The sequence below is a fragment of the Paenibacillus sp. DMB5 genome, from assembly GCF_001517085.1.
Taxonomy (GTDB): Bacteria; Bacillota; Bacilli; order Paenibacillales; family Paenibacillaceae; genus Paenibacillus_AQ.
This window is the reverse complement of sequence record NZ_LRAC01000022.1, coordinates 1-48124: the sequence shown is the minus strand read 5'-3', so window position 1 is coordinate 48124 and position 48124 is coordinate 1. Positions and strand designations below refer to the sequence as shown.

General features: G+C 52.0%; 48 protein-coding genes, 1 pseudogene and 1 riboswitch. Of the genes and pseudogenes, 6 read left to right on the top strand and 43 right to left on the bottom strand.

Features of this window, described 5'->3' with window-relative positions:
* From AWJ19_RS37175 to AWJ19_RS05160, 29 genes are all read right to left on the bottom strand, one after another.
* Positions 1-267 (bottom strand): glycosyltransferase (locus AWJ19_RS37175; protein ID WP_277815778.1); only part of this gene is annotated, 267 nt, incomplete at its 3' end.
* Positions 267-1154, bottom strand: coding sequence for a glycosyltransferase (locus AWJ19_RS37170; protein ID WP_068722018.1), 888 nt, complete (start codon positions 1152-1154; stop codon positions 267-269). The genes AWJ19_RS37170 and AWJ19_RS37175, both read right to left, overlap by 1 nt.
* Before the next feature lie 210 nt (positions 1155-1364).
* Positions 1365-2498 carry a glycosyltransferase gene (locus AWJ19_RS05290; RefSeq protein WP_068722017.1) on the bottom strand — a complete coding sequence of 378 codons (1134 nt, stop codon included), beginning with the start codon at positions 2496-2498 and terminating at the stop codon, positions 1365-1367.
* Between the two features lie 29 nt (positions 2499-2527).
* Positions 2528-3616 (bottom strand): glycosyltransferase, encoded by a 1089-nt coding sequence (locus tag AWJ19_RS05285; RefSeq protein WP_068722016.1) that lies wholly within the window; start codon positions 3614-3616, stop codon positions 2528-2530.
* A gap of 732 nt (positions 3617-4348) precedes the next feature.
* Positions 4349-4522, bottom strand: a complete 174-nt coding sequence (locus AWJ19_RS33835; RefSeq protein ID WP_082707708.1) for an aspartyl-phosphate phosphatase Spo0E family protein — start codon at positions 4520-4522, stop codon at positions 4349-4351.
* A gap of 89 nt (positions 4523-4611) precedes the next feature.
* Positions 4612-6048, bottom strand: a complete 1437-nt coding sequence (locus tag AWJ19_RS05280) for a hypothetical protein (protein ID WP_068722015.1) — start codon at positions 6046-6048, stop codon at positions 4612-4614.
* Positions 6049-6056: 8 nt separating this feature from the next.
* Entirely contained in the window at positions 6057-7964 is a 1908-nt protein-coding gene (locus tag AWJ19_RS05275) for an LTA synthase family protein (protein WP_068722014.1), read from the bottom strand.
* Between the two features lie 232 nt (positions 7965-8196).
* A complete protein-coding gene (locus tag AWJ19_RS05270) occupies positions 8197-9396 on the bottom strand; it encodes a hypothetical protein (RefSeq protein ID WP_128083503.1) in 1200 nt (399 codons plus the stop codon).
* A complete protein-coding gene (locus AWJ19_RS05265) occupies positions 9393-10076 on the bottom strand; it encodes a sigma-70 family RNA polymerase sigma factor (RefSeq protein WP_241781610.1) in 684 nt (227 codons plus the stop codon). Before AWJ19_RS05265 ends, AWJ19_RS05270 begins: the two co-directional genes overlap by 4 nt.
* 429 nt (positions 10077-10505) lie before the next feature.
* Positions 10506-11144 (bottom strand): ABC-2 transporter permease, encoded by a 639-nt coding sequence (locus AWJ19_RS05260; RefSeq protein ID WP_068722012.1) that lies wholly within the window; start codon positions 11142-11144, stop codon positions 10506-10508.
* Positions 11137-12006 carry an ABC transporter ATP-binding protein gene (locus AWJ19_RS05255; protein WP_068722011.1) on the bottom strand — a complete coding sequence of 290 codons (870 nt, stop codon included), beginning with the start codon at positions 12004-12006 and terminating at the stop codon, positions 11137-11139. The genes AWJ19_RS05260 and AWJ19_RS05255 overlap by 8 nt, the downstream gene beginning before the upstream one ends.
* Positions 12003-12383, bottom strand: a complete 381-nt coding sequence (locus AWJ19_RS05250; protein WP_068722010.1) for a GntR family transcriptional regulator — start codon at positions 12381-12383, stop codon at positions 12003-12005. The genes AWJ19_RS05255 and AWJ19_RS05250 overlap by 4 nt, the downstream gene beginning before the upstream one ends.
* 533 nt (positions 12384-12916) lie before the next feature.
* A complete protein-coding gene (locus tag AWJ19_RS05245; RefSeq protein ID WP_128083502.1) occupies positions 12917-13540 on the bottom strand; it encodes a hypothetical protein in 624 nt (207 codons plus the stop codon).
* Positions 13541-13555: 15 nt separating this feature from the next.
* A complete protein-coding gene (locus AWJ19_RS05240; RefSeq protein ID WP_128083501.1) occupies positions 13556-14236 on the bottom strand; it encodes a hypothetical protein in 681 nt (226 codons plus the stop codon).
* Between the two features lie 125 nt (positions 14237-14361).
* Positions 14362-14820 (bottom strand): transposase, encoded by a 459-nt coding sequence (locus AWJ19_RS05235; RefSeq protein ID WP_068722007.1) that lies wholly within the window; start codon positions 14818-14820, stop codon positions 14362-14364.
* A 74-nt stretch (positions 14821-14894) separates the two neighbouring features.
* Positions 14895-15650: a hypothetical protein gene (locus AWJ19_RS05230; protein WP_068722006.1), complete on the bottom strand. Its 756-nt coding sequence runs from the start codon at positions 15648-15650 to the stop codon at positions 14895-14897.
* Between the two features lie 6 nt (positions 15651-15656).
* Positions 15657-16196 carry a WG repeat-containing protein gene (locus tag AWJ19_RS05225; protein ID WP_068722005.1) on the bottom strand — a complete coding sequence of 180 codons (540 nt, stop codon included), beginning with the start codon at positions 16194-16196 and terminating at the stop codon, positions 15657-15659.
* A 258-nt stretch (positions 16197-16454) separates the two neighbouring features.
* Complete coding sequence (locus AWJ19_RS05220) at positions 16455-16838, bottom strand: Imm26 family immunity protein (RefSeq protein WP_082707706.1); 384 nt, start codon at positions 16836-16838, stop codon at positions 16455-16457.
* A 23-nt stretch (positions 16839-16861) separates the two neighbouring features.
* A complete protein-coding gene (locus AWJ19_RS05215) occupies positions 16862-17305 on the bottom strand; it encodes a hypothetical protein (protein WP_068722004.1) in 444 nt (147 codons plus the stop codon).
* 117 nt (positions 17306-17422) lie between these two features.
* Entirely contained in the window at positions 17423-17935 is a 513-nt protein-coding gene (locus AWJ19_RS05210) for a hypothetical protein (protein ID WP_068722003.1), read from the bottom strand.
* Between the two features lie 147 nt (positions 17936-18082).
* Positions 18083-18979: a WG repeat-containing protein gene (locus AWJ19_RS05205; RefSeq protein ID WP_068722002.1), complete on the bottom strand. Its 897-nt coding sequence runs from the start codon at positions 18977-18979 to the stop codon at positions 18083-18085.
* 447 nt (positions 18980-19426) lie between these two features.
* Positions 19427-20053 carry a hypothetical protein gene (locus tag AWJ19_RS05195; protein WP_068722000.1) on the bottom strand — a complete coding sequence of 209 codons (627 nt, stop codon included), beginning with the start codon at positions 20051-20053 and terminating at the stop codon, positions 19427-19429.
* A gap of 125 nt (positions 20054-20178) precedes the next feature.
* Entirely contained in the window at positions 20179-20568 is a 390-nt protein-coding gene (locus AWJ19_RS05190) for a hypothetical protein (protein ID WP_068721999.1), read from the bottom strand.
* A gap of 153 nt (positions 20569-20721) precedes the next feature.
* Positions 20722-22059 (bottom strand): 5'-deoxyadenosine deaminase, encoded by a 1338-nt coding sequence (locus tag AWJ19_RS05185; RefSeq protein ID WP_068721998.1) that lies wholly within the window; start codon positions 22057-22059, stop codon positions 20722-20724.
* A 78-nt stretch (positions 22060-22137) separates the two neighbouring features.
* Positions 22138-22236, bottom strand: a riboswitch (purine riboswitch).
* A 165-nt stretch (positions 22237-22401) separates the two neighbouring features.
* Complete coding sequence (locus tag AWJ19_RS05180; protein WP_068721997.1) at positions 22402-22926, bottom strand: GNAT family N-acetyltransferase; 525 nt, start codon at positions 22924-22926, stop codon at positions 22402-22404.
* A 158-nt stretch (positions 22927-23084) separates the two neighbouring features.
* Positions 23085-23474 (bottom strand): hypothetical protein, encoded by a 390-nt coding sequence (locus AWJ19_RS05175; protein ID WP_039876756.1) that lies wholly within the window; start codon positions 23472-23474, stop codon positions 23085-23087.
* A 4-nt stretch (positions 23475-23478) separates the two neighbouring features.
* Positions 23479-23781 carry a hypothetical protein gene (locus tag AWJ19_RS05170; RefSeq protein WP_068721996.1) on the bottom strand — a complete coding sequence of 101 codons (303 nt, stop codon included), beginning with the start codon at positions 23779-23781 and terminating at the stop codon, positions 23479-23481.
* The gene (locus AWJ19_RS05165) at positions 23778-24119 is read right to left on the bottom strand and encodes a restriction endonuclease subunit S (RefSeq protein ID WP_068721995.1); all 342 of its coding nucleotides are present in this window, start codon (positions 24117-24119) and stop codon (positions 23778-23780) included. Before AWJ19_RS05165 ends, AWJ19_RS05170 begins: the two co-directional genes overlap by 4 nt.
* Before the next feature lie 24 nt (positions 24120-24143).
* Entirely contained in the window at positions 24144-24431 is a 288-nt protein-coding gene (locus tag AWJ19_RS05160; RefSeq protein WP_039879281.1) for a hypothetical protein, read from the bottom strand.
* 215 nt (positions 24432-24646) lie between these two features.
* On the opposite strand from AWJ19_RS05160, the gene AWJ19_RS05155 reads away from it, so the two are divergent.
* Positions 24647-25159 carry a GNAT family N-acetyltransferase gene (locus AWJ19_RS05155; RefSeq protein ID WP_068721994.1) on the top strand — a complete coding sequence of 171 codons (513 nt, stop codon included), beginning with the start codon at positions 24647-24649 and terminating at the stop codon, positions 25157-25159.
* A 41-nt stretch (positions 25160-25200) separates the two neighbouring features.
* Here the strand turns inward: AWJ19_RS05155 and AWJ19_RS05150 are convergent, their stop codons facing one another.
* The 9 genes from AWJ19_RS05150 to AWJ19_RS05110 form a co-directional block, all read right to left on the bottom strand.
* Positions 25201-26769 carry a hypothetical protein gene (locus AWJ19_RS05150; RefSeq protein ID WP_241781609.1) on the bottom strand — a complete coding sequence of 523 codons (1569 nt, stop codon included), beginning with the start codon at positions 26767-26769 and terminating at the stop codon, positions 25201-25203.
* A 54-nt stretch (positions 26770-26823) separates the two neighbouring features.
* Positions 26824-27675 carry a DNA polymerase III subunit gamma/tau gene (locus tag AWJ19_RS05145; protein WP_068721992.1) on the bottom strand — a complete coding sequence of 284 codons (852 nt, stop codon included), beginning with the start codon at positions 27673-27675 and terminating at the stop codon, positions 26824-26826.
* 212 nt (positions 27676-27887) lie between these two features.
* Positions 27888-28619, bottom strand: a complete 732-nt coding sequence (locus AWJ19_RS05140) for a sugar phosphate nucleotidyltransferase (RefSeq protein ID WP_068721991.1) — start codon at positions 28617-28619, stop codon at positions 27888-27890.
* A 47-nt stretch (positions 28620-28666) separates the two neighbouring features.
* Entirely contained in the window at positions 28667-29404 is a 738-nt protein-coding gene (locus tag AWJ19_RS05135) for a glycosyltransferase family 2 protein (protein ID WP_068721990.1), read from the bottom strand.
* On the bottom strand, positions 29370-30572 hold the full coding sequence (locus tag AWJ19_RS05130) for a glycosyltransferase (RefSeq protein ID WP_241781608.1): 1203 nt from the start codon (positions 30570-30572) through the stop codon (positions 29370-29372). The genes AWJ19_RS05135 and AWJ19_RS05130 overlap by 35 nt, the downstream gene beginning before the upstream one ends.
* On the bottom strand, positions 30569-31423 hold the full coding sequence (locus AWJ19_RS05125; RefSeq protein WP_068721989.1) for a glycosyltransferase: 855 nt from the start codon (positions 31421-31423) through the stop codon (positions 30569-30571). Before AWJ19_RS05125 ends, AWJ19_RS05130 begins: the two co-directional genes overlap by 4 nt.
* Before the next feature lie 742 nt (positions 31424-32165).
* Positions 32166-34064, bottom strand: a complete 1899-nt coding sequence (locus AWJ19_RS05120; protein ID WP_068721988.1) for a WIAG-tail domain — start codon at positions 34062-34064, stop codon at positions 32166-32168.
* Complete coding sequence (locus AWJ19_RS05115) at positions 34061-35848, bottom strand: hypothetical protein (protein WP_068721987.1); 1788 nt, start codon at positions 35846-35848, stop codon at positions 34061-34063. Before AWJ19_RS05115 ends, AWJ19_RS05120 begins: the two co-directional genes overlap by 4 nt.
* A gap of 74 nt (positions 35849-35922) precedes the next feature.
* On the bottom strand, positions 35923-36639 hold the full coding sequence (locus AWJ19_RS05110; protein ID WP_068721986.1) for a hypothetical protein: 717 nt from the start codon (positions 36637-36639) through the stop codon (positions 35923-35925).
* Positions 36640-37005: 366 nt separating this feature from the next.
* On the opposite strand from AWJ19_RS05110, the gene AWJ19_RS05105 reads away from it, so the two are divergent.
* Positions 37006-38103 (top strand): YheC/YheD family protein, encoded by a 1098-nt coding sequence (locus AWJ19_RS05105; RefSeq protein ID WP_068721985.1) that lies wholly within the window; start codon positions 37006-37008, stop codon positions 38101-38103.
* 90 nt (positions 38104-38193) lie between these two features.
* The gene (gene asd / locus AWJ19_RS05100; protein WP_068721984.1) at positions 38194-38982 is read left to right on the top strand and encodes an archaetidylserine decarboxylase; all 789 of its coding nucleotides are present in this window, start codon (positions 38194-38196) and stop codon (positions 38980-38982) included.
* An 89-nt stretch (positions 38983-39071) separates the two neighbouring features.
* Here asd and gpmA read toward each other — a convergent pair whose 3' ends face one another.
* The 3 genes and pseudogenes from gpmA to AWJ19_RS05085 all read right to left on the bottom strand — a co-directional run bounded on the left by gpmA (position 39072) and on the right by AWJ19_RS05085 (position 43417).
* On the bottom strand, positions 39072-39821 hold the full coding sequence (gene gpmA, locus AWJ19_RS05095; RefSeq protein ID WP_068721983.1) for a 2,3-diphosphoglycerate-dependent phosphoglycerate mutase: 750 nt from the start codon (positions 39819-39821) through the stop codon (positions 39072-39074).
* Between the two features lie 478 nt (positions 39822-40299).
* Positions 40300-41082 (bottom strand): annotated as a pseudogene (locus tag AWJ19_RS05090) (AraC family transcriptional regulator).
* 592 nt (positions 41083-41674) lie between these two features.
* The gene (locus AWJ19_RS05085; protein WP_068721982.1) at positions 41675-43417 is read right to left on the bottom strand and encodes a PLP-dependent aminotransferase family protein; all 1743 of its coding nucleotides are present in this window, start codon (positions 43415-43417) and stop codon (positions 41675-41677) included.
* Between the two features lie 147 nt (positions 43418-43564).
* Between AWJ19_RS05085 and AWJ19_RS05080 the strand changes: the two genes are divergently transcribed.
* From AWJ19_RS05080 to AWJ19_RS36110, 3 genes are all read left to right on the top strand, one after another.
* On the top strand, positions 43565-44179 hold the full coding sequence (locus AWJ19_RS05080; RefSeq protein WP_068721981.1) for a pyridoxamine 5'-phosphate oxidase family protein: 615 nt from the start codon (positions 43565-43567) through the stop codon (positions 44177-44179).
* Between the two features lie 124 nt (positions 44180-44303).
* Positions 44304-45611: an aminotransferase class I/II-fold pyridoxal phosphate-dependent enzyme gene (locus AWJ19_RS05075; protein WP_068721980.1), complete on the top strand. Its 1308-nt coding sequence runs from the start codon at positions 44304-44306 to the stop codon at positions 45609-45611.
* A 216-nt stretch (positions 45612-45827) separates the two neighbouring features.
* Complete coding sequence (locus AWJ19_RS36110) at positions 45828-45938, top strand: hypothetical protein (RefSeq protein WP_020429695.1); 111 nt, start codon at positions 45828-45830, stop codon at positions 45936-45938.
* A gap of 89 nt (positions 45939-46027) precedes the next feature.
* Here the strand turns inward: AWJ19_RS36110 and AWJ19_RS05070 are convergent, their stop codons facing one another.
* Together AWJ19_RS05070 and AWJ19_RS05065 are read right to left on the bottom strand one after the other, a co-directional pair.
* On the bottom strand, positions 46028-47248 hold the full coding sequence (locus AWJ19_RS05070; RefSeq protein WP_068721979.1) for an ABC transporter permease: 1221 nt from the start codon (positions 47246-47248) through the stop codon (positions 46028-46030).
* Between the two features lies 1 nt (position 47249).
* Positions 47250-47996, bottom strand: a complete 747-nt coding sequence (locus AWJ19_RS05065) for an ABC transporter ATP-binding protein (protein ID WP_068721978.1) — start codon at positions 47994-47996, stop codon at positions 47250-47252.
* Positions 47997-48124: the final 128 nt, after the last annotated feature.

Here is a 48124-nt window from a genome sequence, read left to right as displayed (position 1 = left end):
CCGAGCAGGCGCGCGCGGTAAGCCGCCGGCCCGTAGACGGCGTCGATGCACTCCGCGCGCCTGGCTGCCGGTGGCTGCGGCAAGGCCGGGCTCCGCCAGCAGGCCGTTCACGCGCGCAGCAAGCGCACCGATGTCTGCGGCCGGGGCCAGGAGGTCGCCGCAGCCGCAGCCTGCAGCCGCTTCACACAGGCCGCCGGAGTCATAGGCCACGACCGGCTTGCCAAAAGCCATGCCTTCAAGCGCCGTCATCCCGAAGCCTTCGCGGATCAGCTGGGTACCACCAGCACATCCATAGCGCAGTAAGCGGAGGGCAGGGAATCCTCATAGCCGTAGAATTTGAAGCGGGAGGTCAGCCCTTCCAGCTTCACCTTACGCACACAGCGCTCATAGTAGCTTTTGTCCCCGGGAGTGCCGATGACCACGTATTTTGCTTCCGGATGCTGTTCGCTGACCAGAACCGCCATTTTCACAAAATGCTCCAGACCTTTTTCTTTATTAATGAAGGAAGAGATATAACCGATCAGCAGCTCCCCCGGGGCAATCCGCAGCTCACGCCGCCGTTCGCCCCTGAGTGTGCTCCAGGCCGCCATCAGAAGCTCCTGGTCATTCCAGGAGGGCGGAAGCTGCGTCACCTTGCTGTCGCGGATCTCCTGCGGGAAGCACGACGCTGCCGTATGGGAAATAGCCAGAATTTCATCGCTGTTTCTGTGAATCAGCTCCACACTGATTCCGGTGTATTCGTTATCCGTGATCGTCTCGGAAATCTTCCACACTACCGGAATGCCCAGCGACTTTGCCGCCAGCGCCGGCAGGGCATGCACACAGGTGCTCGAAATAATGAACGCCGGCCGGAGCGCGGCAAGCCAGTCTTTCAGCTCCAGATATTCCCGGCCCTCCTGGAATTTGCAGATGTCCGCCTCAAGTCCCGCGTACGGGGTATACATCCCGTAGACCAGCGGGATCGGGATGATCTGCACATTCAGGCCGGACCTGCGGGCCTGCTGGGTCAGCTTGCCGTCTTGAGGTGCTACGAGAATACAATGGAAGTAACAGGACAGCTCGCGGGCGAAGAACAGCAGCAGCTTCTCTGCACCCGTGATGCTGCGGGTATTGGAAACGTGGGAAAAGAGGACGATTGTAGCTTTGTCGGCCATGGTGTTTCGGCGCTCCCTGGCAAAGGGCCTCGAGCAGCCATTCACCTCCTTCAAAGTGTTAAGCTTTTCTTCGCACTTCACTTGCCGACCGCTTCAGGGCGGGTGCCAAGGTCCAGTACTCAGTATATTGAGGGGGAACAGATGCCGGCACGACACCTGTCCCCCGGTAAGCGCACATTTTTATAAAACACTCTCCAGAGCGGATGCCGTTTACCCGTAGATGACAGTCAGCAGCTGGTGGAGGCGTCTGGTATAGGTATGATCCTTCAGCGTCCGCTCGAAAGCCCGCAGAGCCATGTCGCGGCGCTCCTCCTCATGCGTCAGGTAATAACGGATTTTATCCATCATCTCCTGCGGACTGGAGAAGGTATCAATCTCCTCGCCAACCTTGTAGAAAGTTCCCATATCATCTCTGGCATCGCTCAGCTGCAGGGTACCGCTGGCGGCAATTTCAAAGGTGCGCGGGTTTGGAGAGGCGGCCGGAATCAGCAGCTGATTGTTGTTGTCCTGTTCATCCACATGGGCACGGTGCAAATTAATGACTATTTTCGAGCCGCTGTAGGTGACTGCCGTTTCCTGCGGAGTCATCCACTTCCCAATTTCAATCCGCTCCCCGTATAGAGGGGCTTCCGGGAGACGGTCCCACCAGATTCCGTTAATGACGGTGTTGTAGCTCATCAGCTCAGGCATTACATCCCGGAAAAAATTGATCCGGTTCCAGTAAGCCGAACCAATGAAGCTGACATCCCGCTGAATCGGCGAACGGCCGGTCGTCGGACGGTAGTGTTCCCGGTGGGCGGCAAACGGCAGATAGTGAACCTCAGGGCAGCCCAGGCCGCGGTATACCTCCACACAATTGCGCTCCAGCGTGAACACGTAATCGTAGTGGGCAACAATTTTCATCGTAAAATCGGTATAGTACGGGTCATCGGTGAGCCAAATTGCCGTCTTGATGCCTCTGCCCCGCAGCATGGAAACCTGCTCCAGCGGCAGCTCCATTCCGTCCAGCACCAGCACCAGATCCGGGCACTGCACTGCTGCAAGCTCCGCCAGGTTCTGCCGCACATCCGTTACTGTAACCTGGGTGGTCAGCTTCTGAAGAGCATAAAGAACGGCGTCATCCAGCGGGGAGTACGGATAGCCCTTGCCGGAGGCTACATACATCACATGCAGGTTTCTCACCGGAATCGGCTCCTCCGGCCGGCCGTCCAGAATGGCGATCCGTCCCCGCAGATAGCCCTCGTCATAGCCGGTCTTGAAGCCGGTCAGGCGTCCGCGCAGTTTTTCTTCCTCTGCCGGTGTCCGTGGCAGCGGCGGCGCGGGTATGATAAATTCGTTATTCATGAATAATCGCTCCTTCATCCCTTTGGATTTCACATTTGTGAAGTAAGAACATTCAGCAGCTCCGGCAGCCTTGCCGTAAAGGTATGGCGGCGCAAGGTCGTCTGCAGCCCCCGCAGCGCAAATTTCCGCCGCTCATGCTCATGCTTCAGGTAGTAATCGATTTTGCGCTTCAGCTCTTCAGCCGAGGCAAAGGTCTCCAGATCGTAGCCCGGACGGTAATAGCTATCCAGATCCTCACGGATATCCGTCAGCTGCATCGTTCCGCAGGCGCTGATTTCATAGGTGCGGGGATTAATGGAGCGCGACGGCAGCTGAAAGGTATTGCGGTTATCCAGCCCGCCTTCCCAGGGCCGGTGAATGTTGATGACCAGCTTCGCCCCGCTGTAATAATTGGCTGTTTCCTCCGGAGGAATAAAGCCGCTTTTGATAAAAGGCGACAGCTCCTCGAACTGGCTCAGGCGCTCCCAGAAGCCACCGGCGATCAGCACCTTTTTCCCCTTCAGGTAAGGCGCCAGCTCATCAAACAGCGCGGTGCGGTTGCGGAAAGCATTGCCGATGAACACAATATCGAACTGGTACTGCGGCCCGGTCCGGCGCGGATAGAACATTTGCGGATTGACGCAGAGGGGCAGGTAATGGACAGAGCCTGCCCCCAGGGAGCGGTAAAATTCCACACACCCCAGCTCATGCGTAAATACATGGTCATAGTGCAGACAGATAACGGAGGTATCCTCGGTAAAATACGGGTCATCCGCAAACCAGATGGCTGTAGTGATGCCCAGTTTCCGGATTTCATCAATCTGGTCCAGATGGTTCTCGGGAAAGACATGCAGGCCGTTCATGACCAGCACAGCTCCCGGCCTCTCGCGCGATGCAACCTCCAGCATCGTTTCAGGACTTGCGAGAATCAGTTCACTGACAAGCAGCCGGAGCGCTTCTGTGATTCCTGTATCTATCGCTTCAAACCCCTGGGGGACATACATCAGCTTAAAAGGCCGGCATGCTTCCACCTCCGGAGAATTCAAGCGTTTCACAGCTTCACATAAGCCGAGACGGTATCCCTCCTGATAGCCGTCCCGGTAATCCCGCGGACGCGTTCTTCTCTTTTTTGCTTTCACGGCTTTCACCCTGCCCCGTCATATTCTCAAGACAGTAGTACTATATGCGGAGTCAGCATCCGCCTCATGGACATCTGCCATGCCCGGCGATAAATTGGCAGATGCCCGCTGTCAATCACCCGGGTTGCCCGCACCTTTGCTTATTCCTTCCACTCCCGCCACCTCCGCCGCCAAATAAAAAAGTGCCCCAGGCAGCCAAACAGCCGCCGGAGCACTCTTTACGGACAAACCTATAGGAGCAAGTTGTTACTCATCACCTCTATAAAACTAACTTTTATTCGATATGTAAGATCAGCTTGGTTATAGGGACGTTCATCCATATGTGTATCCGTACACTCATCGGTACGTTCATGTCATGGGACTAAGTGGATTTTTGACATCTATTTTTCAACTATGCAGCCTTTTTGGAACATTAGTTGGAAAAACGCCACTTAAATGCTCCCAATTCACTCCAAACGGCCGATACGCCCCATTTTAAATAGCACATATCCACTTAATTACCGTAAAGTCCGATAAAACAGGAAATTAAGTGACAAAAATCCAATTAGGTATCTTCCATCTTCCCACTCCCAGCCGATTCAGAGGCATTTATGCCTCTCATTCTAGCCATCGTCCCCTACTCCTTCCGTAGCCACAGACGGGCGAAATAGCAACCTACAAATCCCATAAAAAAAGACATCCAGACGGCCAGGCCGTCCAAATGTCCAAGATATACAATACTTTTGTCTTATGCTAATAGGGCATGTCATCCTTATCGGTGAGACAGTCCGTATACTCATTCAGCAGCGCATCCAGCTTAACGGATTGGCGGAGAACTCTGATATCCTGCACTCCATACTCAAGAGCCAGCCGATTCAGCTCCTGTCTTGCCTGCTCGATTCGATCCCTGTGTTCGTCATTTCCCATAGCGGCCCCCTTACTCAGTTGAGGCTGTAAGCCATTGTTAATCTTTTACTAAAGTTCCAAACACATTGTATTCGATTATGCACCAGGGGTCAATTGCCCAAAGTCCCATTCTTGCGCCCCAAAAATCCTGCAGCAATACGCACAATGCCGCCCAGCATAACGACGGCCATCATATCAAAACTCACATTGAACAGGAACAGATGCTTGCCGATATCCGCCCGGCCGTCACCGAGAATCGGCACCAGGAAAGAGAATAGCCCGATCAGACCCAGCAGCATAAGCAGCTCTCCGGCAACCCGTTCCCGGAGCTCCCGGGCACGGAAATAATACAACAATATTCCTGCGTAATAGACCAGATAAAAGAGGCCAAGGAACCAGAGCGAATCAGGCAGATGCCTGTTTTTGAACTCACTCCACCCGCTGTATGTATAGGCCACTGCCCCTGCGGGCTTACCCAGACTTTTCTCATAGCTTCCGAGATAATAGGGACGGATGGACATGCTGTTCTGTGCCGCATACTCCATATTATCTATCAGCCGCGAGGGATGTTTTAAATAGAAGAAAAGGACATCCTTATGCGAGATCCGGTCATAGAAATCCGGCGTCAGCGAAGGATCATCCTGCTTGATCGCCGTATCCCCCTGAAAATAGTTCGTTCCCGCCAGCACCTCAAGCCGTTCCGGCAGCCCGAGATCGCGCAGATCGCCGCGCACATCCGGAGACTCGTTCAGAATGCCGAAGAATACCGTCTGGTACAGGTTAATATGCTTCAGCTCCTTGGGAGCCGTCACGTACAGAATGACCGATACAACCGCTACCGCTACAGCAAACCGCCTGGCCAGCTTGCCGAAGCCCCCTTCCCTCTGAAGGGAGCCGAGACGCCAAAAAATCAGCATAAACGCAAGGCCCACCGGCGCGTTCTGGATTTTGGAGCAGACAAGAAACAGCACAGCAATGAAGAACAGCGTCAGCCCCCTGCGGGTCGGATGGTCCTGCATCGTCAGCCTCAGCCCCAGAACAAAGGTCAGCAGCATGAACACCATCGACACCGGCTCACCGAACAGCGAGTTGAAATAGGCCAGATACCCGATATCATAAAAAACAAACAGCATTCCGGCCCCGAGCAGCAGTCCCATAACAGCGGAGTGCTTGGCCCCGAGCTTCACGGTCAGCCAGGTTGCGGCCAGCAGCAGCACGGCATAGACCGCCCCGAGCACCCGGATATCAAAATAGCTGCCGTGAACCAGCCCGGCCAGAAGCCGGGGGACAAGCACCAGCAGGATCTGCGAGGAAGGATAAAAGCCCCTGAACAAGTTATCGTAAGCGAACTGCGAGTGGCTGAAGCTGAAAAAGCGGTCCGCATAGCTCTCCGTAGCATTATAATAGTTCAGTCCGATCGTATTCATCATGCGCAAAAAATCGCCATTATCGGCCACCCCGACAAACGGCTGCAGAAACAGCAGATACAGAATCAGTCCGCCTCCGGCCAGAGTGACCAGAATCTGCGGCTTTAGTACTCTTTTCATAGCTCCTCCTAGCGCTGCGGCAGCAGCTTCACATATTCATCGGACAGGCCCATCAGCTGCAGGATATAGTTATAATCTCCCTCATACTTGCTGTAGTCCGCTACAGGCTGTAGGGTATCCAGCGAGACGGCGGTACCGTCAGCGAAGCTTTTGCCCGGAACAAACATAATCTCATCGTTAAAAAAAGAGCCCGAAGGCATGTAGTACCTCATCCCGATCACATTTCGCTCTATATTAAGCAGGTCATGCCCAAAGGCTGTAAAGCCTTCCGCTTTCAGATCGAGGCCCAGCAGGTTGGCTACCGTCGGCACAATATCCAGCTGTCCTCCGGTTCGTTCTACAGTCTGCCCCTCGGTCATGCCCGGCACATGCACAATCAGCGGAATATTGAACCGGCTGATCCGCGGATGATACGGGATGCCCAGCGCTTCCTCAACCTGCTCGGGCGGCACATCCTGCGGCTGCAGGCCGAAATGGTCACCGTACAGCACCAGCACCGTGTTGTCCCATAGCCCCCGCTGCTTCAGCCCATCGATCAGCGTGCCTATCGCATAGTCGGCGTAGTTGATCGCTGTCAGATAATCGCCCAGCATCGTACCTTCCAGCGAATCCGGCATTGTGATCTTCCGGAAGCTGTCCGGAACCTTGAACGGATGGTGGCTGGAAGCCGTCACAAGCTGCGCATAAAAAGGGGTTCCCTGCCCGTTCAGCTCTGCCAGCTTGTCTACAGCGGTAACATACAGCTGCTCGTCCGAGGCGCCGAACGAATTAAAATGATCGTTGACGAAATTGCCTTTGTCATAGTACCCGTTAAAGCCCAGTGCCGGATACAGCTCATTGCGGTTCCAGAAGCCTACCTTATTCACGTGGAAGGTGTAGGCTTCGTATCCCTTTTTGCGCAGCAGCCGCGGCAGGCTCGGCAGCTCACGGTCCCCGAAGCCGGTGGACATCGCAAGCGTCCCGATCGGATAGATCGAAGTGTTGCTCATAAACTCGGCATCCGACGTGTTGCCCGGGCCAATCTGCTGATAGACCTGCGGGAAATAAAAGCCCTCTTCCGCCAGGCTGTTCAGCACCGGTGTCAGCTCCTGCCCGTCCAGTGACTGATGCAGCGGAAAGTTCTGGAATGCCTCCAGCTGGATGACGATAACATTTTTACCCTTTTGCGAGCCAAAATAGTCCGGAACCGTTCCGGATGGCTTGCTGCTGTAGGGATAAGATGCTTCCAGCGTGTTTATTTTGGCAATCGTTTCATTGATATCGCCCGTGCCGATCAGCCCGTTATCCTCCTGCGCTTTGAGTGCCGCTACCAGCTCATAGTTCAGGAACCCTGCGCTTTCCGCCTGAACCAGCTCGTTGGTGATGCTGCGTGCGGCGTGCACCGAGTAGGCCGAGAGTAACCCTCCGCCGATAATGGCCACCAGAATGACAACAAGCTGGATTCTTGAGGAAGCCGGGCGTGTACCGCCGCTGTAGCTCCGGCTCTGATAAGCCGGCCCCCGCTGCCATCTGCGTATTCCCGCATAGACGACCACAATTACAAGATCAGCGAAGAACAGGTAATCCACCGGCTGGATCGTCGATTCCACACTTTCTTTAACCTGGAATACCTGGTTTAACTCATAAAAAGCCAGATAGGTCGGGACCGACCCGAAATGGTTAAAATACACACTGGACGCGAACAGCAGCAGCGACAGGATGACATTGAAGCTCCAGTAGGCTCCTGACTTGATCCGCCGCGGCAGCAGCACGGTCAGAATGCCCATAATGAGCAGCACCGGCGCAAGGTCCATGGCAATCCATTCCCAGGCGATCCGTTCAAAAAACAGCACCCGCAGCAGCAGCAGCTTCAGCCAGACCAGTCCTGCTACCACATAGAACTGCACCGGCAGCAGCCTGTTGTTTTGTTTGTTCATAGAGATCCCTCTTACTTCCATACTATATTTCTGTTAACTAAATTCCACTTTTTTGTAAAAGTTCAGATTAATCTAGTATAGCAATTGTTGTTTTGTTACGCAAAACACCCCGCAAACTTATAATTTCTTGGATAGCAAAAAGAGACACAGCCTGCTGCAGGCCTGCGTCTCTTCTATTGCCAGAATATATTTCTTCATTAATATATATTTTTGAATGAAGTCAGTTTCTTCATTAATATAGTGTGTTGCTTGCTCTCTTTATACTGAAGCTGTACATGACGCCATCCAGGTTGTAAGTAGCTTCAATAGCCGGCCCACCGCTATGGCTCTCAAAGGTGATCACTCCCGGCCTTGGTTCGTTTTTAACCAGCGTGTAATCCTCTTTCAGATTAACTTCGTACAGTTTGTCTGCGATAACTGCAGCTGTGCTCTGGAGGATGGCGTTGTCCATGCTGAGCAGCTGCTCATCCCGTTCCTCTTCAGTCTGGGGGTGAGTAAGACCAACAACGTTCAGTGAATAATCGGCTACATCCAGAACTTTTTGGGTTGTATAGTCAAAAGTAACAAATGTATCTTGACCCGGGCTGTCGCCATAATACAGGGTAATTTCATCGCCTGCCCCTTCCGTTGTGGAACGGACTACCCCGGTCATCTGGTCTTCCCAGCCGGTTCTCAGCAGTTTGAGCGCCTCTAGTCCGGTATGTTTCAATTCCTCACTGACCTCACTCTGATCTATATTAAAACCGGCCCGTTCATAGACCCCGTTTGTAAAGTTAATGCCTGCATCCGCTGCAGTAATGACATCTTGAACCTGTACGCTATGATCCGGTGAGCGCCCGTAGTCCACATAACGCGTAGACCCGGTAACGGAGAATTCTCCTGTGTAGCCCAGCTCCCGCAGCTTCTCTCTGGCATCACTGACAAGTTTGCTGTCGGTTGCTTCGGGTCCAAATGCTGCATTCATCGTGTACGCGTCCGCTTCCCCTGTCTCCGCGTTAAGTCTGAGCATTGCATAGGCTTTGCTGTACTCACTGTATACAAGTTGTACGCGTCCAGTACGCTGCTCGTATTCCAGCTTTTCGAAAGGGATTTCCCGGCCAAGCTGCTTTAGGATCAACTGCTCTGCAATCCTCTTTAGCTCTTCATCCGTAAGTTCAGCCTTCTCCTTGACGGGCAACCCAATTCCTGCAGGCGTTTCTTTACCCGGCGGTCCATCCCGCAGAAAAAAAGCTCCTGCTCCCGCCAGTATCAGCAGGATTACAGCCGTGAGGATTCCCATTCGCAGCTTGCGGGGGCCGCGGACGTGGACTGCTCCGGATTCCGCCCGCAGCCTGCGCATCACCTGTTCGGCAGAGGCGTCCGTAAACTTAGCCTCCTGAAACGGCCCCTTACGGGCCTGCTCATACCACTGCGGCTCACGTTCATCCATCATTGTAACCCCCTTAGTTTATCCTGGACTTTACGGCGTGCCCGGTGCAGCCGCGATTTGACGGTTCCCGGCGGCAGACCGGTCAACTCGGCAATTTCATTAATAGACAGCTCTGCCTTGAGATCCAGCACCAGCACCTCGCGCAGCTTATCCGGCAGCTTCATAATAACGCTCCAGATGTCCTTCGTCTGCTGGTTGCCCATGTACTCCATCTCCGCCGAGCGTGTTGTGCCGAGCAGCTGTCCGGCTTCCTCTAGTGCTCCCTGCTGCTCCTCCGGGCCTGCCGCCGTCAGGCTCTGGATCCCACTGCCCCATAGACCCGTGCGGAAAAATCGCGACTTCCGGTAAGAGAACACGGTGTTCCGCGCAATCGTCAGCAGCCAGCCCTTCAGGCTGGCCGTTCCCCTGTACGTGCCGATCCGGTAGAAGCATTTCACAAATACCTCCTGCGCGAGATCGTCTGCCTGCTCGGTATTTTTGGTCAGATAATAGATATAATTCCAGATGTCATTGCCATACAGGCTCATAACCTGCCGCAGCTGTTCTTCATCCATGGCTTCGGCAAGCTTCAGCCTGTCCTCCAGTCCATTCTTCAGCTCACTCTTATGCTCAGCCCTCTGCTCATCATTCAAACCAGCCTTCAGCTCACCCCTGAGTTCATACTTCAGCTTATCCAGTTCCAAGCGCTTCACCTCACTTAATACGACCCTATTGATACGGGAAAGGTTCCCTATATTTTCTATTAGATTACCTCATCTTTGCTTAATTGCACTCTGTACACTTAAAAAGCCACTTTTTCCGCCCAAAGCCCGTCTAAGTGTATTCCGTGCAACTAAAACAAGCGAAAAACGCTCTTTTGGCCGATTCGGGCAGATTTAGCTGCACAAACTACAGTTATATGGCGAAGGGACAAATTCCTGCCGGTTTTAATTGTATAAAATGCAGCTATTGTGTCTGTCGGAGGGAATGCAGGCTCGCGGAGAAGCTTCAATGCGTTCGGCCAGATGGCACATGGGTAGCACATCCAGTAAGCAAAAAATGACCTCCGGATATCCGGAGGTCATCACATTGTTTAAACAGCGCTATTTGTATGCAATCCGGGCACTTTCACTCTAAATATCCTTGGCAGTAAATACCCGCAGCGAGATGAGATAAGAGCAGAATACAATCAGAGCGTAACCGAGACCTGCAATTACCGGCACCAGCGGGCTGTCTGTAGTCCCGTTACTTACCCAGCCTGCCAGACCGGGGAACCATTCCATCAGCTGTTTTACAGCAGCGAAATTAACCATAATCAGTATAATAAAGACCATATTAACGATCTGGGTTCCTTTGCGCCCCAGCCAGTAATAGAGCGGAAGGTAGAAGGAGGCCAAGAGAGGAAATCCGGCGATACACAGCAGTAGCTCCCTCCAGGCCAGCGGATCGGTAGTACGGCCAACTGAAAAGGCGACCAGATACAGCAGCACGGTGCAGGCAAAGCTAAGCACGGAGTAAGGCAGCATGGCCAGGTATTTGGCCAGCACGATCTGCTGTCTCTGAACAGGCAGACTGACCAGGAATTTCTGGTTATGGTGCTGCACATCCATTGTGCAGGTGTTGATCAACAGCAGCATGGCCGGAAGCAGGGCGAACACAGTGTAGTTATCAAAATTCGTAAAGCCCATGACCAAATAGTATGGAATCAGCAGCAGAATGAACTTTTGCACAATAATGAAGTCTTTGCGGATGAGATGAAGTGAATTATACACGCAGATCGCTCCCTTTTACCGAGAAATACATAATTTCCTCCAGCGTTGGCGTCTCGCAAATGGCAGCGTCCTTAAAGTAACGCTCCCCTTCCGCACGGTTGCCCATCAGTCCTTCAAAGCCGTGTGCACTCTCGCGGATTCCCAGAAACAGACGGCGGGTGTCGCGGTCGAGCAGCTCTTTCCCGCCTTTGACGAGCAGATATTTCTCCGCCAGCGCCTCCTTCATCTCACTGAACACAACCCGCCCGTCATTCACAAACACAATATAATCGGCAATCCGGTCGAGATCGGTCGTGTTATGGGTGGAGAACAGAATGGATTTTTTCTCGTCCTGGATGTGTTCGGTTAACAGATCAAGCAGCTCCCGCCGGAACACCGGATCAAGGCCTGACGTAGGTTCGTCCATAATCAGCAGATCAGCGCCGTGGGATAAAGCGATGGCGAGTGAAAATTTGATTTTCATCCCCTTGGACAGATCCTTGATCTTCTTGCCCGGAGACAGCCTGAACAGCTCCTGGTACTTCACATATGTATCTTCATCCCAGCGGCTGTAGAAGGGGGCGATCACCTTTTTCATCTGCTTGATTGTCAGCTGCTCATAATAAATATTCTCGTCCGACACGTACCCGATCCGTTCCTTAACCGCTGACTCCTGCTCTTTATTCTGGCCGCCGAACAGCTTAATGTCTCCCCGGTCCGGATGCACCATGCCCATAATCATCTGGATCAGTGTGGTTTTGCCTGCACCGTTGGGGCCAATCAATCCGGTAATGTATCCTTCCTTAATACCCAGCGAAATGTCCTGCACCGCAAAAGAACCGTAGCTCTTATGAACATGCTCCAGCCTGATACAATCGCTCATTCCTGCTCCTCCTCGTAGATAAGTTTCAGCATCTCTGCCAGTTCCGCGTAAGACAGCCCCAGCTGCCTGCTCTCCTCACTGACTTCCTTCAGCTTCAGCTCCAGTATCCGCAGCCGCTGCTCTTTGATGAATTCCTGATCCGCGCCGGAGACAAAAGAGCCCTTCCCGACGATCGAGTTAATCAGACCCTCCCGCTCTAGCTCCTCATAAGCCCGTTTGGTCGTAATCACACTGATCTGCAGCTCCTTGGCCAGCTGGCGGATGGACGGCAGAGGCGTCCCCGCTCCCAGCTCCCCCTGCAAAATCAGCTGCCTGACCTGCGTCACAATCTGGGCATAGATCGGCTCTCCTGATGTACTTGATATCAAAATGTTCATGCTGCGGCACCATCATCCTTCGGTGAAATGTGTTTAATGTATATATTTAATATATACATTATATAAGGAGGGGTGTCAATTGCATATCATACCTTCTGCACCTTATTAGCAATAAAAGGGCTATTTTCACTCAATAAAAAAACACATAACACTTACGCTTCATGTAGTCATTTTTATGTTATCTACCGCGAGTATCTCCGGCCAGCTCGAAGGCGTTATCACTCGAGCTACAACGGCTCTGGCAGCGGCGATGGCGCGAGCAGCGCAGGGCAACGCGCGCAAGGGCAAGGCTGGACGGCCGAACAGTAGGCGGCGCACCAGGCGATACCAAGCAGCAAGGCAGCACTAGCGAAGCCATCATTGCCGGTGTAGCACTCGTTCTTCTCCTGGCAGCGGCATTTACTACGTTTTATAAACGGAAGCAGTTGTAGACTGGAAGGTTAAATATCAATACAAATAAACATCGGAAGGTTGGTCCTTCCGATGCTTATTTTGTTTATTTATCTTGAATTTTTATACAATTAGTACTTAAGTCAGGGTAATTCAACAACCTCTCCATTCGTTGCATTTACATAAACCGAATCAACTGTTTTTGACAGATTTCCATCGTATAAAACTATATTCCATATCTCACTAAATGCGTTTACTATAATAATAGGTTTACTCAGTTGATAATGTTTTGACAAATAAACATCTATTAAATGATAAATGTCATCAAAATTAACAATCCAATTGCTTGTATCAAGTATTTTTTCATCTAACCTTTCCCCACTATATACTGTAAAATAATCAATACTCCTCAAATTTGTATCTATTGAAACTTGAGCAAGAATGTGTGGTACTCCAAACCAACTAGAATTTGAAAGATGAAAGGTATACAAGAGTTTGGTATTTCTATTCTTTATAGCTTCTTGTCCATCTAATCTCATTTGAACCGAAGTGAACTCGGTATTAGGCCTCCACTTATCTATACGTTCTTTTGCGACTTTCATTCCATCTATGAATGAATTAATCTGATAATCATGTATGGGGACAATTAAATTTTCGGTAATGTTTGTTCTGCTCCAATGTTTCATATTTAAAAAAAACAGAAGAATAGAGATGAGAATCACAAAGAACAAACCAAATGTTATTAAATATGCAATGTTCAATTTCAATTTCAAATTTTCCACCTACTGAATTGTAGAATAATATTTCTGAAATAATTTAACATAACTCATTACTGCAGAACCATAATTACTGGAACCATTATATGCTGTTAGAACTGCCTGATTAGGACTAGAAGGATTTAAATTCATATTTATTATTCCAATATAAAAAATGTTTGTTTCGTTATTCATTAATAATTGGTAATACTGCTGGTCTGTTTTTGTTGAAGTTTTACCTAGTACTGTTGTTTCACTTCTTCTAGCTGTACTAATAAAAATTTGTCCTAAGCCTATAGACGCTTGACCAAGATAGCTAAGTTTATAAGGATCAAATGCATCATCCGGCGCAAAGCATCTCATCTCTCGAAACAATACTGCAGCAATCATTTCTTTTGATACTCCAAGTGATTGACTTGTCAAATTAATGTAACTATCGTATATTTGAATGATTTCAATTGCCTCGGTAGTATCATACACGCTAAAGCTTTCTTTAAACGGCGCAAATTCGTTTGAAAACATTTTATCTAATCCACGAAGTAAATCTGCCTCAGCATGTATTTCTGCTTGTTTATGACTATTTCCTTTGGCATCATTCCATTCTTTTGTTAACTGAATAATTCTATCTTGTACATCAATATTTAGGTTTTCGTCTCCTTCCTGCCAATGCCCTGAAGGATCAATATATTTTAATGGATTATTACTCACATACGTATACAAATTCTGACTCAGCGGATTATCAATTTGCCCTTCATACGTATCCTAGTTTATAAAGCGACTATTCTAAAAATAGAGGACGGCGACTGTTTCCAATCGCCGCCATCCAGATTATATCAACCAGCTTCTGATATGGATACTTCTGGAATTACGTATGCCTTCTTGGTTTTCATCAAGTAGAAGATTACGTTCACTAGCTTCCGCATAATGCACACAATGGCTTGCTGCTTGGTCTTTCCTGCGGCTAACTTTTGCTCATAGTACCAGTGAAAGTAGGGGTTCCGGGGTACTTTTGTAGAACGTGTAACCAGAAGCTGACGGATCGCAAGCGATTTAATGATGTCGTGCAATACTCTATTCCCCTGCTTACTCTTGTAGTTTCTAACCTTGTTTCCTGAGCCAACGATTACCGGGGCGATTCCGGCAAATCGGGCCAGCTTATCGGGCGTAGCAAAGAGATAGATATCACCAATCTCTGCTACCAGCTGCGCTGCCGTGACGAGGTCAATGCCTGTCATGCTTTCCAGTTGGAAACCTCGGCTATGTTCTCCTCCTTTACTTGATATATCTATCAAATTCGTCTCTCGGCAAACATTTATTTTCAGGTCAGCAAGCTTGCTTAGATCCTTTCACCGCCTTTATTAATCCGCTAAAAGTACAAAAAACTATCTTTCTTTATATTCCCTCCTAAATCCGCAAAACTTATTTCCATCTCTAAATGATCACCCAGCGCGTGTGGAATGGAAATACTTACTCCGATTGAATCTTGGGTGAGATAGCTAAATGTGCCTGATTCATTGATCCGCCCTGTCTCATCTGCTTGTTGAAAATAATTAAGCAAATCCTCATCACTATACACACTCCAGAGCTCATCCATAACTCCTTCCTCTTGCAAATCTAAATTGTCATCATAGCTTTTATAGTTACCTCTTTTAAATTTTTCAACAAAAGCTTCATTAATCTCCAGCAAATCACTTAACTTAACTTTCACTGCTTTTTTTAAATCAATATTTGAGGTATAAAATATATTTAACGGGTGAGCTGCTCCTTTTGAAAAAAACGAACCCAAATATTGAATACTAAGAAAATCATTACTTTTGAACGTAACTCGATAATCTACATCCAGATTACCTTCCTCTAGGGAATAGAATTCGATTATTTTTACCGCTTCTTCCTGAATCAGTTCATTTATTTCATCTTCTTTTGTATCATTAGCCAGATGAACTAATTTTGGATACGTTATATTGATCTCATCTTTAGAGTAGTTTCTGCTTTCAACTTCGTAACTTGCTCCTCTACTTAATTCACTTCTATTTTTTGTTTTATCAGCATTCAGCTCAGCTTTTGTACTGCAAGAAATTAATATTAATAGAATTGGTATAAAAACGATTAACCGTGGCTTCACATTTTCTCATCTCCGATAAATTTCAATAATCCCTTTCCTTTCTACACCATTCTCTACATTAATGACCATAGCATAGGGACCGTTCATCTCTCCCAATAAGTCAAAGCTTGGCGCAAGCCGTTGCTCTCCATGTAATCCCATTAAGCCATATTGGCGAACCTTCATACTTTCATCCGTAAATGCATAGCCAGGAATCACATTCAACTCCTTATCATAAGAAAAAGCACTAATGAAAAATTTAGAGTCACCCAAGAAAACATTATTTCCTTCGCTATCGATAATGCAGTATAAGTCTTTTAAGACAAAAGCGAGCCCATCCTTAAACTCTCCAACCCCAATCATCCGGCCTTCCGAAGCATTGTAAGGATAGAAATCAATAGCTATATTCCCATCATTATCTATGTACGCCCAGGCATCCCCATCCTCCGTGTAATCCGACACTTTGACAGCGGTCTTGCCTTCACTAAAATTCCCGGCTTCATCATACTTTAAATCAATACTTACCTGCCCATCGGTATTGATAAAACCCCATTTATTGTTTTTCATGATCCGAGGTTTTGTTGTACCCTATCTTACGACGGGTTCCATTCTCTTGAAGGTGTTTTGATTTATCTCACTTTATGGGGTCAGTCCCTTAACTCACATGTGGGTTTCTCTTGGAGAAGATTTAATCGCAACTAATGAGTGCCTAGTACGTATCTTTCTACATTAAATGAGGCTTATTACTCAACACCCTATGAATTGCTCTACCAATTCCGCCATAGCTCACAAGTCCATATCCAGAAACAAATACAGGCTCACTCATTAAAATTTGACCATGTTCATCTTTGTATTTTTTTTTATTTCATCCCAAAATCCATAACTCAAATTCATTTCTTGATCACTTATCTCTTCTGATTGGATTGTTTCGAAAAAACCATCGTACCAACCTTTATTATTAGTTACAACAGGAGGAATTAGCAGTCCTTGACTGAAATCAAACTTCGCTTCTTTCTTATCTGTTGCAGGTCTTCCAGATATATAAATCAAGTTCCACCCATTCAAAAAAGGATTGATACTCTCAATTCCCGTCTTAATAACTTTGCCACTATAGTATAGACCTTCTTTTGGCTGCAAAATAAAAATATCTCCTACCTTTGGTTTTTTTCTGGTCTTTTTGATATGCAGTAATTCAGTAAATTCATCCATCTATTTTCCATCCCTTTTTTCAATTACAAGAATGTGGATTGCTCGATTGCTTCTATAAGTGCACTGTATAGCTTACCTGGCATTATTTTTACTCCCAGATCTATTCGCTTGTCCTTAATTGAAACAAAACCTGTCTTCTCTCTCTTAGTTGGTGTTATAGAATAACCCTCGTTAATTCTCCAATTGAAGTCTATGCATTTTCTTCCTTTTACTGCTTTTGCATAACCCTTAACACCTAGAAATTTTTCAAGGGGCGTTAGCCCTACTTCCTCTGGAGCTAGTGTATTCCATTTACTCATCATTTGAAGCAATACTTCTTCAATCCCCTTTTCTTCATAAGGAAAATTCAATTGTTCTACCCTATCAATTTCTTTTATAATTCCTCCCCATTTTTTTATTAAACCATTTGCAATAACAATCAAGTTATTCTTCTTATCCACATAAATAACTACTCGTTTATATTCCATTTTTAATACCTCACTCAATCAAATATCTTAAGCGGTGTATACGTCCATTTCACTTTAAATTCTAGATGAAATCATAGTTAGTTCGGGGTTGCTATAGATTTAACGCAATTCGTCTAATTATACCGACAAACCTAATGTAATCGCTCGAACTCTATCATTTTTATCAAAATAATATTCCACCCACTGCTCATCATATGAACTCCCATCCCGGAAGCCTGTATAATCATGTTTAGCTTCTTTATCAATTGATTTTATGTAAGCTTTCTCAACCTCTTCTATCTCTGAACCAACTCCGATTTTATCTTTACCGAACTTATATTTATCTGATGTCACTGTAACGTTAAACGCAGAACTGTAATTAATTGAATTTTTATTTAACTTCTCATAATACATAAAGAAAAATTCCTTATAAAAACAATAGGTTTTTCCATCTTTCTCTTCGATTTTTAACGGTTCTCCAAAGTCTTTGATCATAGTAGTGTACTTATATTGATATTCATGCTTGTGGTAACTTAAACCTAACTTTGAAAAGTAGTCAGATTCATAAATAGAAGTGTCTTCTTTATTTTTTATTAGTATTACACTTAATATAATTACGAAAACTGACATTAATATCATCCACTTCTTCATAACGTCCTCCTACAACCTTTTCCTTTATTTGGTAGTTGTCTGAATATCGCTTCTGTTCATTCATAAATTTCTATAATCCCTTTTTTATCTACACCATTCTCTACATTGATGACCATAGCATAGGGACCATTCATTTCTCCCAAAAAGTCAAAGCTTGGGCGCAAAGCCGTTGCTCTCCATGTAAATCCCAATTAATCCCATATATTGGCGAACCTTCATACTTTCATCCGTAAATGCATAGCCAGGAATCACATTCAACTCCTTATCATAAGAAAAAGCACTAATGAAAAATTTAGAGTCACCCAAGAAAACATTATTTCCTTCGCTGTCGATAATACAATATAAGTCTTTTGAGACAAAAGCGAGCCCATCCTTAAACTCTCCAACCTCAATCATCCGGCCTTCCGAAGCATTGTAAGGATAAAAATCAATAGCTATGTTTCCATCATAATCTATATACGCCCAGGCATCTCCATCCTCTGAGTAATCCGATACTTTGACAGCGGCCTTGCCTTCACTAAAATTCCCGGCGCCATCATACTTCAATTCAACGCTCACCTGTCCATCGGTATCGATGAATCCCCATTTATTGTTTTTCATGACTGCCGCGTATCCTTCGTGAAAGTCTTCCACCTGATTATATTGAGGTTGCACGACCATTCGGCCAGACTCATCGATAAATCCCCATTTGTCCGCCAGCTTTACAGCTGCGCGGTTTCCAGTGAAGGATCTGGCCTCCTCAAATTGAGGTTGTATGATCAGCTCGCCTGACCCATCGATGTACCCCCACTTATCATTGTTTTGAACGGCACCTCTGGATTCTCTTAACCGGCCTGCATTCTGATAACTTTCTTCCGTGATCCTTCTTCCCTCTTTGTCAATATGTGAAATCTTCCCGCCAATGTTTGCAACGGCAACTCCGTTATAAAAACCGCCAATACTATTGTATTCATCCGGTAAAACCGTTTCTCCATTTGTGTCTATCACCTTATATTTCCCGTTGCCGCCCTTAACTGCAATCCAATCCTCATCGACAAAAGACAAATCCCTTATATATACCCGGCTCCACAACCCATTTCCAATTTAACTCATCGTTGTTAGTTGGCAATTCGGAGGTTACTTGATCCGCAGCATTCGTGCTACTGGACTCCACACTAGAGCAGCCGGATAATAGCATAGCAGTTATAGTGATTACTCTCATTATTCTAAATATAGTTATCATCTTCATCCCCCAGATATCCAAAAAACCACATGGAGTTCATCACATGCGGCTGTTTTACTTATACCTTATTGCTCTATTTCGAAATAAAGAGTATTACTATTTAGAACAAGATATATTTCACCAATAACATAATTTGAACCCATCATAAAAGAATTAAATTCCTCGCTGTAACTCCAAGCTTTTCTTTTTGAAAATTTCAGTTTCCGCGCCTCCGTCTCCCTGACAATTTGAGTCTACCAGTACATAGATTACCCTTAATTTCCTGCAAACTAATTATTAATTTCTATAGAGGTTTTGGATTCCACGTTTATATCAAACCTCTTTTCTGGGACAAGAAAATCGTCGGTTGTTGATAAAATATATTGTGACGGATTACCGGTCGATTCAAGAACAGACCACTGGATTTCGTCCCCCATACTTATTACAACTATATCCGAAAGCTCAATATCAACGGGTATATAAATTTCTTCTTCATCCGCAGTATTTTTTAAATATAATCTTGCATAAGCATTTCTCTGAAACATATTCACCAAATCCAGCCTGTACTCATACCTATTATCTGTAGTGATTCTTACTGCATCGCTAGTAACTCTCGTTTCAGCCCATTGGCTATCATTTGTAATGATTAACAGACAGCCAGAAAACATTATTGAAAGAAATACCACCACTACTTCTATGTATTTAATTCTTCCTTTCCGTTTTCGCCTTCTAAAAATGAACATAATAAACAGGATCGAAATTAGAATTAGCGGAACTCCCGCCATCCCCAATATTGAGGTTCCGATAATATCCATACCACGTTGAAAGTATGCAGTAGCATTATATGTAAACCAAAATAGCACTGCTGCGTTCAAGAGTATCATGAAAGAAAACAACACTATGATTAATGTAGACAATAAACTTCCTCCCGGGCTATTTCTTTCCCCTAAGTCATTTCCGTTAATAACTCTCTCAGCCAGTGCGGCTGGTGCAAGACCTTTAACATATTGAATCGGCCCTTATATTGGTAATATTATTTCCGTCAAGGCTCAATATATGGTTTTTGGGAGTATTTCAATATCCAACCATCTTCTGTGTAAAGCTCACCAGCCAATCCCTCGCTATTTCCTACAATATCCGTTGCTTCCGCCTCTTCAATGTAATTGGTCTTAAACAGGATCTTAATCTTCTCTTCCTGCTCACATAAGCTTAGAAAATTATGTAATGTAGAATCAACGATTTGACTAACCAGACCAGTAACCATTTCCAAAGCCGAGCTGTCTAATTTCACTTGAGCTTCCTCATACACACTTACTGCACGTTTACTTTTAATTTGTCCGGTTAATATCTTCTCCCATTGATCAATAGTTCTATCTCTAACCTGCTTTATCAACAGTTCCCCAAATGTATTCAAATTCTCGCTTCCGTCCATGCTATCCATTCCTTTCAGCAAAAATACACCCTACAATATCCGGACAAAAAAACAGCCCACAACCGTGGGCAGCCTTCACACAAATCAATCATATGTCAAAAATCCAACTTGCGAAACGGTGGTATTTTGTCGAATGTGACGATCATATGCCGGTCAGCTAACCTGCGTATGCACCAGCAACCTTTTAATCGACCGGTTCGCTTCCTGCAGCACAATGTCCTTATCCACCGTCTTCAGCAGCCCTTTATCCATCAGGATCTCACCGTCGACAATGGTCGTCTCGACATCGGCGCGGGTGGCGGAGTAGACAATCCGGGAGATCGGATCGACGTCATAGGATGGGAAGGTGTGGAAGTTGTAGAGGTTGAGGATCGCCAGGTCGGCTTTTTTGCCTACCTCGATGCTGCCGATCTGGTCTTCCATGCCGACTGCCTTGGCGCCGCCGATGGTGGCCATGCGGAAGACGCTGCGTGCGTCCATCGTGGTCGGGCCGTGGTGGGGCTTCTGGATGACTGCGGCCAGCCGCATTTCGTTGAACATGTCGAGGTTGTTGTTGCATGGCGCGCCGTCGGCACCCAGACTGAGGTGGATGTGATCGTGCAGCATCCCCGGCGTATCGGCAATACCTGAAGCCAGCTTCAGGTTGGAGCCCGGACAGTGGCTGACATGCACCCCGCGTTCGCGAAGAATCCGTTTCTCCTCGGCATCCAGCCAGACGCAGTGGGCCAGAATCAGGCGTTCGTTCGCCAGCCCCAGGTGATCGAGGTACACGACATTGCGCATGCCGGTCATCGCCTGGACGATTTCGATTTCCCCCTGATTTTCGGAGGCATGGGTGTGCACCTTCACATTATAGCGGGCCGACAGGTCACGGACTTCCTTAAGCAGCGGCTCTGTACAGGAGATCACGAATCTCGGTGAAAAAGCGTACTGGATCCGCCCGTTGCCGTAGCCGTTCCATTTTTCCAGCAGATCCACACTTTCCTGCAGCGAAGCCGCCGTCTCCTCCTGCAGTGCTGCCGGAACGTCTCCGCCCTTCTGATCCATCATCACTTTGCCGGAGAGGGCACGGATGCCGCTTTTGGCAATCGCCTGGAATGCGTAATCCGTATGGTTGACCGTCTCCATATCGACAATCGTCGTCGTACCGCTGGAGATCAGCTCCCCGATCCCGAGCATAGCTGAATAATACAGCGATTCCTCATCATGGGCGGCTTCCAGCGGCCAGATCCGTTTGCGCAGCCAGTCCATCAGCTCCAGGTCATCGCCTTTGCCGCGGAACAGCGTCTGGCAGAGATGAATATGTGTCTGCACAAAGCCGGGAATTACCGTGCGGTTGGTTGCATCAATAACCCGCTCATCCCCCTGCGCCATAAGCCCGCTGCCGATTTCTGTAATCAGATTGTCTTTGATCCGGATATCCCCATGGAAGATTTCTTCCTGCTTGTTCATTGTAATAATTTCCGCGTTTTTGATCAGTATGTTGGCCATGTCCCGTTTCCCCCTCGTTCAGTTCACAGATTGCTCATTCAGTCTGTACAGCCAGATAACACAAAAAGGCCACAAAAACATGCCGCAGCATATTTTCGTAGCCAGAAATTTACGGTTCCCGGTAGAGACCCTTAAACCAATTATTAAGGATATACGAAAAAAAGGATTATTCAATTGCTTTTGAATAACCCCATAATAAACGAAGGACAAAGTTAATGTCAACTAAATTAACATTAAAATCAGAATTAACGGTGAAAACTGTGTTTAACTCCATGAAAACAATGATATTGTGTTATTTTATATAACATAGGTTAGGTGTATCTTAATCCTCGGGCAGCCCGATTACTCCTTGTCGCCATCCAGAACTTTTTCAAATACCGGAAAGCTCGCGGTACGCCCCGGGAAAAAAATCTCGCCTCTGCGTTCATATCCAAGCCCCGGATACAAAGCAAGCGCAGGAGTGTTCTTCGTATAAGTGTCCAGCCGGATGCTGCTGTACCCTGCCTCCCGGGCATATTGCTCGGCGTAAGCGATCAGCTTCCGGGCAATGCCTTTGCCCTGAGCCTCAGGGTGAACAGCCAGCCGGTGCATGATCAGCGCCTTGCCCTGCTCCTGTGACCACTTAATGCTCTGGTACAGCTCATTCTGGTGCTCGTCCAGCACAAGAATTCCGGCAACAGCGCCATTATCTATGTAAGCGTAGAGTGTCCCGTGTTCGATATCCTGTCCAATGACTTCACGGTTAGGATAGCTGTCATCCCACTGGTCGCTTCCGCCCGCCTGCATCACCTGTACACATCTGGCGATCAGCTCCATAATCTCTCCGATTTCCTCTGTCCGCGCTTTACGGATTTCATTACTGCCCATGGTATCCCTGCTTTCCTGCCTGATGATTTTGAGTTAAACCTGACTACGACGATCCATAGTGAAGTTTATCACATCAGGAGACAAATTCAATAGTCCGGCTTCCGGTCTGTACAGCACAGCAGGGCCTGCCCGCACGATCCGGGCAAGCCCATGTTTGGTTAGCCGAGCTCCAGCTTATGCCCGTCCTCGAAGCCCTTGGCGAAACCGGCGTCGAACCCCACGTTGTATGCTTCGGTGTAGCCCTGCTGATAGGCGTCTCCCGGCGGGGTTTCCGGAGGGACGCCCAGATCCGGGGGGAGCGGAACGACCAGCGGGGCAGCCGGCGTTACCTGCACCGGCGGCTGAACAACCACCTGAACTCTCCGGGCCGCAATCCGGCGGCGGAGTCTTCTTTTCTTGCGCAGCAGCAGTCCTCTCTTGGTCTTGCCTGAGCGCAGCTTGCGGAGTTTGCGGCCGGCTCCTCTGCGGATCTTCGCTTTGCGTGTCACCAGCAGGGTGCGTCTCTTGGCTGCCCGGCCTGAACGCTTGATTGCTTTCTTTCTCTTCATCCTTCTACTCCTCCTGTACTCCATGTGCTCTTCGCGGCATCCCTTGCGCATGCTTGTTAAGCCATGGTGCCGCAGGCTTCCCCTGCTTGGGCTGATGCAGCGAAATACCGGACATCATCCGGCACATGGCGCTTTGATATTGGCTTAGGATTCTGATATTGTCACTCAGCTTGCGGGCCGTCAGCTCCGATTGCCCCGTAATTTCGGCGATACTCTCCAGAATCGCAGCCAGTGCGGCCTGGCTGCGGGCAATGGAGCGGATCATCTCCAGCTTGACGGCGTGTTCGGAGAGAAGCCCGCCGCTCATTTGCTGTCGTCCCCGAAGTCGAAGCCGTCACCGGACATGCCGCCGAAGCCTTCGCCGCCTTCATCCTCGCCGCTGCCCAGCACCGCCTTCAGGTTGCTGTACAGCCCGTTTTCCAGCTTGGTCAGCCCCTCCACCATCTCCACAATTACCTCATGGATCGAGAGGGTTTCCTTCAGCTGCTCTTCATGGTTGTCGAAGGATCTCGCATGGATATGATGATGTGTCCACTGCTTTACCTTTTCCGCCTCTACCGCTTTGGCCTCGAGAATCATCGCGATGTTCCACTGGATAGTAGCGGTCGACTCCAGCATTTGCAGATAAGCTTTTTCCCTGCTCATATTCCGCCTCCTGCTCTTTAAGCGCTACTCTTCTTCCTGGCCGCCCAGTTCCTTGATTACACGGCCTACCCCTTCGGCCATCGCCTCTTCCAGATCAGCAAGTGCGTTCAAATAAGCGATGATATTTTTGTTGACCTGGCCGTGGCTTTCGACCAGTCCGCTGAAACCGCCGAAATCAGGCTCCGCATCCGGCAGATCATGGACTATTTGCGACATACGGACGGCAACGTGGCGTTCGGCGTCAAGAATCCGCGCCATCTGTTCGTGCGTATGGGCCATGTGCTGCAGCACTTTGGTTATTTTATTCTGCACCTTCATGTCTCCTTTGCTCAAACGCCCTGCTACAGCATATGCGGCTGAAGCCCTGTCGGTGCGGAGGAACCCGGAATGCTGAGGAACGGAACCTATGAACATTTGGAGGATATTGACAGAGGGAATGCCCGGGCATATGCTGAATGCTGGAATGAATGGTCTTTTCTCACATAAAGGTCTTATAGCAGAATGTATAAATGGATTGGGGGCGCACTATGAAAATTACAAGTAACCGCCTGGATTTACAGGCCATGACTGCCGCAGAGCTGTCTGTCAGTACCCTCAGCTGCGCCGCCGCCTCATTGGAGCAGGCTCTTGGCTACAGGCTGGCCCCGGCCATTCTGGACGATGAAATGCTGTATGCACTCAAGGTACGCCATTCCAAGGTGCTGCAGAACGCTGAGCATTATTTGTGGTATACGTGCTGGGCTGTCATTCACCGGGAGGAGCAGCAAATCATCGGCTTCCTGATTCTGAAAGGCCGGCCGAACGGACAGGGTGAGGTTATAATCGGCTATATCATTGACGGGCAGCATTGGGGCAAGGGGTACGGAACGGAGGCGGTACGGTGTCTTAATGGGTGGATTTTCAGCCATCCGGAGGCACAGTGGGTCATTGCTGATACAGAGCCGGACAATACCGCCTCCCACAGGCTGCTGCAGCATCTGGGTGCTGAACCCTACCGCGAGACCGATGAGCTGATCTGGTGGAGGGTTGGCCGGCCGTAAAAAAACCTGACTTCCGAGGACGAAGTCAGGTTTAACAGTATTCAATTCATAAAAAAATCGTCAATATCATCCAGTCCCATAAGGATTTCGTTTTCCTGTACTCCGTTCGCCCTGGCCAGCTCCTGGCTGGCCTTTAACTGCAGTCCCGCCAGTCTGCCGCAATCATATGCGAGGCTTGTCAGCTTGTTCAGCTCTTCATATTCCAGATAGATCCGTCCCAGAATCAGCTGATATTCGGCATCAATTGACGAGACCGCATCCAGATAGATCCGGCGGATGTCATCCCTGCTAACTGTCAGCTGATATTTGATCAGGCTGAAGGCCGCTCCTACACTTTTCATTACTGCAACAAAGTTGTCGATCATATATACGAGGGTTACGGAGACAATTCCGGTCAGAATCCCGCCAAGCACACCGGCAATCAGATCCGCAAAAGGAGCAGCCGGGGTTGTTTTGAGATAGGCGGCAAAGCTTTCGTTCAATATGACTCCGGCTGAAGCTGTAACAGCTGCAGTCAATATTTTGGAAGCTTCCAGCAGCGCCTGGCTCTGCCCCATTCCGGAGGGAGGATTGATCAGTAATTTGAAGGCTCTGATCAGGGCATGTATGCTGTCATTCAGCATCCGGGCCATGTTCCTGGAGGTGGTTGCGAACGTATTGACCAGGATTGTTATCAGGTTCGCGGTGAAGCCGCCGGCCAGCCCCTCGCCAAAAGCTCTGGCGATATCCTTTGCCTTTGCCGCCATCCTTGCCTGCAGACGCATGCAGAGATTGCTAAACTCTTCTATTCTTCTTGATAAAGTCCCATAGCTCTTAAACTGTCTGAAATATTCGGTCATTTCCGGGATTAGCGCCGCCTGCAGCTCATATAGGAACATCCCGAGTGCCTGCTTCTTCCCCATCCGCAAGCCCTGATCCACACCGCTTGACAGCACCCCGGATGCATAATATTTGTTTCTGGCCCGCCGGACTGTGGACTGGACATGCTGCTTAGCTTCCTTATTCTTCCGGGCAGCCGCCTCCTGATTGATTTCATAATGCTGGGCGTTGGTCTCGCCTGGAGTCCGCTTGTTCTGGCGGGCCATCCACTGCTCCAGATCCTTATCGCTTTTCGACTGATTCAAGCTGGAGTCTGTCCAGGCCAGATTCTTATCGGAGGTGGCCATTTCATTACGCCGCTCAGCAGACATATACAGGCGCGCCCCGTTATTGTCGTGAACCGCCTTGGCAGATACAATGTGATCCAGATGGGTTGTCCCGTCTTTCCTTAGTATTTTTCCGGTATAGTCATCCGTAATTTGGCTGCTGGTTTGAAATTTAAGCTTCCGCTTCTTCGGGAAATCCTTCTCGTAATTCTTCCGGTCAAAAGCTTCCGTGTACCGCTCTGAGGTGGCTTCATCCGCAAAGATTCCCTTCCCGGCGTTATGAAGGGTCGTTACATTCCCGCCGTTCCTGTAGCTGTCAAAGACAGGCCCGAGCCCAAACTGGCTAATTAGCGTATTCAGCGTTGTTTCCTTATACTTTGCCAGAAGCTCCAGTACATGATTAATCTCCAGAGTCTTTTTACTTAAAGTAATTTCCTTAAGCTCTACCTCTAATAATGAAGTCATTTCGAGAACCTCTCCGGACATGGCCATCCCCCTTTGCACCCGCCGCTTCCATTGTTATGCGTTTGCTCCAACAGCCCGGTTCAACAGCTGCGCCCCGGCTTTAGTATTATTGACCAGCGCTCCCAGCCGCTGCTTGGCTTCCGGTGTAAGCTGCGTATAGTCCGTAGTCAATGTACGGCACTGCAGAAGCAGGCCGCGCAGCCCGTCCGAGGCCGCGGTGCTCAGTGCCGTAATCTCCTGGATTTCTTTACGGGTGGCCTCTATGGCTTTGACATGTTTACGGATCTTCGCAGCCTCCGTGCTGGCCTGTTCGGCAATCTTCTTGTTTTTGCCGCTTTTGAGTAAACCGGCGGTCACAAGCGCGCCTCCGCCTATCGCCCAGCCGACCGGACCCGCCAGTCCAAGCAGTGCGGTTCCTGCCGCTGTTCCGCCGCCGCCGGCAACCAGCGCCCCGCCTCCCAGCCAGGCAAGGGCAGCATTCGTGGCTGCTGCACCGCTAAGCGTAGCAATAGCTGTACCAGTCGAAGCCGTGCCAAATGTAGTAGCAATAGCCAACGCAGCGGTCGGCCCAAAAGCAGCCACACCGATACCAGCTGCCACACCTGTTGCCGCCGTCCCGCCGGAGGTAAAATTAGCCTTGCTGATCTCCTTTTCAAGGGTATCCAGCAAACCGGAGAACCTCTTGGACTCAATCTTTATGATTTTGAGCTCGGTATCCAGAGCTGTCGGCTTATTACGCATATTATTTATAAACTCCCAGGATTCATCGACCGCGGACTTGAGCAATCTCCGCTTGCCCAGCAGCTGCTCTGCATCTCCCACAAGCTGCTTATTTTCCGATTCATATCTGGATTGTTCTGCCTTCATATTACTGATAGCCGTTTCGCGCAAATCCTTGTTAAACATATGTACGCCCCTTTCAGCACCCTAAGTATGTAGTTCAAAAGACGCAGGACCAATGATCCGCATGTACAGTATATCTAAAATCTGGATACTTGGGTACTATCACTCTAGTAAAGTAAACCTTACAATATATCTACCGTAAAAAAGAGACACCCTCCCCCTAGTGAGAAGAATGTCTCTTGCCTGTAACTCCTAATCTTTTTTCAAAAAGTAGCTTAAGGCAGCGTGTTCTTCAGCTTTTCCCCGGCCTCCTGCAGAGACTGGAACGTTCCCGCGTCGCTCCACCATTCCTTGAGCACATCGTAGCTGAGCTTACCCTCCCCGGCATAAATATTGTTCACATCGGTAATCTCCAGCTCGCCGCGCCCTGAAGGAGCAATCCGCTTAATAATGTCGAACACTGCCTCATCGTACATATAAATGCCGGTCACGCAAAAATTCGTCTTCGGCTGCTCCGGCTTTTCTTCTATATAAGCGATCAGGGACGCATCCTTGTCGTCAAATACAGGAACCCCGTACCTGCGGGCATCCTCTACCGGCTTCAGCAGCACCTTGGCCGTCCCTGGCGGCTGCTCTGCGTATTTCTCCATATAAGGCGTCAGATCCTCCATAAAAAGATTATCGCCCAGCAGCACGACAAACCGTTCGCCCGGGAGAATGAATCCTTCTGCCAGCTCCAGCGCTTCTGCGATGCCTCCTGCAGCCTCCTGGATTTTATAGGTCAAGTTTACGCCGAATTCTGCACCGCTGCCCAGGAAATCCGTATACTGCCCCGCAGACTGCTTGCTGATGATCAGGAGAATATCGGTTATCCCGCCCCGGCGCAGCCGGTCAATACCGTAACACACCATAGGATATTTGCCGACCGGAAGCAAATGTTTGTTCATCAGCCGGGTCAGCGGATGTAGCCTTGTTCCCTTTCCGCCCGCCAGTATGACTCCTTTCACTTACTTTCCTCCTTTTTATCTGTGTCCTTAGCCTTTGGGCTGGCAGATCAGATGAATTGTGCCGGATCCAAATGCCATTTCTCTATAAAAATCCTGCGGTTACGCTCCACCAGCTCCTGAAGCTCCGCGGAATAGACCTGCTTGAAGCTCGCGCTCCCTTCATGATGCACCAGGCAGTCCCCGCCGATCAGCAGCCGGAAGCCCTTCAGCCGGGCACGGTAGCAATAATCATCGTCCTCGTAATGTCCCGGTGAATACCGCTCATCCAGCAGGCCGACACGGTCGAGTACGGTTCTTTTGAATAAAAAGCACAAGCCTACGAGCCGTACCGTCTCCTGCCATTTCATAGGATCAGGAACGTTAGCTGTCATAGCCTCACTGTGAAAACCGGGCATATCGGCGTAAGACGTTCTTACCTGCTGCCGGCCGCTCGCATAATTCGTCACCGGGCCGACGATGCCGATATCCGCTGCGCTGTACAGAGCCGCCCTCAGGTTGGCAAGCCAGTTATGCGAGACAATGACGTCGTTGTTCAGCAGCAGCAGCTCATCGCCCGAAGCCAGCTGCAGCCCAAGGTTGCAGGCGGCCGGAAAACCGCGGTTCTCCGGAAGGGAGATCAACGTCAGCTTGTTGCTGCGGCAATAGGCGGCCGTACCGTCATTAGATCCATTATCGACCACGATAATTTCATAAGGAGAGTCTGTATAACGCCTGATCGCTTCGACACAGGCCTCAAGCAGCTTCCGCCCGTTATAGGTTGGAATAATGATACTGGTCTTGGTCATAGGGCGTTCCTCCAGGCGGCCAGCCGGCTGCGCTGCTCCTGCAGGCTGCCGCGCCGGCATTTGCTCCGCTCAGCATAAGAACCGCCTTGAGCGCTTCCGCATGATCACCGGCAATCAGCTGCTCCACCCTGTTTCCGGCGCCTGTATTGTCCTGCCGCAGACGGTTTTGCTTGAATACATTGACTGTGCCTGCCTTTTCTACCCGCAGCTGCTTCAGCAGCGCGAGTGCCTGCGCTTTGGGCGGCACCATCAACTCACGGTAACCGATCACTTCCAGCGCACGCCGGGACAGGGCATGGGGTACTGCGGTCATTGAGCAGGCTCCGAGATCACTCCGGCCGAGCACCATGTTGAGATACAGCTTACAGCGGGTAACGTTATCGCTGAGTCCAAAAGGCGGCAGCAGGCCGTCCAGATCATTCAGCGCCACATCAACCCCGCCGTCTACCGCTGCGGCAAAACCGGCCAGCTCCGACGCCGGAATAACCATATCGCCGTCCAGGAACAGCAGGATATCGCCCTTGCTGAGCTTGGCGCCAAGCGATCGGCCCACATCATGGCCGGCCGGCTCGGGAACATGCACGACCGTTGCCTGCCTGCACAGCCGGGCCGCCTGAAAGCTGTTGTCCGTGCAGCCATTGAGCACAACGATAATCTCGGCAGGTGCCAGCCGCTGCACCTGCTTCAGCAGCAGCGGCAAGGTCTTCGCCTCATTCTTTGCCGAGATAATGACAGACAGCTTCCCCCGCAGCTTGCGGGGGAGCATCTGTGTCTGCTTCGGGCCGGCCGCCGGGGTCTTGGCTGCGGTTTTGCGGCGGGGTTTCCGCGCTGCACCGGGGCGACCGGCAGTGGTACGCGGCGCTGCGTTTGCAGAGCGGCGGCCACCTGCAGCCCGGGATGCAGAGCGGACGGCGGAGACATGCAGCTCCGCTGGTACAGAGCGGGCAGCGGAGACTTCTGGGGCAGCGGATGCCGGGTGGACGGCGGATTCCCGTGGTGCAGCACCGGCAGGGCGGGTGGCTGAGACTTGCAGACCTGCTGATACAGGGCTGGCAGCGGAGTCTCCTAGGGCAGCGGATGCCGGGTGGGTGGCTAAAGCGCCTGGGGCAGAAGTCTGCCGTTTCTGCTTACGCTGGCTTCCCTGTTTCGTCGTTTTTGCTGCGTTCATCTCACCATCTCCCTTCGCCGGCCTGCATCGCCGTAACCTGCCCTTTCGCCTCTGCGCTCCAGCAGCAGACCCATGGCCTCCAGATGGTCACTGAGAATGACCTCCTGCAAAGGGTCTCTGCCGCCCTCCTTGCGGCGGACTGCATTCATCCGGCCGACCGGCACTTTATGCACGGCCTTCACCTTTAGTCCATCCAGCACTGCACGGGCATGTGCAAGCGGCGGCCTGGACAGGATAGCGCTGCCGAGTGCTGTCAGCGCCTTTCGGCTGAGCGCATGGGGCACCGCTGTAAGCGAATATCCGTTCAGGTCCGGCCGGCCAAGCATAACGTTGAGTGTATACTTGGAGAGTATCACCGGATGCGGTATCCGGCCGCGGACCGGGCCGGAATAATCATTCAGCGCTACATCAGCACCACCGCCGACTGCTTCCACGAACGGACGCAGCTCTGCAGCGGAAATGACCAGATCCCCGTCAGTAAATAACAGGATGTCTCCCCTGGCTGCCTCCGCTCCGACACTCCGCCCAACATCATGTCCAAGCGGCTGAGGAAACATAATCACCTTCGCTCCCATCCGGTGCGCAATTTCGGCTGTATTGTCGGCTGAACCATTGACTATCACAATAACCTCACAGCGCGGATGAACGCCTCTTGCTCCCGCAATGACTGCAGCGATCGTCCGCGCCTCATTCATAGCAGGGATTATTACCGACACAACGGGCTCGGGGTGGTTCACTGCAGGCAGTGCTTCTGCCGGCTGCTGCTGCGGCCGGAGATTTCTCCGCACTGCTTGGGAAGCCCGCCGCCCCGAGCGGCGGGCAGATGTTCGTTTACGCTGTTTCAAGCTCATCCACCTTCCTTCGGAGGGCATACTCCCGGGCTGAGGGTTACACCACAGTCTATGTAAACTGCCGTCTCCTGCAACGGCAGATGTCTCCCTTTGTACAGAAAATCGGACAGATGCCGCGGTGCGGACACTGCCGCCACAATTACAGAAGCCTCCTCATCAGCTCCAAGCGTTACTTTTCAATATAGTCACGCTAATCTAATATGTACTCTTCACCAGCTTCTCCGCCGTACCGCAAACACTTGTTTTACTGCCTCAGTTGCTAAACTTGTTTAAACTACCTCAGTTACTAACAATGTTACTTTACCTAGCCAAAACCACTCTTTATTTTGCCTGAAGACACGTGGATCGTGCCCTATTAAGGGGAAAATTCCCTTTATTTCGACTGGCGGCACGCAGATCGTGCCCCATTAAGGGGAATATTCCCTTTATTTCGACTGCGGGCACGCGGATTGATCCAAACTAGTCGCTCCCCCTAAGTCTGCTGCGCTTAAGCTTCCGAGATATCCCCCTCTCATTTTGCCCGCCCCGCCCGCCATTGCCTGAATCCGAAAACTGATACGCTTCCGTCTCTCATTCCATCTACTCATGCCATTTTTGAAACCGCCGGCACTTTGCTGCTTTCATCGCCCCTCCCCGCCCAAGTCCGCAGCAAAAAGCGCAGCCTCACGGCTGCGCCTGTTCAATAGATTCAAATTCCACAACAGCCTGCAGGCTATAACACCCGCAGACTGTTGTGCAGCGGTCAGTCAAACGCCCGGTGCTCGACCTGCGGTTTCACCAGCGGGGTGCCGAGGGCAATCCAGGATAACACGCCATAGAAATGCGGAGTTTCGCGCAGCCTGTGAATGTTCACAACCGCTTCTCCGGCGCCTCTGCTCTTCAGTGAAGCAAGGAAATACGGCTGGTTGGTCATAGCCACGAACACATAGCCGGTATGGCCGAAGCCCTCATCAAAGGTTACTGTGACTTCCACGCTCTCCGCATTGCCGTTAAACATGAACGCCGTCATGCCAAACTGCTGCAGCACCTGCCGGTTTCCTGCGCTCTGCACCGGACTGAAGGACAGGTGTTCCGCAGAGACTGCACCTTGAGCCAGATGGTCACCGGTAACGGCGCCGGCTGCAATGTGGTAGCTCTGCACACTTTCTTCCTCAAGGTGCCGGGATTGAACGGCGGAGGAGGCCAGCTTAGCTGCATCCACTGCTTCGTCCGCAATTGCGGAAGTACCAACGGCCTTTTCAGCCAGATGCTCCTCGCCGATACTGCCGGAAGCCACCTTGATGCCGGTGATGCTGCCATCCGGCAGCAGGTCGGCCGAACGGACTTCTTCCGCCAGATGCGTCAGCTTGATTGTTTCCGGCAGCAGGTGCCGCTCCTCCAGAATGCCGTCGGCCAAATGCACGCCGTACACACTTTCCGGCTGCAGATGGTGTGAATGCACGGCTCCGTCTGCCAGCTTCTCAGCGTCAATGCTGCCGGCAGACAGCATGTCGTTGTTCAGCGTCCCTTTAGCCAGATGTTCAGCCGTGATGCTGCCGCTGCGGATGTGGCGGCTGTCTACTGCTTCAGGAGCCAGATGACCTCCGTATACACTTCCCGGAGCCAGCTGGAAGGAACTCACCGAGCCTTCAGCCAGCTTCGCTGCGCCGATACTGCCGTCAGGAAGCAGGTCAGGCGTCAATGTCCCCTCGGCCAGATGCTTCAGCGTAATGCTGCCGCTCTTGATATGCCGGCTATCCACTGCTTCTGAAGCCAGGTGGCCGCCATAGATGCTGCCTGGAGCCAGCTGGAAGGAGCTGATTGAACCTTCGGCCAGCTTCGCTGCACTGATGCTGCCGTCAGGCAGCAGATCAGGCGTCAGTGTCCCCTCGGCCAGATGCTTCAGGGTAATGCTGCCGCTCTTGATATGGCGGCTGTCTACCGCTTCAGGAGCCAGATGGCCTCCGTATACACTGCCGGCAGCCAGCTTACGCGAACCGATGCTGCCGTCAGCCAGCTTATTGCCGCTGATACTGCCGTCAGCCAGCAGCTCTGCTCCGCGCACTTCGCTGGACAGATGCGCCAGCGTTATCTCACCTGCGCCGATATGACGGCCTGCTACCGCACCCTCCGCCAGCTTACCTGCGCCGATACTGCCATCAGGCAGCAGATCCGCACTGAGGACTTCGCCGGACAGATGCGCCAGCGTTATCTCACCTTCGCCGATATGACGGCCCGTTACGGCATCGCTAACCAGATGACTGCCATACACACTGTCTGCCGCCAAATGGCGGAAGCTAACGGAATCATCGGCGAGCTTGGAGCCGCCGATACTGCCGTCAGGCAGCAGCTCGGAGGTACGGGTCTCCTCTGACAGATGCTTCAGCGTAATGCTGCCTTTCTTGATATGGCGGCTGTCTACGGCTTCCTTGACCAGATGGTCGCCATACACACTGCCGGGAGCCAGCTTCAGCGGGCCGATAGTGCCATCCGCCAGTTTTTCGGCACTGATGCTGCCGTCGGGAAGCCACTGCGCGCTGATAACCTCCTCAGACAGATGGTCAGGTGTTATTTCGCCTCCGCCAATATGACGGCTGCTTACCGCATCATCCGTCAGATGGCTGCCGTCCACACTGCCGGGCGACAGATGGCGGGAAGTCACTGCCTCATCGGCCAGCTTGGAGCCGCCGACACTGTGCTCAGGCAGCAGCTCGGAGGTAAAGACCTCCTCTGACAGATATCCAGCGTAATACTGCCGCTGCGGATATGGCGGCTGTCCACCGCTTCTTGGATCAGGTGGTCACCGTATACACTGCCGGAAACCAGATGGGAAGCATCAATGGAGCCTTCGGCCAACTTATCGCCGTCTATGCTGCGCTCAGGCAGCCACTGCGCGCTGCGTACTTCTGCGGCCAGATGCTCCAGGGTGATCTCACCCTCGCCGATATGCCGGCTTGCTACCGCATGATCCGCCAGATGATGGCCTTCCACACTCTCCGGCGACAGATGGCGGGAGCTCACTGCTTCATCGGTCAGCTTGGAGGTGCTGATACTGCCATCCTGTATCTGGATGGAGGATACCGAGCCGGGGAGAATATGCCCGTTCCCGACAGACATCGGCCGGATATGGGCACCGCCGACGCTTCCCGGAGCCAGATGTCTGCCCTGTACAGCGGTATCGCTGATCGAAGCCGGAGCAACAGCTCCCGGAGCCAGATGCTCGGCGGTGACTGCAGCAGGCGCCAGTTTGGAGGAAGTCACACTGCCGTCTGCAAGTTTAATGGAAGTAACAGCCAAATCGCTGATTTTATCGGTAGAAATACTCTCCGGTGATATTTTTAATGAAGTAACGGCATGATCTGCCAGATGATGCGGCTGTACCGCACCCGCCGCCAGATGAACCTCCTTCACTGCTCCGGAAGCCAGCTTATCCCCCGTCACAGCCCCTGCTTGCAGTGCAGTATTGCTTACACTGTGTTCAGCCAGATGTCTGCGCTCAACAGCTCCGGGAGCCAGATGCTCTGTATCCACAACTCCGCCCTGCAGCACGCGGCCGCCCACACTGGCATCCGCCAGATGCTTTTCTTCAATGGCACAGAAGGCAATATGCTCCCCGCTCACACTTTCCCGGGCGATTGCCTCTGCGTTCACCGCACCGCCAGCCAGCTTCGCCCCGGTCACTGCTCCGTCCGCGAGTTTGGCTGTGGTCACGCTATGCGGCAGCAGATGCTCAGCAGTGACAGAGTCATGCGCAAGCACTTTGCCGCCTACCGAGCCGGCAGCCAGATGGCTTCCCAGTACGGCACCGGCCTGCAGCTGCTCTGAACCGACAGACTCCGCCGCCAGATGGGACTGGTCGACCGCCTCACGCTGTAAATGAGCGGAGGAGACGGACTGCATGGCGATCTGCGGACCGCGGACGGCTGATTTGGCCAGATGGCGGGTGGTTACCGCCTCGTCAGCCAGCTTATGCGTCAGAATGCTTTGATCGGCGATTTTGGAGGAGGTGACTGCCTGCTCTACAATCTGGGCCGTCCCTACTGCTCCCTCTGCCAGCTTTACAAAGGTAATACTCCGGTCCGCCAGATGATTCCCGTTAATTTCCCCGTCGCCGATATGAGACCCGTTTACGCTTTCCGGGCTTAAATGCTGGCTGCGTATAGCCTTTTCTCCAAGCTGCCGAGCTCCGACTGCGCCATCGGCCAGGTGTGTACTCTCGATAACGCCGGAACCCAGCTGCTCTTTGCCGATGAGACGGCTGGCCAGCTGTTCACGCCCGATTGCCCCCGGAGCCAGGTGCTTCGCCGATATGGTCCCTTCCTTGAGATGGCGGCTGTCAATGGCACCTTCGGCGATTTTATCGCCGCTGATTTCACCGTCGGCGATTTTGTCGCCGGATACGGCATCATCCGCCAGCTTGGAACGGTCAATAATCCCGTTGGCCAAATGACGGCTGACGATGCTGCTGCTGAGAATTTTCTCGCCGCTTACGGCGCCGTCCTCCAGCAGCTCGGAGGTAATCAGCAGCTCACTGAGATGCGTCCGGAAATCGAACGGTCCGCAATCTGCTCACCGCCGATTGTCCGGTCAGCCAGCTTTTCAGGGCCGATGCTGCCGTTTTTCAGCTTTTCTCCGCCGATAGAATGATCCAGCAGCTTGCCGCCGCTGATGCTGCCTTCCACCAAATGCTCGCCTGAAATGGATTCGTGGGCGATTTTAGAGGAGGTAACCGCCTTTTCGGCAATGTTGATGCTCTGTACCGCATAATCCTGCAGCCACGGTGTACCGATAATGCCGAATTTCAGCTTGGACCCGTCAATCGTGCGGGGGGCGATTTTGGAGCCGGTAACCGCCGCTTCGGAAATGTCATCGGTATAGACCTTCTGCAGCCGTTCCTTTTCTGTCAGCAGCGGTTCAGCAGGGATGCTTATCCGGACATCCGTCTCGCTCAGGGACGGAGCCTGGGATGCCGGCTGTTGCTGCGTCTCTGGCTGTAGCTGCGGAGCCGGCTCAACTGTAACAGCTTCTGCCGGAGCCGGAAGCTCCGCCGTGCCTACCCCGCTGACCACCAGTGTCTGATCCGGCGTATCCGCCACCGTATCCGTTTCCCCGGTTGATGTATCCCCCTGTACTCTTGGACCGCTACGCAGCATGCTCAGTTCTGTTTTATTGGGATTATCCACATAATAAAGACGCCGTTTGGATTGGTTATGCCGGTTCTTTCTGGAGCCCTTCACAAGCAGTCTCCTCCTTCCATCGATTGTTTCTCCTTGGCATCATATGCAGTGGCATAGGCGGATGACACCCTTTTACACCAGGCCGGGCATGGTTTAGCAGTGCAACATTCATCTTTTTTTAAGAGGATATCCCCTTCTTCTATACAAGTAGAAACGGCTATGCCGTCCTCAACAGGACGATATCCGTTTCTGCAGGAAATATAAGGATGAGGTATAGTGTAAAACTTATAAATTCTTATATTTTAAAAAAGGGCATCTGCCGCCGCGCATTCGTCCATCCTCAAGCCCCAGTACAAACATACAATGCTAGAGAAGCGGAACCGCCGTCACAGGGCGTCATTACAGAAGCTAACAGGAGGAACGAACATGGGGCAAAAGCTCGTGGGGATACTGCTAAATGCCGCTATGCACCGGGGCGTTCCCCGGTTAAAAACGGGACAGGAGTCGCTTGCGGCCTACGAGGAGGCTGCTGCCGGATATGGAATGGTCCCCTGCTTCCTGCAGCTGTCCGACATCAATCTTGAACCCGGATTCAGCGTGGCTTACGTAAAAGGCCTTCAGGGATACCAGCGGACCGTCGTCCCTACGCCGTCCGTTATTCATAACAGGGCCATTTTTAGCCCGCGCAGTACCGGGATCGAACGGCTGCTGGGGCAGGGCCTCCTGATTTTTAATACATGCAACCGTTATGGAAAAGATCAGATTCATGGTCTGCTGCAGCAGAATGAGGCTTTGCGGGGATTCTTGCCTGACTCTGCAGCCGGGCTGGCCGGACTCAGGGACATGGTGAACCGCCATCATGATCTCATTCTCAAGCCGTGCCGCGGGAGTGTCGGGAAGGGCGTTATGCGCCTGTCGCGAAAAAGCGGTTCCGGGCGCTGGACCTGGACTTATCTTCCTTCCGGGTCCCGCCGCTATGCCAGCAGAAGCGTCAGCCAGGAGAATCTGCACCGGGTGCTGCGGGCACGCTTCGCTGCCATGCCGTATCTGGTGCAGGAGCGTATTCCGCTGGCCGAAATGAACGGCCGCCCCTTTGATCTGCGTGTCACGGTACAGCGCGGCTGGGGCGGAGACTGGCAGGTAACCGGCATGTTCGCCAAGCTTGCGGCACCGGGCGGCTTCGTCTCCAATATCGCCAGGGGCGGCGAAGCGTTCAGCGCCTCTGCGGTGCTGGAGCAGGTCTTCGGCGGTGAGGCGGCTGCAAGCATCCGCATGTCCGTCCAGATGCTCAGCCTCTCAATTGCACGCCAGCTGGAGAGAAGCCTGCCCGGGCTGGCCGATATCGGGCTGGATATCGGCATCACCAAAGACCGGCGCCTGTACTTTATTGAGTGCAACGGGCGCGACCAGCGGTACGGCTTCCAAAAAGCCGGGCTCAGGGACACCTGGAAGGACAGCTACCGCAGACCCATGGGCTATGCCCGTTTCCTGCTGGATGACCCCTCCAGGTATATCCGTTATTGATTTGTCTCCTATTCTATGTCAATATAATGCAGAGCAGTAACGGTCCCGGCTAACGGGACCGTTACTCTGCAAGACGGAAGGGAGATAATCATGGTTAAACAATTGCTGCGGCTGATGACCGAGCTGTCTTCGCATAGGTGGCTTTCCCGGTTAATGGGGGCTTTTTCCCATAGCAGACTCAGCCGTTTTTTGATCCCAACATTTATACGGACTTATCATATTCCTGCCGCCGAAGCGGAGAAGTCGTCCGGAGAGTATCACACGCTGAATGAATTTTTCAGCCGCAGGCTGAAGCCGGGCATGCGCCAGGTCGCAGAAGGCGCAGGCGCTGTGGCAAGTCCCGTAGACGCTCTGATCACCGCGATGGGCGAGATTCATTCCGGAACCATCATGAATGTCAAAGGTCAGGATTACCTGCTGGAGGAGCTGCTCAACCACTCACCTCATCAGGAGCTTTACAAAAAAGGCTTCTTTTTCGTCCTGTACCTCAGTCCAACCGATTACCACCGTATTCACTCGCCGCTTACCGGACGCCGGATTGAGAGCGATTATATCCGCGGACGGGCATATCCAGTCAACGAATTCGGCATGAGACATATGAAAAGCGTGCTGAGCCGCAACGAACGGCTCATTACTTATATTGCCGGAGCAAACGGTGAAGCCGCCGTTGTGAAGGTGGGCGCGATGAACGTCAGCAGCATCCGCTATTCGGATGAGCAGGCTGATCAGTGGCTGATCGGCGATGATCTCGCCTATTTTGAATTCGGATCCACAGTAGTACTGCTGCTTGAGAACGGTACCTTTACCCCGCGTCCCGGACTTGCGGAAGGTACCAAGGTCAGGATGGGTGAACTGCTCGGAACGCAAAGCAGGTCTTAGCTTGAATCCCGTTATCTTTGCAAAAAGGGTACTCCATTGCCGGTTAAGGCAGGGAGTACCCTTTATTGTGGTTTGATCCTCAGACTCCGTTATTCCATCACCTTGCCCGGATTGGCTACATCCCGTGCCTTCTCCTGTACCTCTTCGGGAACCCCGAGATAAAAGCGGCTGACGGGCTTCACGTCATCATCCAGCTTGTAGACAAGCGGGACTCCGGTGGGCACATTCAGATTCAGCAGGGTCGGCTCATCCAGATCCTCCATGAATTTAATCAGTGCCCGCAGCGTGTTGCCATGGGCCGAGATCAGCACCCGCTCCTTCTTGCGGATCAGCGGCACAATCCGGTTGTTCCAGAAATCGCCGACACGTAGAACGGTATCCTGCAGACTCTCACCGCGAGGGATATCGCCTTGGCGGACCTCCTTATAGCGGACATCGTTGCGGGCATACCGCGGATCATCCGGCGTGAGCAGCGGCGGACGGACCGACAGGCTGCGCCGCCAGATATGCAGCTGCTCTTCCCCGTATTTAACGGCGGTTTCGCTTTTGCTCAGCCCCTGCAGCGCCCCGTAATGCCGCTCGTTCAGCTTCCATGATTTCTGCACCGGAATCCAGAGCAGGTCCATCTCCTCGAGCACATAGTTCAGCGTCTTGATCGAGCGCTTCAACACAGAAGCAAAAGCAAGATCGAAAGAGTAGCCCGCCTCCCGGAGCAGCTTGCCGGCGGCCTTGGCCTCCTGAACCCCTTTTTCCGTCAAATCCGGATCACTCCAGCCCGTAAACAGGTTCTGGCGGTTGTATTCGCTCTCTCCATGCCGTATCAACACGATTTCGTACATACTCTCTCTCCTTTACCCTTTGGCTCATTTGCTTGCTATGATGATTATACGGTACTCCGGGGGAATGTTGCCTATCCTTACCCTTATACCCCGGCAGGAAGGGACAGATACGCATAGCCGCAAATACATCTCACGGCCGCCAAACCCGGAAATCAAAAAACCGGCCGCCTGCCGGCTCCGGTTCTCTGCTGAAACTGCTCTATACTTACGTTGTTTCCTTTATTTCATATAAAAGCTTTAGAACCACTGATCGGTGGCTGTGCCGCTCATCTGTTTCATACGTCTCCAGCGGCTCCGGCAATAACCGGCACTCCCGCACTTGAGCGCATTATTTGAAATCCGGCGTCCTCTTAACATGCCTGTATTCTCCCCTTTCATGCTGCATATAGATCTTCTGCTAAACCAGGTTGCAACGTATTTACCCTCAGCAGAAAAGGCTGAAACAAAGCGGCATGTACAGGGTTAAGGCCACAGGCGGTCAGCGGATTTCGGAAGGACTTTTGCCGGTGTGCTGCTTGAATTGGCGGCTGAAAAAGAAAATATCACGGTATCCCAGCGCATCCGCCACCTCGGTGACATTCATCCCGGCATACAGCAGCAGATGCTGTGCCCGCTCAATCGGCCCGGATGACATAAGACTGCACCGAAGAACCGGTGATTTCCTTGAATTTGATAGAAAAGTAACGCGGGGACAGGCCGCCCGGGCGGCCAGATCCTCTACCCGGTGCGAGGCCCCGGGATGCTGGCTTACATAATTGGCCACCTCATGGATAATTTCGGTCAGATGATTGCTGACATGCCGTTCTACCGGCATCATCTGGTCCTCACGCAGCAGATGAATCATCAGCTGCTTCAGAATCAGACGTCCCTCCTCCTCTGCGGCAAAAGTCTTCACCAGAAACAGCCGCACATAACGGGCGAGCAGATGCTCGAACTCCACCGTTTCACTCAGTTCCCGGTAAGGCTCGGGGATCTCAGTCACCGCTTCGGTCACATCAAAATGAATATATGTAAGAACCAGAGGCTTTTGCGGATTATGTGTCGCATACGTATAATCGCCCGGGCGGAACAGGAAGCAGCTTCCCTTGCCCACCTGAAAAGGCGTACCATTGCGTACGACCGTTCCTTCCCCGCTCCAGACATAGAACAAATCATAATTTTGCAGCGGCTTCTCTCTTTTCTGCCATCTCCAGCCCGGTTCACAGACAATCTTCGCCAGGGCCGGAAGTATGACAAAAGAGGACGGCGATGCGTGAAGCATAATTTTTCCCCCTCCTAAAGGTTGTTTACGGTTACTATAAAAAATTGAACTGATCATTGTAATTTTCGGGATTGGTTGTAACTCCGGAAAATGTTTGGACTCCCGGGCGCTGTTCGCGGTAACATCCGCTGACTGCTTAGGCTTCCGGAGTGTGCTTTTCTGTGCCGAAAAGCTTTCCGGGGGCGCCTCCGCTCCCTACAGCTTCCCTGCCTATGGCTGATTACCGGACAAGCTCCCCGCCGGCGTCAGCTTATCGGATTAAGTGGTGGACTTAATGATAATGGAGTGTTGGGGCTGCTATCGATGCCATTAAAGGGATTTTTCCCTTTAATTGAGCACTTTCAGCACGCTACTGATGCCATTAAGGGGATTTTTCCCTTTAAATGAGTACTTTTGGCCCGCTATTTGGTTCCATTAAGGGGATTTTTCCCTTTAATTGAGAACTTTCGGCACTTTAAGTGAGCACTTTCAGCGGCTTTTCCAAAAGGCTTTATACTCATTTAGCTCTTGGCTGCGATTCCGGCACAATTAGCTCCTGCATTAAGGCCAAATCTATTTAGCACCCTTTTTTCTTACCTTTAATAATACCTTGTCACGCACGGTTTTGCACATCATTCCAGGCCAGCTGCAGGCGGTTCACGCCCTCCTCCAGTGCTGCGGCATCCAGGTGGGAGAACGAAAAGCAGGCCGCCGCACCGGAGGGCCTGATCCGGTACAGCGCAGCATCGCGGAAATCTGCACCGCGCCGCAGGGCAGCCGCCCGGAAGGCGGCGAATTCCGCGTCTGTGCGCAGCCATCGCGCATATAGATGCAGGCCGGCGTCACCCGGCAGCACTTCAAAAACCGTCCCGAGCCGCGCGGCCAACAGCGTCCGGAGAAGACGCGCACGTTCACCGTAAACGCGCGTCATGCGCCGCAGGTGCCGGCTGTACCCGCCGGTACCCATGAACCGCGCCAGGGCGCGCTGTTCCAGCTGGCCCGCCGGCAGCGGCTCATATAGCGCCTTGGCGGCAGTCACCGGCGCCACCAGTGATGAAGGCAGCACGGCGAAGCCTACCCGCAGCCCGAAGAACATGCTGTTGGAGAAGGAGCCGACATAAACGACCCGCTCCTCCCGGTCAAGTGCCTTCAGCGGCTCAATCGGCCGTCCGCCCCAGCGGAACTCGCTGTCATAATCATCCTCGATAATGACAGCCTGATGACGCCGGGCCCACTCCAGCAGTCTGCGCCTCCGCTCCAGAGGCAGCACTGCCCCGGTAGGAAACTGGCGGCTCGGCGTAACGAATAGCAGCCGGGCTGCCCAGTCCTCCGGGACCAGTCCTTCCGCATCCACCCTGCCCGGCAGCAGGCATCCGCCGCTGATCTCCACCGCGCGGCGGATGCCGTGATAGCCCGGATCCTCAACCACAGCACAGCTGCCCTGCTCCAGCAGGAGCTGGGTCAGGATGACAATGCCCTGCATGGAGCCGCTGAACAGCACGATCTGTCCGGCCTCTGCACGGATACCGCGGGTAATCCGCAGATGGGCGGCGATCGCCCGCCGCAGCCCTTCATCACCCTGGGGCGGGCAGTAGCTGTCCAGCAGGCCGCCCTGCTTGCCCCCGGCAAAATTCAGGGCGCTCCGCCACTCGGCGTACGGGAACTGCCCCCGCTCCATACCGCTGCTGCGGAAGCTGATGAAGCCGTCCCCGGCCCGTTCATAGACAGAGAGCTGCCGCTCCATCAGCCTCTCTCCCCAGGCACTGAGCTTAACCTGCGCTGTTGAACCCGCCGTCTTGTTCCCGTAACCCGGAGTTCCCTCAGCTGCAGCTCCTCCTCCGCTGAAAGCCGCAGCCACAGTCCCACCAGCACCAGCCCCCGGTCCGACACCGCCTCTCACCTCAGCGCGCTTATCTTCTCCGGGCAAGCCCGGGGATGCACTGCTCCCCTCATACGTACCAGCACCATCACCAGCCTCACGCTCCTTCCAGCCATCGCCTCCCGGCACGGAACTGCCTGTCTCCCCGAGCCACTCACGTTCGAATCCCGCCGGGCTTGCCGGCGGTTCTCCGGCTCCTTCCTTTCCTCCGTCTTCGCCAAACATCCCCGCTGCCGAGACAAAGGTACCGCGCCCCCGTTCAGTTTGGATATAGCCGTCGGCAAGCAGCATATCGTATACCTGCGATGCCGACCCGCGGGACAGCTGGTACAGCTCTGCCAGCTTCCTTGTTGAAGGCAGCCGTGTCCCTCCGGGCAGCGTTCCGCCCAGGATCGCTGTGCGGAGTGCATGATAGAGTGCAAGATATTTGTAGCGGTAGACGTCGAGATACTGTTCATAAGGCAGCGTAAAAATCATACATCTCCTTCTCTCTCCAAAGTGGACCATTAAAATTAATGTAAACCGGTCCTTTTTTTATGTCAATTCTTGCTCTATGCTGATTAAAATTTGATGGGCACCTGCACCAACATGCATCTGCTTCAATTAAAGAGAGGATGACCAGCCATGCGCAGAAAAGAGTTCAAGATCGAACAGGAAGAGGAAATCACAGCTTTTCTCCAGGGGATGAGCTTCGGCTTTCTGGGAACCGCCGATGAACAGGGGCTCCCCCGGGTGACGCCGCTGAACTTTGTATATTCGGAAGGCCATTTCTATTTTCACGGCAGTCATGCCGGAGGCAAAATGGACCACATCCGCAGCCAGCAGCAGGTCTGCTTCACCGTAGCAGATGAATTTGCGCTGATTCCTTCCTATTTCAGTGATCCTGAGCTGTCCTGCCCGGCCACCGCCTACTTCAAAAGCGTAACAGCCTACGGGAAGGCCGAGCCGGTAGAGGATCTCACTGAAAAAGCTGCCGTCTTATTTCTCTTCATGCAAAAGCTGCAGCCTGAAGGCGGCTATGTCCCCATCACTGCAGATGATCCCAAATACAGGCCGCGCCTGAAGGGGGTTGCCGTTGTCCGGATCACTCCCGAGGAGCTGACCGCCAAATTCAAATTCGGCCAGAATCTGAAGGAGGACGGGCGGGCAGGCGTTACGCGCGGCCTCACAGAACGCGGCGGAGCCCGCGATGCCGAAACACTGGAAATGATGAAGAAATACTGCCCCTACCATTCCTGACGGAATTTTTCGAAAAGTATTCAAAAAACGCGGCTTTCTTCAGTGACGGCGGCAGGCCACGGTGATATAATGTTAGGCAATGTTAACGTATATATCCCAGAAGAATACCGGAAGGATGAAACGGATGAATCCACTGGCTGGACAATTGAACGACAATATCAAGGCAGGCAATGAACATGTGTACGACATGCTTTCCAATCTTGGCAAAGCGATCTATTTTCCCAAAGAGGGCATTCTGAGCCAATCTGCCGAGGCGGCGGCTCACGCCAAGAAGTACAATGCTACCATCGGTATCGCAACCGAGAACGGTGTCCCTATGCATCTTGCCGTCATTCAGGATAAGCTGTCCGCATACAGTCCCAAAGACCTGTACGGCTATGCGCCGCCTGCCGGCAAACCGGAGCTGCGCACCGTATGGCGGGAAAAGATGCTGCGCGAAAACCCTTCGCTCGAAGGCAAATCCTTCGGCAATCCCGTTGTAACCAACGCCCTTACCCACGGGCTTAGTATTGTTGCCGATCTGTTCGCCGAGGAAGGCGATGCCATCATCTATCCGGACAAGAACTGGGAGAACTACGAGCTGACCTTCGGAATCCGCCGGCTCAGCCGCATCGTCAATTATCCCCTGTTCACTGAAGATATGAAGTTCAACAGCGAAGGCCTGCTCGATGCACTGCTCGCCCAGAAGGACCACGGCAAAGCCATCGTACTGCTGAACTTCCCTAATAATCCTACCGGCTATACACCGGGTCTTGAAGAAGGCGAAGCGATTGTCGCCGCCATTCTCCGTGCGGCCGAGGAAGGGATCAATGTTGTCGTGGTCAGCGATGACGCCTATTTCGGCCTCTTCTTTGAGGATTCACTCAAGGAATCACTGTTTGGCCGTCTGGCTAACCTGCATCCGCGCGTGCTTGCCGTCAAGGTTGACGGGGCTACCAAGGAAGAGTTCGTCTGGGGCTTCCGTGTCGGATTCATCACTTTTGCTTCGGAAGACAAAGAGCTGCTGGCTGCCCTGGAGCAGAAGACGCTCGGTATTATCCGCGCAACGATTTCCAGCGGAGCCCATCCTTCACAGACCTTTGTGCTGGATGCCCTGAAAGCGCCGGAGTTCCTGCAGCAGAAGGAAGAAAAGTTTCAGATCATGAAAGGCCGTGCCAACAAAGTGAAGGCACTGCTGGACAGCGGCAAATACGGTGACGACGTCTGGACCTATTATCCGTTCAACTCCGGCTACTTCATGTGTCTGAAGCTGCACACGGTGCCGGCCGAAGCACTGCGTCTCCACCTGATCCACCAGTACGGACTGGGCACGATCGCCCTGGGCGAGACGGATCTGCGCGTTGCCTTCTCCTGTATTGAGGAAGATCAGCTTGAGGATCTGTTCGACATGGTATACGCAGGCATCCGTGATCTGGAGCAGGCCAACAAATAAGCTTATCTTACACAAACAGACAGTCCCGGAATCACCGGGGCTGTTTTTTTGCTATCATAAGTGCCGCCGTTAAGTACCTTAGTCAGCGCACATGCCAATGCTCAACCTTGCGGGGTTATTTTGCAGCCACATGGCATTGGCCTATACACGTTCCTCCCTGTGCACATACAATACGGTGTACTCAAGTACAACAACACATTCGAAAGGGGAATGAACATGAGCGAAGAAGTAAGAGGCGGATACGGATACCCTGGATTTACAAGCACTGGCGCTATTCTGGTTCTCTTCATCCTGCTGGTTATCATCAGCCGTTCACTCTTTGTCTAACTGAAATCTTTTGATATACAGCAAAGAAGCCTTGATGCGGAGCCTATGCTCCCTTCAAGGCTTCTTGCTGTTATGCTTGCTTCTATCCGTTACAGGTCATCTTCGTCCGGGTCAGCCGCTTTGCGCTGCATATACATTTTGAAAAAGAAAGCCAACAGCGCACCGCACAGCAGGCTGCCGGCGGCCGGAAGCGGACGTTCCCCCAGGGTGAGCAGAAAAGGCCAGCCAAGCAGTACAGCCAGTATAAGCAGCGTCCGGAAAATGAACTGCGTCGTGCTGTCCGCCCTGCTGCCTGCAGGCAGCGGATACACCGTCAGCCAGAACGACTCACTGTGCAGCTTGCGCAGTGCAGACAGCTGGATGCCGGTGATGAACAGGAAAAACAGGTAGATGCCGGTACCGGCATAACTGCTGCGGTTCCACAGGACCAGCAGCATGCCTAGAACGGCAATCCGCAGCACGATGCCGAAGACATCGCCGCGGGCGAAGCTTTTGGTCAGCAGGAAGCGGTAGGCGCTGTCCCGCCGCCAGGGAATGCTGCCGCCCCAGCGGGCCAGATAACGCCGGGCATAGACCCGCTGCTCCCGTCCCGGCACGTCCACGAACCAGCCGAGCATCATCAGGGCTCTGGTACCCTGGTTCTTCTCAGTGGCAATCAGCCGCTCCCAGGGAACGGCATGCCGGTTAGGAACACGGAGCGCCGCGAAATAGGCAGCAGCCAGAATAACGATAAAGATCAATGCCCGCAGCGGAGGCTGCCATAACCATGCCGCGATCATCAGAGCGCCTACGGCCCAGCGCAGCAGCTGGTATCCGGCTGCTGCAGGACGTGAGAGCATCGCGATCTCCCGCCACAGCCCGTAGCTGGACAGCAGCTTCACTGCAATCAGCACCAGGCCTGTAAGCAGCAAGGATTGGGGCTCAGCATCCGTGCGTATGTACAGCGGCCATAATGTAATGAGAATGAAGGCCAGCCGGAGAATTTTCCAGACGTTTCCGCTCACCCAAGCCGGTGCAAAATACTCCTTCATCCGGTGGCCCTGCGGCAGGAGAAAGATCGTATCCGGGCTCCGCAGATAAGTGCGGAAGCTGCTGTGCACCGCTGCAGGCAGCAGGAGCACCAGCATAATCCAGCGGATCGGCAGATCGGCCGGCGTGTCGCGCAGCAGCGCGGTATACCAGGCTGAGAAGGCGATCAGCACAAGCAGGAGCACCATGGCTACACCGCTTCTGATTACATATCCCGCATAGGGGATCATGCTGCCCATGAACCGGCTGCGCCGCTGCCGGCGCAGCTCTTTCAAATCCATATCATTTCCCTCCCTGCACCAGTTCGTAGAACAGCTGCTCCAGGTTCAGGCCGCGCAGGCCGGCAGCTTCAGTCATCTCGGCAAGCGTGCCCTGGGCGATAACCTTACCGCGGTGCAGCACAATGAAGCGGTCGCAATAGTTCTCAATTGTGGAGAGGATGTGGGAGCTGAGCAGGATGGAAGCGCCCGATTGTTTCAGCTCCAGCATGAAATCAAGCAGGGAGCGGATACCGAGCGGATCAAGCCCCAGGAAGGGCTCGTCAATGACATAGAGTGCCGGCCTTGCCACAAAGGCACACATAATCATGACCTTCTGCTTCATCCCCTTGGATAAATGGGAGGACAGCGTATCCATCTTGTCCTCCATATTAAAGAGTGCGGCCAGCTGCAGGCTGCGGGTCTCATAATCACTGCGCTCTACACCGTAAGCCCTGGCCGTAAATTCAACATGCTCGCGGACCGTCATTTCCTCATACAGGAGAGGCGATTCCGGCACGAACGTCAGAGCGCTGTGATACCCTTCCGGATCGCTGCTCCTGGTCTTGCCCCGGACGGTGATTTCGCCCTTGTGCGGCGACATCAGCCCCAGGATATGCTTCATGGTTGTGCTCTTGCCTGCACCGTTCAGGCCGATCAGCCCGACCATTTCGCCGGGCTTCACCTGCAGGCCGATATCATGCAGTACCGGCTTGTTCAGGCTGTATCCTCCGCTTAATCCCGTAATTTGCAGTACGGGGGCACTATTCATTGACCGTCACCTCCCGTGGTTTTGTTCTTGAGCCACTTTGGCGCTCCTTTATTCTTACGGTTCTTCTCGCGTTCCAGCACTGCTGCTGCGCTCCTTACCGCCGCCCCCAGCAGGGGCCGTTCCAGCTC

Excerpts from the sequence above, each read along its gene's own strand:
- AWJ19_RS37170 (WP_068722018.1), bottom strand. The coding sequence starts at position 1,154 with ATGGCCGACAAAGCTACAATCGTCCTCTTTTCCCACGTTTCCAATACC.
- AWJ19_RS05290 (WP_068722017.1), bottom strand. The coding sequence starts at position 2,498 with ATGAATAACGAATTTATCATACCCGCGCCGCCGCTGCCACGGACACCG.
- AWJ19_RS33835 (WP_082707708.1), bottom strand. The coding sequence starts at position 4,522 with ATGGGAAATGACGAACACAGGGATCGAATCGAGCAGGCAAGACAGGAG.
- AWJ19_RS05280 (WP_068722015.1), bottom strand. The coding sequence starts at position 6,048 with ATGAAAAGAGTACTAAAGCCGCAGATTCTGGTCACTCTGGCCGGAGGC.
- AWJ19_RS05275 (WP_068722014.1), bottom strand. The coding sequence starts at position 7,964 with ATGAACAAACAAAACAACAGGCTGCTGCCGGTGCAGTTCTATGTGGTA.
- AWJ19_RS05270 (WP_128083503.1), bottom strand. The coding sequence starts at position 9,396 with ATGATGGATGAACGTGAGCCGCAGTGGTATGAGCAGGCCCGTAAGGGG.
- AWJ19_RS05255 (WP_068722011.1), bottom strand. The coding sequence starts at position 12,006 with ATGAGCGATTGTATCAGGCTGGAGCATGTTCATAAGAGCTACGGTTCT.
- AWJ19_RS05250 (WP_068722010.1), bottom strand. The coding sequence starts at position 12,383 with ATGAACATTTTGATATCAAGTACATCAGGAGAGCCGATCTATGCCCAG.
- AWJ19_RS05225 (WP_068722005.1), bottom strand. The coding sequence starts at position 16,196 with ATGAAAAACAATAAATGGGGTTTTATCAATACCGATGGGCAGGTAAGT.
- AWJ19_RS05220 (WP_082707706.1), bottom strand. The coding sequence starts at position 16,838 with ATGGATGAATTTACTGAATTACTGCATATCAAAAAGACCAGAAAAAAA.
- AWJ19_RS05215 (WP_068722004.1), bottom strand. The coding sequence starts at position 17,305 with ATGGAATATAAACGAGTAGTTATTTATGTGGATAAGAAGAATAACTTG.
- AWJ19_RS05210 (WP_068722003.1), bottom strand. The coding sequence starts at position 17,935 with ATGAAGAAGTGGATGATATTAATGTCAGTTTTCGTAATTATATTAAGT.
- AWJ19_RS05190 (WP_068721999.1), bottom strand. The coding sequence starts at position 20,568 with ATGGACGGAAGCGAGAATTTGAATACATTTGGGGAACTGTTGATAAAG.
- AWJ19_RS05185 (WP_068721998.1), bottom strand. The coding sequence starts at position 22,059 with ATGGCCAACATACTGATCAAAAACGCGGAAATTATTACAATGAACAAG.
- AWJ19_RS05180 (WP_068721997.1), bottom strand. The coding sequence starts at position 22,926 with ATGGGCAGTAATGAAATCCGTAAAGCGCGGACAGAGGAAATCGGAGAG.
- AWJ19_RS05175 (WP_039876756.1), bottom strand. The coding sequence starts at position 23,474 with ATGAAGAGAAAGAAAGCAATCAAGCGTTCAGGCCGGGCAGCCAAGAGA.
- AWJ19_RS05170 (WP_068721996.1), bottom strand. The coding sequence starts at position 23,781 with ATGAGCGGCGGGCTTCTCTCCGAACACGCCGTCAAGCTGGAGATGATC.
- AWJ19_RS05165 (WP_068721995.1), bottom strand. The coding sequence starts at position 24,119 with ATGAGCAGGGAAAAAGCTTATCTGCAAATGCTGGAGTCGACCGCTACT.
- AWJ19_RS05155 (WP_068721994.1), top strand. The coding sequence starts at position 24,647 with ATGAAAATTACAAGTAACCGCCTGGATTTACAGGCCATGACTGCCGCA.
- AWJ19_RS05150 (WP_241781609.1), bottom strand. The coding sequence starts at position 26,769 with ATGACTTCATTATTAGAGGTAGAGCTTAAGGAAATTACTTTAAGTAAA.
- AWJ19_RS05145 (WP_068721992.1), bottom strand. The coding sequence starts at position 27,675 with ATGTTTAACAAGGATTTGCGCGAAACGGCTATCAGTAATATGAAGGCA.
- AWJ19_RS05135 (WP_068721990.1), bottom strand. The coding sequence starts at position 29,404 with ATGACCAAGACCAGTATCATTATTCCAACCTATAACGGGCGGAAGCTG.
- AWJ19_RS05130 (WP_241781608.1), bottom strand. The coding sequence starts at position 30,572 with ATGAACGCAGCAAAAACGACGAAACAGGGAAGCCAGCGTAAGCAGAAA.
- AWJ19_RS05125 (WP_068721989.1), bottom strand. The coding sequence starts at position 31,423 with ATGAGCTTGAAACAGCGTAAACGAACATCTGCCCGCCGCTCGGGGCGG.
- AWJ19_RS05105 (WP_068721985.1), top strand. The coding sequence starts at position 37,006 with ATGGGGCAAAAGCTCGTGGGGATACTGCTAAATGCCGCTATGCACCGG.
- asd (WP_068721984.1), top strand. The coding sequence starts at position 38,194 with ATGGTTAAACAATTGCTGCGGCTGATGACCGAGCTGTCTTCGCATAGG.
- gpmA (WP_068721983.1), bottom strand. The coding sequence starts at position 39,821 with ATGTACGAAATCGTGTTGATACGGCATGGAGAGAGCGAATACAACCGC.
- AWJ19_RS05085 (WP_068721982.1), bottom strand. The coding sequence starts at position 43,417 with ATGATTTTTACGCTGCCTTATGAACAGTATCTCGACGTCTACCGCTAC.
- AWJ19_RS05080 (WP_068721981.1), top strand. The coding sequence starts at position 43,565 with ATGCGCAGAAAAGAGTTCAAGATCGAACAGGAAGAGGAAATCACAGCT.
- AWJ19_RS05075 (WP_068721980.1), top strand. The coding sequence starts at position 44,304 with ATGAATCCACTGGCTGGACAATTGAACGACAATATCAAGGCAGGCAAT.
- AWJ19_RS36110 (WP_020429695.1), top strand. The coding sequence starts at position 45,828 with ATGAGCGAAGAAGTAAGAGGCGGATACGGATACCCTGGATTTACAAGC.
- AWJ19_RS05070 (WP_068721979.1), bottom strand. The coding sequence starts at position 47,248 with ATGGATTTGAAAGAGCTGCGCCGGCAGCGGCGCAGCCGGTTCATGGGC.
- AWJ19_RS05065 (WP_068721978.1), bottom strand. The coding sequence starts at position 47,996 with ATGAATAGTGCCCCCGTACTGCAAATTACGGGATTAAGCGGAGGATAC.